This window comes from Streptomyces sp. NPDC042638 (assembly GCF_040647235.1).
Lineage (GTDB): Bacteria > Actinomycetota > Actinomycetes > Streptomycetales > Streptomycetaceae > Streptomyces > Streptomyces rameus.
The window spans coordinates 183326-239616 of record NZ_JBEZBT010000002.1 but is presented as its reverse complement, the minus strand read 5'-3'; the positions used below and the strand labels follow the sequence as shown (position 1 = coordinate 239616).

Annotated in this window: 54 protein-coding genes (1 of these 54 cut by a window edge); 15 read left to right on the top strand and 39 right to left on the bottom strand. The window is 71.4% G+C overall.

Annotated elements, in window-relative coordinates:
* Both AB0B40_RS02680 and AB0B40_RS02675 read right to left on the bottom strand, forming a co-directional pair.
* Positions 1–1030: the 5' portion of an alkaline phosphatase PhoX gene (locus AB0B40_RS02680; protein ID WP_362262300.1), read on the bottom strand. Its footprint begins 422 nt before the window's first position; the window shows 1030 of its 1452 coding nt (coding positions 1–1030); it begins with the start codon at positions 1028–1030; its stop codon lies off the left edge, out of view.
* Between the two features lie 336 nt (positions 1031–1366).
* Complete coding sequence (locus AB0B40_RS02675; protein WP_362262297.1) at positions 1367–2794, bottom strand: hypothetical protein; 1428 nt, start codon at positions 2792–2794, stop codon at positions 1367–1369.
* 267 nt (positions 2795–3061) lie between these two features.
* On the opposite strand from AB0B40_RS02675, the gene AB0B40_RS02670 reads away from it, so the two are divergent.
* Positions 3062–4888 (top strand): endonuclease/exonuclease/phosphatase family protein, encoded by a 1827-nt coding sequence (locus tag AB0B40_RS02670; protein ID WP_362262294.1) that lies wholly within the window; start codon positions 3062–3064, stop codon positions 4886–4888.
* A gap of 54 nt (positions 4889–4942) precedes the next feature.
* Here the strand turns inward: AB0B40_RS02670 and AB0B40_RS02665 are convergent, their stop codons facing one another.
* From AB0B40_RS02665 to AB0B40_RS02650, 4 genes are read right to left on the bottom strand one after another with little or no spacing between them, the layout of a single operon-like run.
* Positions 4943–5503, bottom strand: coding sequence for a DUF3618 domain-containing protein (locus tag AB0B40_RS02665; protein ID WP_345050852.1), 561 nt, complete (start codon positions 5501–5503; stop codon positions 4943–4945).
* Positions 5500–5919 (bottom strand): phage holin family protein, encoded by a 420-nt coding sequence (locus AB0B40_RS02660; protein WP_345050849.1) that lies wholly within the window; start codon positions 5917–5919, stop codon positions 5500–5502. Before AB0B40_RS02660 ends, AB0B40_RS02665 begins: the two co-directional genes overlap by 4 nt.
* Positions 5920–5972: 53 nt before the next feature.
* Positions 5973–6668 (bottom strand): hypothetical protein, encoded by a 696-nt coding sequence (locus AB0B40_RS02655; protein WP_362262290.1) that lies wholly within the window; start codon positions 6666–6668, stop codon positions 5973–5975.
* Positions 6665–6814, bottom strand: a complete 150-nt coding sequence (locus AB0B40_RS02650) for a hypothetical protein (protein ID WP_345050844.1) — start codon at positions 6812–6814, stop codon at positions 6665–6667. The genes AB0B40_RS02655 and AB0B40_RS02650 overlap by 4 nt, the downstream gene beginning before the upstream one ends.
* A gap of 169 nt (positions 6815–6983) precedes the next feature.
* Between AB0B40_RS02650 and dapA the strand changes: the two genes are divergently transcribed.
* A complete protein-coding gene (gene dapA, locus AB0B40_RS02645; protein WP_345050842.1) occupies positions 6984–7883 on the top strand; it encodes a 4-hydroxy-tetrahydrodipicolinate synthase in 900 nt (299 codons plus the stop codon).
* Positions 7884–7973: 90 nt separating this feature from the next.
* A complete protein-coding gene (locus AB0B40_RS02640) occupies positions 7974–8477 on the top strand; it encodes a hypothetical protein (RefSeq protein ID WP_345050840.1) in 504 nt (167 codons plus the stop codon).
* Between the two features lie 117 nt (positions 8478–8594).
* On the opposite strand, the gene dapD is transcribed toward AB0B40_RS02640, so the two are convergent.
* From dapD to AB0B40_RS02585, 11 genes are all read right to left on the bottom strand, one after another.
* Complete coding sequence (dapD, locus tag AB0B40_RS02635) at positions 8595–9581, bottom strand: 2,3,4,5-tetrahydropyridine-2,6-dicarboxylate N-succinyltransferase (RefSeq protein ID WP_345050837.1); 987 nt, start codon at positions 9579–9581, stop codon at positions 8595–8597.
* A 64-nt stretch (positions 9582–9645) separates the two neighbouring features.
* On the bottom strand, positions 9646–10179 hold the full coding sequence (locus AB0B40_RS02630; protein WP_345050835.1) for a TetR family transcriptional regulator: 534 nt from the start codon (positions 10177–10179) through the stop codon (positions 9646–9648).
* The gene (locus tag AB0B40_RS02625) at positions 10179–10502 is read right to left on the bottom strand and encodes a multidrug efflux SMR transporter (protein WP_345050832.1); all 324 of its coding nucleotides are present in this window, start codon (positions 10500–10502) and stop codon (positions 10179–10181) included. Before AB0B40_RS02625 ends, AB0B40_RS02630 begins: the two co-directional genes overlap by 1 nt.
* A 113-nt stretch (positions 10503–10615) precedes the next feature.
* Positions 10616–10948, bottom strand: coding sequence for a metal-sulfur cluster assembly factor (locus AB0B40_RS02620; RefSeq protein WP_004002168.1), 333 nt, complete (start codon positions 10946–10948; stop codon positions 10616–10618).
* On the bottom strand, positions 10945–11412 hold the full coding sequence (gene sufU / locus AB0B40_RS02615; protein ID WP_345050828.1) for a Fe-S cluster assembly sulfur transfer protein SufU: 468 nt from the start codon (positions 11410–11412) through the stop codon (positions 10945–10947). Before sufU ends, AB0B40_RS02620 begins: the two co-directional genes overlap by 4 nt.
* Positions 11413–11430: 18 nt before the next feature.
* The gene (locus AB0B40_RS02610) at positions 11431–12687 is read right to left on the bottom strand and encodes a cysteine desulfurase (RefSeq protein WP_345050826.1); all 1257 of its coding nucleotides are present in this window, start codon (positions 12685–12687) and stop codon (positions 11431–11433) included.
* A complete protein-coding gene (gene sufC, locus AB0B40_RS02605) occupies positions 12684–13448 on the bottom strand; it encodes a Fe-S cluster assembly ATPase SufC (protein WP_345050823.1) in 765 nt (254 codons plus the stop codon). Before sufC ends, AB0B40_RS02610 begins: the two co-directional genes overlap by 4 nt.
* 7 nt (positions 13449–13455) lie before the next feature.
* Positions 13456–13779: a bifunctional 3-phenylpropionate/cinnamic acid dioxygenase ferredoxin subunit gene (locus AB0B40_RS02600; RefSeq protein WP_345050821.1), complete on the bottom strand. Its 324-nt coding sequence runs from the start codon at positions 13777–13779 to the stop codon at positions 13456–13458.
* Positions 13776–14960, bottom strand: a complete 1185-nt coding sequence (gene sufD, locus AB0B40_RS02595) for a Fe-S cluster assembly protein SufD (RefSeq protein ID WP_345050819.1) — start codon at positions 14958–14960, stop codon at positions 13776–13778. The genes AB0B40_RS02600 and sufD overlap by 4 nt, the downstream gene beginning before the upstream one ends.
* A gap of 63 nt (positions 14961–15023) precedes the next feature.
* Positions 15024–16445: a Fe-S cluster assembly protein SufB gene (gene sufB, locus AB0B40_RS02590; RefSeq protein WP_345050817.1), complete on the bottom strand. Its 1422-nt coding sequence runs from the start codon at positions 16443–16445 to the stop codon at positions 15024–15026.
* Positions 16442–17176, bottom strand: a complete 735-nt coding sequence (locus tag AB0B40_RS02585; protein ID WP_345050816.1) for an ArsR family transcriptional regulator — start codon at positions 17174–17176, stop codon at positions 16442–16444. Before AB0B40_RS02585 ends, sufB begins: the two co-directional genes overlap by 4 nt.
* Before the next feature lie 206 nt (positions 17177–17382).
* Here AB0B40_RS02585 and AB0B40_RS02580 point away from each other — a divergent pair, with 206 nt between their 5' ends.
* From AB0B40_RS02580 to AB0B40_RS02565, 4 genes are all read left to right on the top strand, one after another.
* Positions 17383–18198, top strand: a complete 816-nt coding sequence (locus tag AB0B40_RS02580; protein ID WP_345050813.1) for an AAC(3) family N-acetyltransferase — start codon at positions 17383–17385, stop codon at positions 18196–18198.
* A 31-nt stretch (positions 18199–18229) separates the two neighbouring features.
* Positions 18230–19153: an ABC transporter ATP-binding protein gene (locus AB0B40_RS02575; RefSeq protein ID WP_345050811.1), complete on the top strand. Its 924-nt coding sequence runs from the start codon at positions 18230–18232 to the stop codon at positions 19151–19153.
* A gap of 50 nt (positions 19154–19203) precedes the next feature.
* Complete coding sequence (locus AB0B40_RS02570) at positions 19204–19920, top strand: ABC transporter permease (RefSeq protein ID WP_362262455.1); 717 nt, start codon at positions 19204–19206, stop codon at positions 19918–19920.
* Positions 19921–20025: 105 nt separating this feature from the next.
* Positions 20026–21036 carry a COX15/CtaA family protein gene (locus AB0B40_RS02565; RefSeq protein ID WP_362262278.1) on the top strand — a complete coding sequence of 337 codons (1011 nt, stop codon included), beginning with the start codon at positions 20026–20028 and terminating at the stop codon, positions 21034–21036.
* Between the two features lies 1 nt (position 21037).
* Here the strand turns inward: AB0B40_RS02565 and AB0B40_RS02560 are convergent, their stop codons facing one another.
* The 4 genes from AB0B40_RS02560 to AB0B40_RS02545 all read right to left on the bottom strand — a co-directional run bounded on the left by AB0B40_RS02560 (position 21038) and on the right by AB0B40_RS02545 (position 24461).
* Positions 21038–21781, bottom strand: a complete 744-nt coding sequence (locus AB0B40_RS02560; RefSeq protein ID WP_345050806.1) for a nucleotidyltransferase — start codon at positions 21779–21781, stop codon at positions 21038–21040.
* 18 nt (positions 21782–21799) lie between these two features.
* Positions 21800–22906 (bottom strand): amidohydrolase family protein, encoded by a 1107-nt coding sequence (locus tag AB0B40_RS02555; RefSeq protein WP_345050804.1) that lies wholly within the window; start codon positions 22904–22906, stop codon positions 21800–21802.
* A 151-nt stretch (positions 22907–23057) separates the two neighbouring features.
* Positions 23058–23378 (bottom strand): hypothetical protein, encoded by a 321-nt coding sequence (locus tag AB0B40_RS02550; RefSeq protein ID WP_345050802.1) that lies wholly within the window; start codon positions 23376–23378, stop codon positions 23058–23060.
* Positions 23379–23471: 93 nt separating this feature from the next.
* A complete protein-coding gene (locus tag AB0B40_RS02545; RefSeq protein WP_345050986.1) occupies positions 23472–24461 on the bottom strand; it encodes a heme o synthase in 990 nt (329 codons plus the stop codon).
* A 413-nt stretch (positions 24462–24874) separates the two neighbouring features.
* Between AB0B40_RS02545 and tkt the strand changes: the two genes are divergently transcribed.
* Genes tkt through pgl form a run of 5 tightly spaced genes read left to right on the top strand, consistent with a single transcriptional unit; the run spans position 24875 to position 31512 of the window.
* The gene (gene tkt, locus AB0B40_RS02540) at positions 24875–26962 is read left to right on the top strand and encodes a transketolase (RefSeq protein ID WP_345050800.1); all 2088 of its coding nucleotides are present in this window, start codon (positions 24875–24877) and stop codon (positions 26960–26962) included.
* Positions 26963–26995: 33 nt separating this feature from the next.
* Positions 26996–28114: a transaldolase gene (gene tal / locus AB0B40_RS02535; RefSeq protein WP_345050798.1), complete on the top strand. Its 1119-nt coding sequence runs from the start codon at positions 26996–26998 to the stop codon at positions 28112–28114.
* Position 28115: 1 nt separating this feature from the next.
* Positions 28116–29654: a glucose-6-phosphate dehydrogenase gene (zwf, locus tag AB0B40_RS02530; RefSeq protein WP_345050795.1), complete on the top strand. Its 1539-nt coding sequence runs from the start codon at positions 28116–28118 to the stop codon at positions 29652–29654.
* Positions 29651–30733, top strand: coding sequence for a glucose-6-phosphate dehydrogenase assembly protein OpcA (gene opcA, locus AB0B40_RS02525; protein WP_345050793.1), 1083 nt, complete (start codon positions 29651–29653; stop codon positions 30731–30733). Before zwf ends, opcA begins: the two co-directional genes overlap by 4 nt.
* Positions 30730–31512 (top strand): 6-phosphogluconolactonase, encoded by a 783-nt coding sequence (pgl, locus tag AB0B40_RS02520; RefSeq protein WP_345050790.1) that lies wholly within the window; start codon positions 30730–30732, stop codon positions 31510–31512. Before opcA ends, pgl begins: the two co-directional genes overlap by 4 nt.
* A gap of 67 nt (positions 31513–31579) precedes the next feature.
* Here the strand turns inward: pgl and AB0B40_RS02515 are convergent, their stop codons facing one another.
* From AB0B40_RS02515 to AB0B40_RS02495, 5 genes are all read right to left on the bottom strand, one after another.
* A complete protein-coding gene (locus tag AB0B40_RS02515) occupies positions 31580–32419 on the bottom strand; it encodes a carbohydrate ABC transporter permease (protein WP_362262271.1) in 840 nt (279 codons plus the stop codon).
* Entirely contained in the window at positions 32416–33768 is a 1353-nt protein-coding gene (locus AB0B40_RS02510) for an ABC transporter permease subunit (RefSeq protein WP_345050785.1), read from the bottom strand. The genes AB0B40_RS02515 and AB0B40_RS02510 overlap by 4 nt, the downstream gene beginning before the upstream one ends.
* Before the next feature lie 11 nt (positions 33769–33779).
* Positions 33780–35105 carry an ABC transporter substrate-binding protein gene (locus AB0B40_RS02505; protein ID WP_345050782.1) on the bottom strand — a complete coding sequence of 442 codons (1326 nt, stop codon included), beginning with the start codon at positions 35103–35105 and terminating at the stop codon, positions 33780–33782.
* Between the two features lie 31 nt (positions 35106–35136).
* A complete protein-coding gene (locus AB0B40_RS02500) occupies positions 35137–36759 on the bottom strand; it encodes a glycoside hydrolase family 13 protein (protein ID WP_362262268.1) in 1623 nt (540 codons plus the stop codon).
* Positions 36760–36942: 183 nt separating this feature from the next.
* Positions 36943–38214, bottom strand: a complete 1272-nt coding sequence (locus AB0B40_RS02495; RefSeq protein WP_345050777.1) for an ABC transporter substrate-binding protein — start codon at positions 38212–38214, stop codon at positions 36943–36945.
* 134 nt (positions 38215–38348) lie between these two features.
* On the opposite strand from AB0B40_RS02495, the gene AB0B40_RS02490 reads away from it, so the two are divergent.
* Genes AB0B40_RS02490 through AB0B40_RS02480 form a run of 3 tightly spaced genes read left to right on the top strand, consistent with a single transcriptional unit; the run spans position 38349 to position 41949 of the window.
* The gene (locus AB0B40_RS02490; RefSeq protein ID WP_345050775.1) at positions 38349–38855 is read left to right on the top strand and encodes a PadR family transcriptional regulator; all 507 of its coding nucleotides are present in this window, start codon (positions 38349–38351) and stop codon (positions 38853–38855) included.
* Positions 38852–39625, top strand: coding sequence for an ABC transporter ATP-binding protein (locus tag AB0B40_RS02485; protein ID WP_362262265.1), 774 nt, complete (start codon positions 38852–38854; stop codon positions 39623–39625). Before AB0B40_RS02490 ends, AB0B40_RS02485 begins: the two co-directional genes overlap by 4 nt.
* 41 nt (positions 39626–39666) lie before the next feature.
* Positions 39667–41949: an FtsX-like permease family protein gene (locus AB0B40_RS02480; RefSeq protein WP_362262452.1), complete on the top strand. Its 2283-nt coding sequence runs from the start codon at positions 39667–39669 to the stop codon at positions 41947–41949.
* Positions 41950–41956: 7 nt separating this feature from the next.
* On the opposite strand, the gene AB0B40_RS02475 is transcribed toward AB0B40_RS02480, so the two are convergent.
* The 13 genes from AB0B40_RS02475 to AB0B40_RS02415 form a co-directional block, all read right to left on the bottom strand.
* Entirely contained in the window at positions 41957–42709 is a 753-nt protein-coding gene (locus AB0B40_RS02475; protein WP_345050982.1) for a thioredoxin domain-containing protein, read from the bottom strand.
* Between the two features lie 92 nt (positions 42710–42801).
* Positions 42802–44454: a glucose-6-phosphate isomerase gene (gene pgi, locus AB0B40_RS02470; protein ID WP_362262262.1), complete on the bottom strand. Its 1653-nt coding sequence runs from the start codon at positions 44452–44454 to the stop codon at positions 42802–42804.
* 52 nt (positions 44455–44506) lie between these two features.
* Positions 44507–44899, bottom strand: a complete 393-nt coding sequence (locus AB0B40_RS02465) for an MFS transporter (RefSeq protein WP_345050768.1) — start codon at positions 44897–44899, stop codon at positions 44507–44509.
* A 122-nt stretch (positions 44900–45021) separates the two neighbouring features.
* On the bottom strand, positions 45022–45357 hold the full coding sequence (locus AB0B40_RS02460; RefSeq protein WP_003957010.1) for an RNA polymerase-binding protein RbpA: 336 nt from the start codon (positions 45355–45357) through the stop codon (positions 45022–45024).
* A 236-nt stretch (positions 45358–45593) separates the two neighbouring features.
* Positions 45594–45830, bottom strand: coding sequence for a preprotein translocase subunit SecG (secG, locus tag AB0B40_RS02455; protein ID WP_345050766.1), 237 nt, complete (start codon positions 45828–45830; stop codon positions 45594–45596).
* A 108-nt stretch (positions 45831–45938) separates the two neighbouring features.
* A complete protein-coding gene (gene tpiA, locus AB0B40_RS02450; protein WP_362262258.1) occupies positions 45939–46715 on the bottom strand; it encodes a triose-phosphate isomerase in 777 nt (258 codons plus the stop codon).
* Positions 46716–46720: 5 nt separating this feature from the next.
* Positions 46721–47932 (bottom strand): phosphoglycerate kinase, encoded by a 1212-nt coding sequence (locus AB0B40_RS02445; RefSeq protein WP_345050761.1) that lies wholly within the window; start codon positions 47930–47932, stop codon positions 46721–46723.
* A 132-nt stretch (positions 47933–48064) separates the two neighbouring features.
* Positions 48065–49075 carry a type I glyceraldehyde-3-phosphate dehydrogenase gene (gap, locus tag AB0B40_RS02440; protein ID WP_345050758.1) on the bottom strand — a complete coding sequence of 337 codons (1011 nt, stop codon included), beginning with the start codon at positions 49073–49075 and terminating at the stop codon, positions 48065–48067.
* 297 nt (positions 49076–49372) lie between these two features.
* Positions 49373–52327 carry a M14 family zinc carboxypeptidase gene (locus AB0B40_RS02435; RefSeq protein ID WP_345050756.1) on the bottom strand — a complete coding sequence of 985 codons (2955 nt, stop codon included), beginning with the start codon at positions 52325–52327 and terminating at the stop codon, positions 49373–49375.
* A 152-nt stretch (positions 52328–52479) separates the two neighbouring features.
* Entirely contained in the window at positions 52480–53469 is a 990-nt protein-coding gene (whiA, locus tag AB0B40_RS02430) for a DNA-binding protein WhiA (RefSeq protein ID WP_345050754.1), read from the bottom strand.
* Positions 53460–54527: a uridine diphosphate-N-acetylglucosamine-binding protein YvcK gene (gene yvcK / locus AB0B40_RS02425; protein ID WP_345050751.1), complete on the bottom strand. Its 1068-nt coding sequence runs from the start codon at positions 54525–54527 to the stop codon at positions 53460–53462. The genes whiA and yvcK overlap by 10 nt, the downstream gene beginning before the upstream one ends.
* The gene (rapZ, locus tag AB0B40_RS02420; RefSeq protein WP_345050749.1) at positions 54524–55546 is read right to left on the bottom strand and encodes an RNase adapter RapZ; all 1023 of its coding nucleotides are present in this window, start codon (positions 55544–55546) and stop codon (positions 54524–54526) included. Before rapZ ends, yvcK begins: the two co-directional genes overlap by 4 nt.
* Positions 55543–56291, bottom strand: a 749-nt coding sequence (locus AB0B40_RS02415) for a helix-hairpin-helix domain-containing protein (protein ID WP_362262252.1), incomplete at its 5' end; no start/stop codon positions are given. The genes AB0B40_RS02415 and rapZ, both read right to left, overlap by 4 nt.

The following is a 56291-nucleotide window of genomic DNA, read 5'->3' as shown; positions in this document are numbered from 1 at the left end:
CGTCGCCCCACCACATGCCCTCCAGCTTGCGGGCGCGGGTGACCTGGCCGTCGGTGAACTGCTTGCGCACCGACACGGTCCTGGCGTCACGGTCGGGGACGTCCACCCAGTCCACGCCGTAGACGGTCCCGGTCTTCGTGGCGCGGGACAGGTCGTCCACGAACTTGCCGCCGGAGTCGAAGCACCTGAACGCCTGGAGCACGCCCGCGTCGTCGGCGAGGGTGCGGAGCATGCCGCGGCCGTGGCGGAAGCCGTGCGGCGGGGTCCAGCGGTAGAAGAGGCCGTTGGGGCCGGCGGCGTCCTCGGTCAGGAAGAGGTGGCCGCGCTTGGGGTCGACGACGACGGCCTCGTGGGCGTAGCGGCCGAGCGCCTTGACCGGCTTGGGGTCGCGGTTGGCCCGGCGGTCCTCCGGGTCGACCTCGAAGACATAGCCATGGTCCTTGGTGAAGCCGTTCTTGCCGGCCTTGTCCTCGGTCTCCTCGCAGGTCAGCCAGGTGCCCCACGGGGTCCGGCCGCCCGCGCAGTTGGTGGCGGTGCCGGCGATTCCCACCCACTCGGCGACATGGCCACCGCGGCGGACCTCCACGACGGTGCAGCCGCCGGCCGCGCCCGGGTCGTAGACGAGGCCCTCGGTCAGCGGCACCGGGTGCGGCCAGTTGGCGCGGGCGCCGGCCAGCTCGTGGTTGTTGACGAGCAGGGTGGCGCCGCGGGGGCCGTCGAAGGTGGCGGTGCCGTCGTGGTTGGACGGGGTGAACTCGCCGGACTCCAGCTTGGTCCTGCCGCTGTACGTGATGATCTCGTACGTGAAACCGGCGGGCAGGGCGAGGATGCCGTCCGGGTCGGGCACCAGCGGGCCGTAGCCGACACCGTGGTGGTGGCCCCCGTGCGCGGACTCGGCCTCGGCGCTCTCGGTGTCCGTGGCCGCGAGGGCGTTCGGCGCGGTGGCGAGGGCGCCGACGCTGCCCGCCAGGGCGACCCCGGCACCGGTGATCGCGGATATTGTGGCGAAGTCCCTGCGGGTGAGCGACATGATGTCTCCTGTGACGACGGTGTTCGTGCCGTGGAGTGTGGGGGCCTCGGTTCGGCGCACACGCTCCCGCCCCATCGTGAACGGGAGTTGAACGCCGGGCCACCGCTCGGGCGCCTGTTCCATGAATCCGTATGCGACGGACCATGCCCGGCAAAAACACGCGGCACCTCACCCGCCCCGCGCCGACCCCCGACCTCGCTCACCCCACCGTTCAGCCGCCCGGCACCACCTACGACCGCGCTCGCCCCGGACGCTCAGCCGCCCACCTACGACCGCGCTCGCCCCAGACGCTCAACCACCCGGCGGCGCCACCTGCCCCCGCGCTCGTCCCAGCGCTCAACCGCCCTGCTGGGAGCGTGCCTTGAACGCCGCCTTTCGGGCCTCCTTGGCCACCTTCTTGTCCGGGTGCAGCCGGCCCATCGCGTCCAGCACCTCGGCGATCGCCGGATGCTCCACCCGCCAGGCCGCCGCGAAGAACCCGCCGTGCTGCGCGGCCAGCCCCTCCACCAGCGCCTGCAGCTCCTCGGAGTTGCCCTCGGCCTGGAGCTGCGCGGCCACCGTGTCGATGGTCAGCCAGAACACCATCTCCTGCGACGGCGCCGGCACGCCCGCGGCACCCCGCTCGCTCAGCCAGACCCGGGCGAGGCCGCCCAGCTCGGGGTCGTCCAGCACCTCCCGCAGTGCGGGTTCCGCCTCGGGGCCCACCAGCGACAGTGCCTGCTGGCAGCGCAGCCTGCGCAGCGGGGCGCCCGCGTCCGCACCGCGGGCCGCCGCCAGCAACTCCCGTGCGGCCGTGAGCGGTTCGCGGCGGTCGAGCCACTGTTCGGTCTCGGCCCGGGCGGCGGACCGGCCGAACCGGGCGGTGCCGTCGAGCAGCGCGTCCGCGCCCTTGTCGACCAGCTCGCCGACGGCCGGCGCCTCGAACCCGGCCTCCAGCAGCCGGGCCCGCAGCCCGTACACGCCGAGCGGGGTCAGCCGGACCATGCCGTAGCGGGAGACGTCGGTGTCGTCCACCGGCGCCGCGGGCTCCTCGTCGGCGTCGGCCATCAGGGCCTCGTCCACCGGCTGGTACTCCACGAGTCCGACGGGCTCCAGCACCCGGAACTGGTCGTCCAGCCGCATCATCGCGTCGGAGACCTGCTCCAGGACGTCGTTGGTGGGCTCGCCCATGTCGTCGGGCACGAGCATGGAGGCGGCGAGGGCGGGCAGCGGGACGGCGGTCTCGCCCGGGCCGCCCTCACCGACGGTCAGCAGGTAGAGGTTGCCGAGGACGCCGTCGAGGAATTGCGCCTCGGCCTCCGGGTCCCAGTCGAGTGACGAGAAATCGATCTCGCCGCCCTCGTCCAGAGCGTCGACCAGGTCGTCCAGGTCGGGTACGGCCGCGTCGGCGACGACGGTCTCCAGCGCGGTCAGCCAGACGGTGAGCACGTCCTGCGGGGAGCCGCCGGTGAGCAGCGCCAGCTCCTCGCCCGCCCGGACGGTGCCGGCCTCCTCGTCCACGATCTCGACCAGGCCGGTGTCGACGGCGACCCGCCATGCCTCGCTCGCGTACGCGGCGGCGTCGTCTCCGGTGAGTCCGAGCAGGTCGGCGGCGGCCGGCAGCTGCTCCTCGACCAGCCCGCCGCCCGCGTCCACGCGGGTGGCGGGACCGGCCCAGCGGGCGAGCCGGGCCGCGCGGGAGAGCAACGGCGTGGACAGCGCGGCGCGCGCCAGCTCCGCTTCGGGGTGCAGCCGCGCGGGCGGCAGGGGGGAGCTGTCTGACATCGGCTGGTTCTCCTCGGACCGTGATATGGGCTCAGCCGCTCAGCCTAGACGGATTTCCACCCATGCCGCCCGGTTCATCTCTCCGTAAGCCCTCGTACATGGCCGAAACCTTGACAACTCACGTGCCCAAGCAGGAGATTGACGCGCGTAGAAGTTGGGGGGACAACTGTTCACTCGGCTCTGCGCGTGTCACAGAGGGCCACGAGCCCCGCACGCTCCTGTTCCACCCTCGTCCCGGCGCTCACGCATGTCCCCGGAGGGAATCCCTTGCCGAGCAGGTCTTCCGCGCGCCTCGCCGCGCTCACCGTCGCCGCCGTCTGCAGCGCGGCGTCCGCCGTCGTCCTCACCTCCCCCGCGCACGCCGACTCGGTGCGCGTCCACGACATCCAGGGCACGACCCGGATATCGCCGTTCGCCGGGCAGAAGGTGACGGACGTCCCCGGCATCGTGACGGCCACGCGCACCTACGGGTCCTCCAAAGGCTTCTGGATGCAGGATCCGACCCCCGACGACAACCCCGCCACCAGTGAGGGCGTGTTCGTCTTCACCAGTTCCACGCCGAAGGTCGCGGTCGGCGACTCGGTGACGGTGACCGGCACGGTGTCCGAGTACGTCCCGGGCGGCACCTCGTCCGGCAACCAGTCGCTGACGGAGATCACCAAGCCGGTGATCGCCACCGTCTCCACCGGCAACGCGGTCCCGGCCCCGGTCGTGATCGACGAGCGCTCGGTGCCCGACCACTACACCCCCGCGGGCGACACGGCCGCCGCGGGCTCCGTCAACGGCCTGCCGCTGGAGCCGGAGACGTACGCCCTGGACTACTACGAGTCCCTGGAGGGCATGAACGTCCAGGTCTCCGACGTCCGCGTGGTCACCGCCACCGACCCCTACAGCGAGCTGTGGGTGACGGTGAAGCCGCGCGAGCACCGCACGCACCGCGGCGGCACGCTCTACGGCTCCTACGACTCCCAGAACACCGGCCGGCTCCAGATCCAGTCGCTGGGCTCCACCGCCGACTTCCCGAAGGCCGACGTCGGCGACACGCTCACCGGCACCACCACCGGCCCGATGGACTTCAACCAGTTCGGCGGCTACACCCTCGTCGCGGGCAAGCTCGGCACGCTGGAGAGCGGCGGCCTGGAGCGCGAGACGACGCGGGAGCAGTCGAGCCGCGAGCTGGCGGTGGCGACGTACAACGTCGAGAACCTCGACCCGTCGGACGCCACCTTCGACAAGCACGCCTCCGCGATCGTGAACAACCTGCAGTCGCCCGACATCGTGTCGCTGGAGGAGATCCAGGACAACAACGGCGCCAAGGACGACGGCACGGTCGACGCGAACGAGACCGTGACCAAGCTGATCGACGCGATCGTGGCGGCCGGCGGCCCGAAGTACGACTGGCGCTCGATCAACCCGGTCAACGACCAGGACGGCGGCGAACCCGGCGGCAACATCCGCCAGGTGTTCCTGTTCAACCCGCAGCGGGTGTCCTTCACCGACCGCGCGGGCGGCGGGTCGACCACCGCGGTCGGCGTCACCAAGGTGCACGGCAAGGCGGAGCTGACGGCCTCGCCCGGCCGCGTCGACCCGGCGAACGCGGCCTGGACCAACAGCCGCAAGCCGCTGGCCGGCGAGTTCGTCTTCCGCGGCAGGACCGTCTTCGTGATCGCCAACCACCTCAACTCCAAGGGCGGCGACCAGGCGCTGACCGCGCAGTACCAGCCGCCGGTTCGCGGCTCGGAGGTCCAGCGGCACGCCCAGGCGACGGCGGTCAACGCGTTCGTCAAGGACATCCTGGCCGTGCAGAAGAACGCGGACGTCATCGCGCTCGGGGACATGAACGACTTCGAGTTCTCCGGGACCACGCAGATCCTGGAGGGCGACGGCGCGCTGTGGTCGGCGATCAAGTCGCTGCCCAGGCGCGAGCGGTACACCTACGACTACCAGGGCAACCAGCAGGTCCTGGACCAGATCCTGATCAGCCCGGCGATCCGGCGCGGCTGCGACTTCGAGTACGACAGCGTGCACATCAACTCGGAGTTCCACGACCAGATCAGCGACCACGACCCGCAGGTGCTGCGGTTCCGTCCGTGACACGGCGGCGGGACCGGCCGGGCGGAGCGCCCGGCCGGTCCCGCCGTCCTGTGCTCACCGGTGCCGGTCGGCCCTGCGCCAGAGCACGGCCGCGCCGACGAGGGCCGCGCCCACCGCGCCCACGATCAGCGCCGGCCGGGGGTTGCGCCGCGCGGCGCCCATGGCCTTGCGCACCGGCATCCTCGGGTCGTGCTGCACGGCATGCCCGGCGTGGGCCGCCCGGTCCTGCAGGGCGTGCCCGGCCTGCAGCGCCCGGTCCTGCAGGGCGTGCCCGCCGTGGCCGGTCCGCTCCTGCACGAGGTGGCCGGCCTTGGTCATGCGTTCCTGCGCACTGTGGCCGGCCCGGGTGGCGCGGTCCTGCACCAGGTGTCCGGCCTTGGCCGCGCGGTCCTGCACACCGTGCCCGGCATGGGCGGCGCCGGAGCGCAGCTGGACGGTCATGGCGCCGGCCTTGTCCATCAGGTCGGCGGCCCGCGCCCGGGCCCGGCCCTTCACGTCGGCCCGGCCGACCAGCTGGGCGACGGTGTCGCCGAGCTGGCTCCGGGTGTGTTCGATCTGCCGCCGCAGCTCGTCGGGGCCCTTGGCGCCGAAGCCGTGCGGGTTGCTGTGCTTCATCGGTGTGCCCTTTCCCTGATCGTGTCGACGTCCGCCCTGACGCTGCCGAGCGTCTCCTCCGGTGCGGGCGGGGCGGCACGGCGCAGCTGGGCGCGGCCGGCCGCGGCCAGCAGGGCGGCCACGGCGAAGAACACCGCGGCCACGATCAGCGCCGCCGCCCACACGGGCAGTACCAGCCAGAGGGCGGCGGTGGCCGCTCCGGCCAGGACGATCAGCCCGACGTAGCCGACGGCGCCCGCGGCGCCCAGCAGTCCGCCGCCGCGTCCGGCCCGGCGTCCCTTCTCGGCCAGCTCCTCCTTGGCGAGGGCGACCTCCTGCCGCAGGAGCCGGGAAAGCTGTTCGGTGGCCCTGCCGACGAGTTCTCCGGTGGAGGGGTGCCCGTCGGCCGCGGGCCGTGTCTGCGGGGTCACGGTCACGGCGTTCCGCCTCCTCTCTGTGCGGAACCTCCGGGTACCCGGACCGGAGGTCCTTAGCCCTGCTCGCCGCCTCCGGTCCCGCGCTCGCCGAGCCGTGCCAGTTGGGACTGCAGCCAGTCCAGGCGCGCCTGCAACAAGGCCGCCTCGGCGACGAGTTCGGGCACACCCAGCCCGTCGGCGGCCGGCAACCCCGGGTGCGCGGGCCCGGTGCCGCCGCCGGCGGCGACCACCCGCAGCCCCTGCCCGGCCAGCCGCGCGAACCCCGTGAGCGAGACGGACGTACGCCCGCGCGCACAGCCCGCACAGGCGGGGGCCAGGGCCCGCCAGCCCGGCCGGCCCCACCCGGCGTCCGCCAGCACCAGGGCGGCGGCGCCACAGTCGCAGGGTCCGGCGGTGGCGGTGCGCACCCGCTGCCGGGCGTGGCGGAAGCCGCGCTCGAAACGGATGTAGGCGCCGAGGACGGAGACCTCCAGCAGGACGGCCGCCCGGTGTTCGGCGGTGCACAGCAGGGCCTCGGCGGCGGCCCGGCTGTGGACGCAGTGGAAGCCGCAGTCGCAGCGGCGGGCGGGCGGGCGGTGGCGCAGGCCGTAGACGCAGGAGGCGTCGTCCAGGACGGCGTACGGCAGCGCACCGCCGAGCGACACACCGGTGAACCCGGCCCGGGTGCCGTCCTGGGACAGCACCGGGTGGGCGATCTTGTATCCGGTCGGCGGCTCCGTCGGGCGTTCCGCCGGGAGCCGCAGCCTCATCGGACGGCCGGCACCTCGTCGCGGGCCGGCTCGGCCGGTTCGGCCGGTTCGGTGCGGACGGTCTCCTCGGGGAGCGGGAGTTCCTCCGCGTGGACGGACGGCCGCTCCTCGGCGACCCCGGTGGCCAGTGCCTTGCCGAGCTTCATGGCGCCTCCCATGACCTGACGTCGGTGACCCTCCGGCCATAGTGACCCATGACTGCCGGGTTGGACACAGGAACTCCGGCCGGACGCCCAGGAGATTCAGTATTGCTTGACATTACTGCGTAGCAGAATTAAGTAGAGCTTCACCGAGGTCCTGCCCAGACTTACCTCCATGACGAGCACACGCAAGCGCCCGCCCTTCGGCCGCACCCTCTGCGCGATGATCACGCCGTTCACCGGGACGGGCGCGCTCGACCTGGACGGCGCCCGGCGGCTGGCCGAGCGGCTGGTCGCGGAGGGCTGCGACGGGCTGGTTCTCAACGGGACCACGGGGGAATCGCCCACCACCACCGACGACGAGAAGACGCGGCTGGTCACGGCCGTACGGGAGGCGGTCGGCGACCGGGCCGCGCTGGTCACGGGCGTGGGCACGGCCGACACCCGGCACACGGTGGAGTCTGCCCTCGCGGCCGCCGAAGCGGGCGCCGACGGCGTCCTGGTGGTGACGCCGTACTACAGCCGCCCACCGCAGGAGGCCGTGGCCGACCACTTCCGCCAGGTCGCCGACGCGAGCGAACTGCCGGTGATGCTCTACGACATCCCGGGCCGCACCGGGACCCGGATCGAGCCGGAGACGATGATCCGCCTCGCCGGGCACCCCCGGATCGTGGCCGTCAAGGACTGCTCCTACGACTTCCTCGGCACTCAGAAGGTGCTGTCGCAGACCGAGTTGGCGTACTACTCGGGCTGCGACGAGCATGTGCTGGCGCTGTACGCGGTCGGTGCCGCGGGCTGCGTGAGCACGATCGCGAACGCCGTACCGGCTCATGTCGCCGCGATCCTGGACGCGTTCGACGCCGGCGACACCGCCCGGGCGGCCGAACTCCAGCTGGCGGCCACGCCGTTGACCGAGGCGATGATGGGCTCGGGGCTGCCGGGGACGGTGACCGCCAAGGCCCTCCTGGGCCGCCTCGGCCTGCCCGCGGGCCCGGTCCGCGCACCACTGCTGCCGGCCGGCCCGGAGACCACCGACGGACTGCTGGCACGGTACGAGGCACTCACCCGGGCGTGACCACGGCTCCGCGAACACCGGATGCCGGGTCCGCCTGCCGCCGCGGGAAACTCCCCCGAGCCGGCCGCACCCCTGCCCTACGGTGTCCCCATGAGCCGCCCCCTGCTGTTCCTGGACGTCGACGGCCCCCTCAACCCGTACGCGGCCCAGCCGGAGCGCCGGCCCGAGGGCTACACGACGATCCGGGTGCCCCGGCACGCGCGGCGCCCCCTGCGGGTCTGGCTGAACCCGGCCCACGGCCCGGCCCTGCTCCGGCTCGGCTACGACCTGTGCTGGGCGACGACCTGGATGGCCGACGCCAACACCTGGATCGCCCCGGTCGTCGGCCTGCCCGAGCTGCCGTACGTCGACTTCGGCGGGGGCCTGTTCGCCGAGCGCCCCGACGGCGTCCACTGGAAGACGGAGGCCATCGTCGCGTACGCCGAGGGCCGGCCGTTCGCCTGGGTGGACGACGAGCAGAGCCCGGCGGACACGCTGTACGTCCGGGCCGCCCATCCCGGGCCCGCCCTGCTCCACCACGTGGACCCGAGGATCGGCCTGCGCGAGACCGACTTCGCCGCGCTGCGGGAGTTCGCACGAGCCCCGTCCGCCTGAGCACCGCGGGCCTGGCCCCCACCAGCCCGTCGGCCCAGTGCAAGAAGAGCGCCCTTCCACGGCCGGCCTCGGGCGGTGGAAGGGCGCTCATGGGCGACCGGTTTCGGCCGCCGTCGGTCAGTTGTGGCTGTGCAGGACGTCGTTCAGGCCGCCCCAGACCGCGTTGTTCGGGCGGGCCTCGACCGCGCCGGTGACCGAGTTGCGGCGGAAGAGGATGTGGGAGGCGCCGCTCAGCTCGCGGGCCTTGACGATCTGGCCGTCGGGCATGGTGATCCGGGTGCCCGCGGTGATGTAGAGGCCGGCCTCGACCACGCACTCGTCGCCGAGCGCGATGCCGACGCCCGCCTCGGCGCCGACCAGGCAGCGCTCGCCGATGGAGATGATCACGTTGCCGCCGCCGGACAGCGTGCCCATGGTGGAGGCACCGCCGCCGATGTCCGAGCCGTCGCCGACCACGACACCCGCGGAGATCCGGCCCTCGACCATGGAGGTGCCGAGCGTGCCGGCGTTGAAGTTGACGAAGCCCTCATGCATGACCGTGGTGCCGGCCGCGAGGTGCGCGCCCAGGCGGACCCGGTCGGCGTCGGCGATGCGCACGCCCTTCGGCGCGACGTAGTCCGTCATGCGCGGGAACTTGTCGACCGAGGTCACCTGGAGGTGCAGGCCCTCGGCGCGGGCGTTCAGGCGCACCTTCTCGAGGTCGTCCACGGCGACCGGGCCGAGCGAGGTCCAGGCGACGTTGGCGAGGTGGCCGAAGATGCCGTCCAGGTTCTGGCCGTGCGGCTTGACCAGGCGGTGCGAGAGCAGGTGCAGGCGCAGGTAGACGTCGTGCGCGTCGAGCGGCTTCTCGTCCAGCGAGGCGATGACCGTGCGGACCGCGACCACCTCGACGCCCCGGCGGGCGTCCGGGCCGGTGGCCGCCGTCGCGCCGCCGCCCAGCAGCTGGGCCGCCTGCTCGGCGGTCAGCCGCTCGGTGCCGGCCGGGCCCGGCTCCGCCACCAGCTCGGGGGCCGGGAACCAGGTGTCGAGGACGGTGCCGTCGGAGGCGATCGTGGCGAGGCCGGCGGCGACGGCGCCGGTGGTACGGGTTGCAGACTCGGTCATGGAGCAAAACCTAACGTGGGCGGGGTGGTGAGGGCGAACCGCGTCTCACGTGCCGGGCGTGGCTTCAGGGGATCAGCCGAGCCAGCAGGGTCCGGGCGTGCTCCTCGTCGTACGAACCGCCCGTCAGCAGCACCTGGAGACAGATGCCGTCCATCAGCGCGAGCAGGGCCCGCGCCGTCACCGGGTCCGTGCGCCGGGCCAGCAGTGCCGCCGCCTGATCGGTCCACTCGGCGGCGACCGGACGCAGGGCCGGGCGGCGCAGCGCCGCCAGGTACAGCTCGTACTCCAGCTCCACACCGGTGCGGTCGCCGCCCAGCCACTGCCCCAGGGCCCGGGCGAGGTCCGCGGCGAGGTCGCCCCGGCCGTCGTCCGGCAGCAGCTCGGCCAGCACCCCGCCGAACCCCTCGTTCGCCTGCCGCAGCGCGGCCACCAGCAGTTCTTCCAGGGTGGCGAAGTGGTAGGTGGTGGAGCCGAGCGGTACGTCGGCCTCGGCGGCGACCGTGCGGTGGCTCAGCCCGGCGATGCCGTCCCGGCCGACCACCCGGATCGCGGCGTCGGTGATCCGCTGCCGGCGCTCGGGGTCGTAGCGGCGGCCCATCAGTGGCTCGCCCCGCCCAGGTTGAGCACCACCACTCCCCCGATGATCAGCAGGATCCCGGCGACCTTGGGCACGCTCAGCCCCTCCCCGAACAGCAGCAGCCCGAGCACGGCGATGGCCGCGGTGCCCACCCCGGACCATATGGCGTACGCGGTGCCGATCTGGACGGTCTTCAGCGTCTGGGCCAGCAGCGCGAACGAGACGACGTACCCGAGGGCGGTCGCGAGCGAGGGCCAGAACCGGCTGAAGCCCTCGGTGTACTTCATCGCCGTCGTGGCGGCGACCTCGGCGGCGATGGCGCCGGCGAGCGTCAGGTATCCCATGTGGACGAGCGTACACAGCGTTGCGTACGCGCGTACACAACGGGCGGGCCGGGCCGAGCACGACGAAGCGGCGGCACCCGGGCAGGTGCCGCCGCTTCACGCACGCGAGGGGGTCAGACGTTGAACCCGAGCGCCCTCAGCTGCTCACGGCCGTCGTCCGTGATCTTGTCGGGGCCCCACGGCGGCATCCAGACCCAGTTGATGCGCAGCTCGCTGACGAGACCGTCCGTGGCGGACTTGGCCTGGTCCTCGATGACGTCCGTCAGCGGGCAGGCCGCCGACGTCAGGGTCATGTCGACCGTGGCCACGTTGGAGTCGTCGACGTGGATGCCGTAGATCAGCCCGAGGTTGACCACGTCGATGCCCAGCTCGGGGTCGACGACGTCCATCAGGGCCTCACGGAGTTCCTCCTCCGAGGCCGGCTTCATCTCCACGGTGTCGCTCATACGGTCTTCCTTTCGGCGTCGGCGCCATCCAGTGCCTGGGCCGTCGCGTCCTTCCACGCCATCCAGCTCAGGAGGGCGCACTTGACCCGCGCGGGGTACTTGGAGACACCGGCGAACGCGACCGCGTCCTCCAGGACCTCCTCCATCGCGTCGTCGGGCTCGAGCCGGCCCTTGGACTGCATCAGCTCCAGGAATGTCTCCTGGATCTTCTGCGCGTCGGCCAGCTCCCTGCCGACGAGAAGTTCGTTGAGCACGGAGGCCGAGGCCTGGCTGATGGAGCAGCCCTGTCCCTCGTAGGAGACGTCCTCGATCCTCGTGCCGTCGTACTTCACTCGAAGGGTGATCTCGTCGCCGCACGTCGGGTTCACGTGGTGCACCTCGGCGTCGCCATCCCTCAGACCACGCCCGTGCGGGTGCTTGTAGTGGTCCAGGATGACTTCCTGGTACATCGAATCCAGCTTCACGGTCTCAGCTCACGCCTCTCAGCCGAAGAAGTTCCGTACGTGCTCCAGACCGTCGACCAGAGCGTCGATCTCGGCCGGCGTGGAGTACAGATAGAACGACGCTCGGGTGGTCGCAGGAATTCCGTAGCGCAGGCAGACCGGGCGGGCGCAGTGGTGGCCGACGCGGACCGCGATGCCCTGCTCGTCGAGAACCTGGCCGACGTCGTGCGGGTGGATGTCACCGAGCGTGAAGGAGATCGCCGCGCCCCGGTCCTCGGCCGTGGTGGGGCCGATGATCCTCAGGTCCGGGACCTCGGCCAGCCGCCGGACGGCGTACTCCGTCAGCGCGTGCTCGTGGGCGAGGATCTTGTCCATGCCGATCGAGTTGAGGTAGTCGATCGCCGCGCCGAGGCCGACCGCCTGGGCGACCGGCGGGGTGCCCGCCTCGAACTTGTGCGGTGCCGGAGCGTAGGTGGAGGAGTGCATCGAGACGGTCTCGATCATCTCGCCGCCGCCGAGGAACGGGGGCAGGTCCTCCAGCAGCTCCTGGCGGCCCCACAGCACGCCGATGCCGGTCGGGCCGCACATCTTGTGGCCGGTGAAGGCCACGAAGTCGGCCTGCAGGGCCTGGACGTCCAGCGGCATGTGCGGCGCGGCCTGGGAGGCGTCGATGCAGACGAGCGCGCCGACCTCCTGGGCGCGGCGGACTATCGCCTCGACCGGGTTGAGGGTGCCCAGGATGTTCGACACCAGCACGAAGGAGACGATCTTCGTCTTCTCCGTGATGACCTCGTCGATGTTCGACAGGTCCAGGCGGCCGTCGTCCGTGAGGCCGAACCACTTCAGCTTCGCGCCCGTGCGCTGCGCCAGCAGCTGCCACGGCACGATGTTGGAGTGGTGCTCCATCTCCGTGATGACGATCTCGGTCTCGTGGTCCACGCGGTAGGGCTCGTCGGCCCAGCCCAGCATGTTCGCCACGAGGTTCAGCGACTCGGAGGCGTTCTTGGTGAAGATCACCTCGTCGCGGCTCGGCGCGTTGATGAACTCGGCGACCTTGTCGCGCGCGCCCTCGTACAGCGCCGTGGCCTCCTCGGCGAGCACATGCACACCGCGGTGGACGTTGGCGTTGTAGCGCTCGTAGTACTCGCTCAGGGCGTCCAGTACCTGGCGCGGCTTCTGCGAGGTCGCCGCGTTGTCCAGGTACACGAGCTTCCGGTCGTCGTGGACCAGACGGTCCAGGATCGGGAAGTCCTTGCGGATCGCCTCTGTGTCGAGGAGGCCCGGCAGCTGCGTCACGCGGATACGCCACCCTTCGTGTATGCCTCGTAGCCCTCGTTCTCCAGCTTGTCGGCCAGCTCGGCGCCGCCGGACTCGACGATGCGGCCGCCGGAGAAGACGTGGACGAAGTCGGGCTTGATGTAGCGCAGGATGCGCGTGTAGTGCGTGATCAGCAGGGTGCCGACCTCGCCGGTCTCGCGGACGCGGTTGACGCCCTCGGAGACGATGCGCAGGGCGTCGACGTCCAGGCCGGAGTCGGTCTCGTCCAGGATCGCCATCTTCGGCTTGAGCAGCTCGAGCTGGAGAATCTCGTGGCGCTTCTTCTCACCGCCGGAGAAGCCCTCGTTCACGTTGCGCTCGGCGAAGGACGGGTCCATGTTGAGGCGCTCCATGGCCTCCTTGACCTCCTTCACCCAGGTGCGCAGCTTCGGGGCCTCGCCGCGGATCGCGGTGGCGGAGGTGCGCAGGAAGTTGGAGACCGAGACGCCGGGGACCTCGACCGGGTACTGCATCGCCAGGAACAGGCCCGCGCGGGCACGCTCGTCGACGGACATCTCCAGGACGTCCTCGCCGTCGAGCAGCACGGTGCCCTTGGTGATCGTGTACTTCGGGTGACCCGCGAGCGAGTAGGCGAGGGTCGACTTGCCCGAGCCGTTGGGGCCCATGATGGCGTGCGTCTCGCCCTGCTTCACGGTGAGGTCGACGCCCTTGAGGATCTCCTTCGTGGCGTTGTCGGCCTCGACGGTGACGTGCAGGTCTCGGATTTCAAGCGTTGCCATGGGTGCCTCAGGACTCCTGGGTGAGGGAGACGAGAACGTCGTCCCCTTCGATCTTTACGGGGTAAACGGGGACGGGGCGCGTCGCGGGAAGGCCGGACGGCTTGCCGGTGCGCAGGTCGAAGGCGGAGCCGTGCAGCCAGCACTCGATCTGGCAGTCCTCCACCTCGCCCTCGGAGAGGGAGACGTTCGCGTGCGAGCAGATGTCGTTGATCGCGAACACCTCTCCCCCGGTCTTCACGACCGAGACCGGCGTGCCGTCGAGCTCCACCCGCTTGGGGGTGTCCTCCGTCAGCTCGCTCAGCCCACAGGCGCGTACGAAGGTGCTGGTCATGCGACCGACGCCTCCAGCTCTTCCTCGATCTTGGCCAGCAGGCGCTCCTGGATGTCGGCGACGCCGATCTGCTGGACCAGCTCGGCGAAGAAGCCGCGGACCACCAGGCGGCGGGCCTCGTGCTCCGGGATGCCGCGGGCCATCAGGTAGAAGAGCTGCTCGTCGTCGAAGCGGCCGGTGGCGGAGGCGTGGCCGGCGCCGACGATCTCGCCGGTCTCGATCTCGAGGTTCGGCACCGAGTCGACGCGCGCGCCGTCCGTGAGGACGAGGTTGCGGTTCATCTCGTAGGTGTCGGTGCCCTCGGCGGCCGCCTCGATCAGCACGTCGCCGATCCACACGGCGTGCGCGCTCTCGCCCTGCAGCGCGCCCTTGTACATGACGTTGGACTTGCAGTGCGGGGTGTTGTGGTCGACCAGGAGGCGGTGCTCCTGGTGCTGGCCGGAGTCGGTGAAGTACAGCCCGAACAGCTCGGCCTCACCGCCGGTGCCCGCGTAGGCGACGCGCGGGTGCAGCCGCACCAGGTCGCCGCCGAAGGTGACCACGAACGACCTGAAGGTGGCGTCCCGGCCGATCAGCGCGTTGTGCTGGCCCACGTGGACGGCCTTGTCGTCCCAGTCCTGGACGGAGACGACGGTCAGCTTGGCGCCGTCGCCCAGGACGTAGTCGACGTTGGCGGCGAGCACGGCGTCGCCGGTGTGGTCGATGACGACGACGGCCTCGGCGAAGGCACCCAGTTCCACCACCTGGTGGCCGTAGGCGACCCCGCCCTCGCCGTGCACGGCGATCCGGATCGGCTCGGCGAGCACCGTCTCCTTGGGCACGGTGATCACGCCGGCCTGCTCGAAGGCCGAGTACGCCTGGGCGGCGACACGGTCCACGGGGGTGCCGGCCCTGCCGATACGGGCGTCGTCGCGGCCGACGGTCTCGACGGTCACGCCCTCGGGGGCCTGGACGTCCACCTTCACGCCGCCGCCGGTGGCGACCGCGGTGCCGTCGTGCAGCCCGCGCAGCCGCTCCAGCGGCGTGAACCGCCACTCCTCCTCACGGCCGTGGGGGACGGGGAAGTCCGCCACGTCGAAGGACGGGGGCGCGCTCATGCGCGTGGCGACGGTCGACTCGGCGGCCACCGCGATCTGGCCGGCGGTGGTGGACCCGACCGGGTAATTCTGAGCCTCAGCCATGGCTGTCGGTCTGCTCTCTTTCCTGCGTCAGTTTCGCTGGCTGTCGTCCGGGAGTGCGGGGCCTCAGCCGACCGCGCCTTCCATCTGCAGCTCGATCAGCCGGTTGAGTTCGAGGGCGTACTCCATGGGCAGTTCCTTGGCGATGGGCTCGACGAAGCCGCGCACGATCATCGCCATCGCCTCGAACTCGCTCAGACCGCGGCTCATCAGGTAGAAGAGCTGGTCCTCGGAGACCTTCGAGACGGTCGCCTCATGGCCCATCGACACGTCGTCCTCGCGGACGTCCACGTAGGGGTACGTGTCGGAGCGGGAGATGGTGTCGACGAGCAGCGCGTCGCACAGCACGTTCGACTTGGAACCGTGGGCGCCCTCACCGATCTCGACCAGACCGCGGTAGGAGGTACGGCCGCCGCCGCGCGCCACCGACTTGGAGACGATGTTGGACGAGGTGTTCGGCGCCATGTGGACCATCTTGGAGCCGGCGTCCTGGTGCTGGCCCTCGCCCGCGAAGGCGATGGACAGGGTCTCGCCCTTGGCGTGCTCGCCCATCAGGTAGACGGCCGGGTACTTCATCGTCACCTTGGAGCCGATGTTGCCGTCGATCCACTCCATGGTGGCGCCCTCGTAGGCGACGGCACGCTTGGTGACCAGGTTGTAGACGTTGTTCGACCAGTTCTGGATGGTCGTGTACCGGCAGCGGGCGCCCTTCTTCACGATGATCTCGACCACCGCGGAGTGCAGGGAGTCCGACTTGTAGATCGGGGCGGTGCAGCCCTCGACGTAGTGGACGTAGGCGTCCTCGTCGACGATGATCAGCGTCCGCTCGAACTGGCCCATGTTCTCCGTGTTGATGCGGAAGTAGGCCTGGAGCGGGATCTCCACGTGCACGCCCTTCGGCACGTAGATGAAGGAGCCGCCGGACCACACGGCGGTGTTCAGCGCGGCGAACTTGTTGTCACCGGCCGGGATCACCGTGCCGAAGTACTCCTTGAAGAGCTCCGGGTGCTCCTTCAGCGCGGTGTCGGTGTCCAGGAAGATGACACCCTGCTCCTCCAGGTCCTCGCGGATCTGGTGGTAGACGACCTCGGACTCGTACTGTGCGGCGACACCGGCGACGAGGCGCTGCTTCTCCGCCTCGGGGATGCCGAGCTTGTCGTACGTGTTCTTGATGTCCTCGGGCAGATCCTCCCAGGACTCCGCCTGCTTCTCCGTGGAGCGCACGAAGTACTTGATGTTGTCGAAGTCGATGCCGGAGAGGTCGGAGCCCCAGTTCGGCATCGGCTTCTTCTCGAAGAGCTTCAGGCCCTTCAGGCGCAGCTTCGTCATCCACTCCGGCTCGGACTTCTTGCCCGAGATGTCGAGGACGACGTCCTCGTTCAGGCCGCGGCGCGCGGACGCACCGGCCACGTCGGAGTCGGCCCAGCCGTATTCGTACTTGCCCAGGCCCTCGAGTTCGGGGTGAGCAGTCTCCGTGGGGAGAGTCATGCGGGGTTCCTCCCGGCCGTGCTTGCAGGTGCGTCAGTGGAAATCTTGGGGATGAACGTCGTGCAGACGCCGTCGCCGTGCGCGATGGTCGCCAGCCGCTGGACGTGGGTACCCAGCAGCTCGGCGAAGATCTCGGTCTCCGCCTCGCACAGCTGCGGGAACTGTTCCGCGACGTGGGCGACCGGGCAGTGGTGCTGGCAGAGCTGCTCGCCGACCGGTGCGCTGCGCGCCGTAGCAGCGTACCCGTCGGCGCTCAAGGCCCTGGCCAGCGCTTCGGCGCGTTTGTCGGGTGTCACGGACTCGATCGCCTCGCGGTACGTGCTCGCCTGGGCGGCGATCCGGGCGCGGGCGAAGGCGGCGACCGCCTCGGAGCCGCCCTCCCGCTCGGCGATCCAGCGGAGCGCGTCCGCGGCGAGCTTGTCGTACGACTGGTCGAAGGCGTCCCGGCCGCAGTCGGTGAGCGCGAAGACCTTGGCGGGCCGGCCACGCGTGCGCGTGCCGTAGACCCGCTGCTCGCGCGCCGCCACGACGTCGTCGGCGACCAGCGCGTCCAGGTGACGCCGCACGGCCGCCTGGGTCAGTCCCAGCCGGCCGGCGAGTTCGGCGACGGTCGACGGGCCGTGGTCCAGGATGGACCGCGCGACCCGGTTGCGCGTCGAGCGCTCACCGGTCGCTAGCTCCTCCTGGGGGGTCCCCGTGGGGGTCTCCCGAGCCTCGCCGACGTTTTTCACAACGCCATTGTTGCGTAATTCCGCGGAACCTGACAAGCGACGTCCGGATCACCGAACGGTGCCCTGCGTCACTTAGGCATACCTAATCCGACCTGCGGAAACGATCTTCTGACCGATCGGATCCGGACTGTTCCGAGAAGGGTTCCGGGCTCTTCCGAGAACAATCCGGTAGCGCCCCGCGACCCTGTCCGGAAGACTCCCGGACCATGCCCACACCCCCTCCGACCGGCCCTCTTGTCACGCGCGACGCCATCGCGGCAGGTATGCGCCTGCTGGGTGTCGAGACCGGCGAGACCCTCCTCGTGCACTCCTCGCTCAGCTCCCTCGGCTGGGTGAACGGCGGCGCGGTCGCCGTCGTCCAGGCCCTCCTCGACGCGCTCGGCCCCGCCGGCACGCTCGTCGTCCCGACCCAGACCGGCGACCAGTCCGATCCGGCCGTATGGGGGAATCCGCCGGTGCCCGAGGAGTGGTGGGACCGGATCCGCGCCACCATGCCCCCGTACGACCCGCTGATCACCCCCTCGCTCGGGGTCGGCGTGATACCCGAGACCGTGCGGACCTGGCCGGGCGCCCTGCGCAGCGCACACCCGCAGACCTCCTTCGCCGCGCTCGGCCCCCGCGCGCGGGAGATCACCGCGGACCACGCCCCGGACTGCCGGCTCGGCGAGCGCAGCCCACTGGCCCGGCTGGAGCGGCTGGGCGCCCGGGTGCTGCTGCTCGGCGCGGGCTACGACTCCTGCACCGCCTTCCATCTGGCCGAGTACCGGACCCCCACGCCCCGCGTGGAGGTCGGCCGGCCCGCTCCGGGCGGTGGCTGGGAGACGGTGGTCGAGGTCTCGATCAGCTCCGACCGGTTCGACGAGCTGGGGCACGACTACGAACGGGACCGGCCGGTCCTGCGCGGGCGGGTGGGCGCCGCGCGGGCCAGGCTGTTCCCGCTGGCGGACGCCGTCGCCTACGCCGAGCGGTGGCTGCCGCTGCACCGGCCCCGTGCGGAGGACTTCCCCCACCCGGCCGCCTGAACGGCAAGCGGTCTCCTTAGACTCTGGACCCATGCGAAGTGAGCCCGTGGTCCAGGTGCAGGCCTTGGTGAAGCGGTACGGCACGAAGACCGCGGTGGACGGCCTGGACCTGGTGGCCCGGCCGGGCGTGACCGCCGTACTCGGCCCCAACGGGGCGGGGAAGACGACCACGGTCGAGACCTGCGAGGGGTACCGGAAACCGGATTCCGGCACGGTGCGCGTCCTGGGCCTCGACCCGGTACGGCAGTCCGCCGAGCTGCGGCCCCGCGTCGGCGTCATGCTCCAGTCCGGGGGCGTGTACTCGGGCGCCCGCGCGGACGAGATGCTCCGGCACGTCGCGAGGCTGCACGCGCACCCGCTGGACGTCGACGCCCTGATCGAACGCCTCGGCCTCGGCTCCTGCGGCCGGACCGGCTACCGCCGGCTGTCCGGCGGCCAGCAGCAGCGGCTCGCGCTCGCCATGGCCGTCGTGGGCCGCCCGGAGCTGGTGTTCCTGGACGAGCCGACGGCCGGCCTCGACCCGCAGGCCCGCCGGGCCACCTGGGACCTCGTGCGGGACCTGCGCGCCGACGGCGTCTCGGTGATCCTGACCACCCACCACATGGACGAGGCCGAGCAGCTCGCCGACGACGTGGCGATCATCGACGGCGGCCGGGTCATCGCCCAGGGCTCCCCGGAGGAGCTGTGCAAGGGCGGCGCCGAGAACACCCTGCGCTTCACCGGCCGCCCCGGCCTCGACATCGGTTCCCTGCTCAAGGCCCTCCCGGCCGACTGCACGGCCGCCGAGCTGACCCCGGGCGCCTACCGGGTCGTCGGCGACGTCGACCCCCAGCTGCTGGCCACGGTCGCCTCCTGGTGCGCCCAGCACGGGGTGATGCCGGACCGGATCTCGGTGGAGCGGCACACACTGGAAGACGTCTTCCTGGAGCTGACCGGCAAGGAGCTGCGCTCGTGACCACCGCGGGTACGTACACCCCCAAGCCCGGAGCCGCCCCGCTCCCCCGCATGATCGCGGCGCAGGCGGCGCTGGAGACGAAGATGCTGCTGCGCAACGGCGAGCAGCTGCTGCTGACGGTCGTCATCCCGACCCTGCTGCTGGTGCTCTTCAGCTCGGTCGACATCGTGGACACCGGCAAGGGCGAAGCCGTCGACTTCCTCGCCCCGGGCATCCTGGCCCTGGCCGTGATGTCGACGGCGTTCACCGGCCAGGCCATCGCCACGGGGTTCGAGCGCCGCTACGGCGTGCTGAAGCGGCTCGCCTCGTCGCCGCTGCCCCGCTGGGGCCTGATGACCGCGAAGACGGTGTCCGTGCTGGTCACGGAGGTTCTCCAGGTCGTCCTGCTGACCGTCATCGCCTTCGCGCTGGGCTGGTCCCCGCACGGCGACCCCGCCTCCGTCCTGCTGCTGCTCGTCGTCGGCACCGCCGCCTTCTCGGGGCTCGGTCTGCTGATGGCGGGCACCCTGAAGGCGGAGGCGACGCTGGCCGCGGCCAACCTGGTGTTCCTGCTGCTGCTCGTGGGCGGCGGGGTGATCGTGCCGCTGGAGAAGTTCGGCCCGGCGGGCGAGCACGTGCTCGGTCTGCTGCCGATCTCCGCGCTGTCGGGCGGCCTGCGGGACGTGCTCCAGCACGGCGCCGGCACGCCCTGGGGCGACCTGGGGATCCTCGCCGTGTGGGCGGTGGCCGGGCTGGCGGCCGCCGGAAGGTTCTTCCGCTGGGAGTGACCCCGCACCGGCTCCTGTAGGGGCTCCTGTAAGGGGTCCCGGGAGCGGGAGCGACCCGCGCGGGGAGGCGACCCTCGTGAACGCGTGCACAAGCGGCGGCCTACGATGGTGCGCGTGCCCAAGCTGAACCCGGCCGACGCCCAGGCGGCCCTGCGCAACCCGCTCGCCTTCATCGCCGACCGCTGGACCCCGGATCCCCGGACCGTCCGGCGGGCGGCCCTCGCCGCGCTCGTCATGTCGGTGGTCATCGTCGTCACCGGCGGCGCGGTCCGCCTGACCGGCTCCGGCCTCGGCTGCCCGACCTGGCCCACCTGCACCGACGACTCGCTGACCACCACCCGGGCCATGGGCTTCCACGGGGTCGTCGAGTTCGGCAACCGCATGCTGACGTACGTGCTGTGCGCCGCCGTCGGCTGGGCCATCATCGCCGCCCGCTCCCAGAAGCCCTGGCGGCGCGACCTGACCCGGCTCGGCTGGGCCCAGTTCTGGGTGGTCATGGGCAACGCGGTGCTCGGCGGCATCGTCGTCCTGGTCGGCCTCAACCCGTACATCGTCGCCGCGCACTTCCTGCTCTCCACGGCCCTGATCACCATCGCCACGGTGATGTGGCAGCGCACCCGCGAGGGCGACACCGCGCCGCGTCCGCTGGCCGGCAAGGCCGTACGGCAGCTGGTGTGGTCCCTGGTGATCGCGTCCGCGCTGCTCATCGCGGCCGGCACGGTGGTGACCGGGGCCGGGCCGCACGCCGGCGACTCCAGCGAGGTCGAGCGCATCCCGATCGACTGGGAGACGGTCGCCAAGCTGCACGCGGTGCTCGCCTGGATCGTGGTGACGCTGACGTTCGCCCTGTGGTTCGTGCTGAAGGCGGTCGACGCGCCGAAGGGCCCGCTGTCCCGGACGCGTGAGCTGTTCCTGGTCCTGCTCGCCCAGGGCGTCATCGGTTACGTGCAGTACTTCACGCACCTGCCCGAGATGCTGGTCGCCCTGCACATGCTCGGCTCCTGCCTGATCTGGATTGCCGCCCTGCGCGTCCTGCTCTCGCTGCGCGAGCGTCCGGAGGCCGCCGTGGACCTGCCGGGCCCCGCGGCCGAGGTGACGGCCGGCTCACGCGCCTGAGTCACCCGTACGTGGTGACGAGGGCGTCGATGGCCGGGCCCAGATAGCCACGGGTCAGCTCCGCCCGGCGGGCGAGCCGGCCGGCACCGGCCGGGGCGGGGGCGGGGGCGTCGTACCGGCGGCGGGCGATGTCCTCGACGACCTCGGCCGGAGCGCCGAGCGCCGGCAGCTCGGCCAGGGCCTGTCGCTTGGAGATCAGCCGCCCGTCCCGCAGGGTCACGGTGGCCCGGGCGAAGGTCAGCAGGCCCAGGTCCACCCAGACGTCCTGCCGCCACAGCCGCGCCTTGTCGACCGCCGGGCGCCAGAAGGTCCGCTGGTCGCGTACGACGAAGCGGTCGAGCTGGTCCCGCGGCACCGGCGGGAGCAGCCCGGCCGGTGGTTCACCGTGCAGCACCCGGCCGAAGTCGTGCAGCTCGCGCCGGGTGACGGGGGTGACCGGGCGGCGCGTCATCCGCCCGTGTGCCCAGGTGAGGTGGGCGCGGTCCGGGTCCTCCAGGGTGGCCGGGCTGACATAGCTGCAATGCAGCTTCGCCGCGAGGGGTTCGGCGCGCAGTCTCCGGTGCAGCACCATCAGCCGCCCTGTGGTCCCCAGGGCCGGCGGGGCGGACAGGACGGCGATCAGGTCGAGGTCGCTGCGGCCCTCCCGGTAGTCGCCGCCGGCCAGTGAGCCGTGCGCCCACAGCGCGCGGGGCCGCAGCGGCAGCAGGGCGCTCAGGAACCCGTCGAGCAGGGATGCGGTCGTCATCCGCCCAGTCTCGGCGGCTCACCCCAGTCCGTACACCCGGCGCGCGTTGTCCGCCGCGATCAGCCGGGCCACTCGCTGGGCGTCCTCCAGGGACCACGCGCCCTCGGCCACGAAGGTCCCCAGAACCCGGCCCAGGGCCTCCCGGAAGAGGCGGGCGCCGACGACGTGCAGTTCGGGCAGGCTCTGGGCGCCGGTGGAGAACAGGATCTTCCCGAAGGGGGCCAGCTCCAGGATCTCGGCGAGGACCGTGGCCGCCCGGGCGCCGGTGCGCACGAGCGCGGCGCCCGAGTCGGCGTAGACGTGCGGGAAGACACCGGCCAGATGGGCGGCGTGCCGGTGGTACGGGTAGCCGTGCAGCAGGATCAGGTCGGTGCCGAGGCCGGCGGTGGCGCGGACGAAGTCCGTGAGCAGCACCGGGTCCGTGCGGTCGATGCGGGAGCCCGGTTCGCCGAGGCCCGCGTGCAGTTGCAGGGGCAGACCCGAGGCGACGGCGATCCACAGCAGGTGCCGCAGCAGCACGGCGTCGGTCAGGGCTCCGCCCACCCGCCGCCCGGCCAGCCAGCGGCCCGCCGCGCCCCGCACCTCCCCGGGCTCCGGCGGCTCCGGTGCGAGGGCCAGACCGTGCCGGAGGCCCGCGACCGAGGTGAAGGCGACGGCGCTCGACGCCGCTCCGTGCACCGACTCGGCGAGGTTGGCGAGGAAGGACTCGACGGTGCCGGAGGTGTCGGCGACCTGCTCCGCGAGCAGCTCCAGGCGGACGATCTCGCGGGCCTGGGCCGCACCGGCACAGGCCAGTTCGGCCGGACTGGTCAGGTCGCCCGGCAGCCCGGTGTCGACCAGGTACGTCGTGATGCCGCTGCCGCGCAGCAGCCTGCGGCCGGCTTCCAGCACGCCGAGTTCACGGCGCCGCGCCAGATAACGCGCGGGCGGGCAGTGCGGTTCCAGGCCGAGTATCGGCGGGCACCAGCGCCGTACGGCGAAACCGGTCTGGGTGTCGAACAGGGTGGTGCCGGCGGCGGGCGGTCCCTCGGTGCGGGCCAACTGGGCCTCGAAGGTGCCGAGGCCCAGTTCCGTGCGGAGCACGCCGTGGCAGTACTGGTCCACGAGGGACGGCATTTCGATCATCCGGGGCTCCCCGTAGGACGCGTGCTGCCTTACCCGTCCTAACGGGTGAACGGGGCTCTAGGTCGCGGTCCGGCTCGGGGGGTACGCCTGTCCGGCGCCTCCCGTCCGGTCGCGGCCCGTCGCGCGGTCCGGCGGCCTCCGGTCTCGCCGCTCAGCCGCCGATCTGCATGCCGGCCATCCGCTTCCACTCGTACGGCCCCGTCGTCACCTTCGCGGCGAACTCGCCGTCGAAGGACTCGTGGACCGTGATGCCGGACCTGGCCACCGCCTGCTCGGCGATGGCGTACGAGGGCGCCACCAGGTCGCCCCAGCCGCCGTCCTCGCCGACGAGGACGATGCGGGCGCCGCGCTCGCCGATGTAGGCCACCTGGCCCTCCGCGCCGCCGTGCGCCTTCGCGAAGGCGCTGATCTGGTGGGCGAGCCGGGACACCTTGCGCTCGGCCCTCGCGTCAACCTGCTGCGTGTCTGCCATGGCCAGGATGCTACTCATCGGTAGATCCACAGGCGAGGGCAGGGCTCTGTGACATACGCCCGGCGGGCGTCAGCGGCATACGCCCGGGGGTCGTCAGCGCAGGAACGGGTCGACGGCGACGGCGACGAAGAGGATCGACACATAGGTGATCGACCAGTGGAAGAGGCGCATCTCCTTGAGCTTGGCGCCGGTCGCCTCGGACTTCGCCCGGTTCTGCAGCCCGTGCGCCTCCCACAGCCAGAAGCCGCCGGCCGCGAGGGCCACCACCGTGTAGAACCAGCCGGTGTAGCCGAGGGGGGTGAGCAGCAGGGAGACCAGGACCATGACCCAGCTGTAGATGACGATCTGCCGGGCGACGACCTTGTTGGAGGCGATGACCGGGAGCATCGGCACGCCCACGCGCGCGTAGTCCTCCTTGACCTTCATGGAAAGCGGCCAGTAGTGCGGCGGCGTCCAGAAGAACATGACGAGGAAGAGGATGACCGGCGCCCACGACATCGAGTTCGTCACCGAGGACCAGCCGATCAGCACCGGCAGGCAGCCGGCGATGCCGCCCCACACGATGTTCTGCGACGTACGCCGCTTGAGGAGCATCGTGTAGACGACGACGTAGAAGAGGAGCGCCCCGAGCGAGAGCCAGGCGCTCAGCCAGTTGACGGTGAATCCGAACAGCAGCGTCGAGACGACCGCCAGCGTGATGCCGAAGGCCAGGCACTCGGGCGGGCTGACCATGCCGGTCACCAGCGGGCGCTGCGAGGTGCGGTCCATCAGGGCGTCGATGTCCCGGTCGATGTACATGTTCAGCGCGTTGGCGCCGCCCGCCGACAGGTAGCCCCCGACACAGGTGAGCAGGACCAGCTTGAGGTCCGGCACACCCTGCTGCGCCAGGAACATCACCGGAACGGTGGTGATGAGCAGCAGCTCGATGATCCGCGGCTTCGTCAGCGCCACGAACGCCTTGACACGGGCCCCGAACGACCGGTGGACCGGGCCCTGGCTCGCACCACCGAGCTCCCCCATGGCCTGAACGGCATGGGCGGTGCCCCCATCCGCTGGACGGGATTCGACGGCCGTCACGCACACCCCTGACAGAGACATCCCAGCGAGCCTCCCCGTGTGAAGTCGCGGTAAAGGCTCGCGCGTACCACGCCACTTTAGACGTTGCCCATACCCCGGCCTTCGCGGGGGTGGGGTCGTGTTGGCGGGCCGTCCGCGGGGCCCCTCGGACATGAGGACGAAGGCTCGATCCGACGTGCGCACACAGACTCGATTGAGCGGTCAGATGAGCGGGTCCGTATTCATGTGCCAAACGCCTTCCCGGCCGGTCGGGAGGCGGATCGCACCGAGTCCCGGCAGTCTGGAAACACTCGAAAAAACGCACGTCCCCACGGGGGTAGGCTCGACAGCGGCCGGTGGGCGACAAGCCTCCCGGCAGCCGGGTGGGCGCATGCCCCGAAGACCGGCGACCGACATGTGGAGAGGAGCCCTGACCCAGGGTGAGCACCAAGCCGACCACCACAGACCTTGAGTGGACCGACCTGGACCAGCGGGCCGTGGACACCGCCCGTGTCCTGGCCGCCGACGCCGTACAGAAGGTCGGCAACGGCCATCCCGGTACGGCGATGAGCCTGGCCCCCGCCGCCTACACCCTCTTCCAGAAGGTGATGCGGCACGACCCGGCCGACCCGGAGTGGGTCGGCCGCGACCGCTTCGTGCTGTCCGCCGGCCACTCGTCCCTGACCCTCTACACGCAGCTCTACCTGGCCGGGTTCGGCCTGGAGCTGGAGGACCTGGAGTCCTTCCGTACCTGGGGTTCCAAGACCCCGGGCCACCCGGAGTACGGGCACACCAAGGGTGTCGAGACCACCACGGGCCCGCTGGGCCAGGGTGTGGCGAACGCGGTGGGCATGGCGATGGCCGCCCGCTACGAGCGCGGTCTGTTCGACCCGGACGCGCCGCAGGGCGAGTCCCCCTTCGACCACTTCATCTACTGCATCGCCGGTGACGGCTGCCTCCAGGAGGGCATCTCCGCCGAGGCGTCCTCGCTGGCCGGCCACCAGAAGCTCGGCAACCTGGTCCTGCTGTGGGACGACAACCACATCTCGATCGAGGGCGACACCGAGACGGCCGTCTCCGAAGACACCGTCAAGCGGTACGAGGCCTACGGCTGGCACGTGCAGCGCGTGGAGGCGCAGGCCGACGGCGACCTGGACCCGGAGGCGATCTTCGCCGCGATCCAGCAGGCCAAGGCCGTCACCGACCGGCCGTCCTTCATCGCGATGCGCTCGATCATCGCCTGGCCCGCCCCGAACGCACAGAACACCGAGGCCGCGCACGGCTCGGCGCTGGGCGAGGAGGAGGTCGCGGCCACCAAGCGCGTCCTCGGCTTCGACCCCGAGCAGAGCTTCCAGGTGGAGGACGAGGTCATCGCCCACACCCGCAAGGCGCTGGAGCGCGGCGCGCAGGCGAAGGCCGAGTGGGAGAAGTCCCTCCAGGTGTGGCGGGACGGCAACCCGGAGCGCGCCGCCGAGTTCGACCGGATCAGCAAGGGCGAGCTGCCCACCGGCTGGGAGGAGAAGCTCCCGGTCTTCGAGCCCGGCAAGGCCGTCGCGACGCGTGCCGCGTCCGGCAAGGTGCTGCAGGCGCTCGGCGCGGTCATCCCCGAGCTGTGGGGCGGCTCCGCCGACCTCGCCGGGTCGAACAACACCACGATCGACAAGAACAGCTCGTTCCTGCCCGAGGGCAACCCGCTGCCGGAGGCCAACCCGTACGGCCGAACGATCCACTTCGGCATCCGCGAGCACTCCATGGGCGCGGAGCTGAACGGCATCACGCTGCACGGCAACACCCGGGTCTACGGCGGCACCTTCCTCGTCTTCTCCGACTACATGCGCAACGCCGTGCGCCTGTCGGCCCTGATGCACCTGCCGGTGACGTTCGTGTGGACGCACGACTCCATCGGTCTCGGCGAGGACGGACCCACCCACCAGCCGGTCGAGCACATGGCCTCGCTGCGCGCCATCCCGGGTCTGAACATGATCCGCCCGGCGGACGCCAACGAGACCGCGATCGCCTGGCGCGAGGTCCTCAAGCGCTGGACCAAGGAGTTCGGCAAGGGCCAGCCGCACGGCTTCGCGCTCACCCGTCAGGGCGTGCCGGCCTACGAGCCGAACGAGGACACGGCCCGCGGTGGCTACGTCCTGTTCGAGGCCGAGGGCGGCGAGGCGCAGGTCGTCCTGATCGCCACCGGTTCCGAGGTGCATGTGGCCGTGGAGGCCCGTGAGCAGCTCCAGGCCGACGGCGTGCCCACCCGGGTCGTCTCGATGCCGTGCGTGGAGTGGTTCGAGCAGCAGGACCAGGGGTACCGGGACTCCGTGCTGCCGCCGTCGCTGAGGGCCCGTGTCGCCGTGGAGGCGGGCATCGGCCTGACCTGGCACAAGTACGTCGGGGACGCCGGCCGCATCGTTTCCCTGGAGCACTTCGGCGCTTCCGCCGACGGCAAGGTGCTCTTCCGCGAGTTCGGCTTCACCGCCGAGAACGTGGCCGCCAAGGCCAGGGAATCCATCGCCGCCGCCCAGCGCTGACGCTCATATACGACACGTAGGAGATGTAATTCCATGACAGACGCACTCAAGCGCCTCTCCGAAGAAGGCGTCGCGATCTGGCTGGACGACCTGTCGCGCAAGCGGATCACGTCCGGCAACCTCGCCGAGCTGATCGACCAGCAGCACGTCGTGGGCGTCACCACCAACCCGACGATCTTCCAGAAGGCGATCTCCCAGGGCGACGGCTACGACCAGCAGCTGTCGGACCTCGCCGCCCGCAAGGTCACCGTCGAAGAGGCCGTCCGCATGATCACCACGGCGGACGTACGCGACGCCGCCGACGTCCTGCGCCCGGTCTTCGACGCCACCAACGGCCAGGACGGCCGGGTGTCCATCGAGGTCGACCCGCGCCTGGCGCACAACGAGAAGGCGACCGTCGCCGAGGCCAAGCAGCTGGCCTGGCTGGTGGACCGCCCGAACACCCTCATCAAGATCCCGGCCACGATGGCGGGCATCCCGGCGATCACCGATGTCATCGGCCGCGGCATCAGCGTCAACGTCACGCTGATCTTCTCGCTGGAGCGCTACCGCGCGGTGATGGACGCCTACCTCTCCGGCCTGGAGAAGGCGAAGGAGCGGGGTCTCGACCTCTCCGGGATCCACTCCGTGGCCTCCTTCTTCGTGTCCCGGGTGGACACCGAGGTCGACAAGCGCCTCGACGAGATCGGCACCGAGGAGGCCAAGGCCCTGCGCGGCAAGGCCGCCATCGCCAACGCGCGCCTGGCCTACCAGGCCTACGAGGAGGTCTTCTCCTCCGACCGCTGGAACGCGCTGGAGAAGGCGGGCGCCAACAAGCAGCGTCCGCTGTGGGCGTCGACCGGCGTGAAGGACCCGGCGTACCCGGACACCATGTACGTCACCGAGCTGGTCGCGCCGAACACGGTCAACACCATGCCGGAGGCCACGCTGGAGGCCACCGAGGACCACGGTGAGATCACCGGCAACACCGTCGCCGGCACCTACGAGCAGGCGCGTGCCGACCTCGACGCGCTGGAGAAGCTCGGCATCTCGTACGACGACGTCGTGCGCGTGCTGGAGGACGAGGGCGTCGAGAAGTTCGAGGCGTCCTGGAACGACCTGCTGAAGTCGACCCAGGCGGAGCTCGAGCGCCTTGCCCCCTCGGAGGGCTGACTTGTCACCCGTTTCCGGCTCCGGAGCGAACCCGCTTCGTGACCCGGCCGACCGACGGCTCCCGCGTATCGCGGGGCCGTCGGGCCTGGTCATCTTCGGTGTCACAGGCGATCTGTCGCGCAAGAAGCTGATGCCCGCGGTGTACGACCTCGCCAACCGGGGGCTGCTGCCGCCGGGCTTCTCGCTGGTGGGCTTCGCCCGTCGCGACTGGGAGCACGAGGACTTCGCCGAGGTCGTCCACGACGCGGTCAAGGAACACGCGCGCACCCCCTTCCGCGAGGAGGTCTGGCAGCAGCTCATCCAGGGGATGCGCTTCGTCCAGGGCACCTTCGACGACGACGAGGCGTTCGAGCGGCTGCGCGCCACCATCGAGGAGCTGGACAAGGCACAGGGCACGGGCGGCAACTTCGCCTTCTACCTGTCGGTGCCGCCCAGCTCCTTCCCCGTGGTCATCCAGCAGCTGAAGAAGCACGGCCTGGCCGACCAGAGCGGCGGCTCCTGGCGCCGCGCGGTCATCGAGAAGCCGTTCGGCCACGACCTGAAGTCGGCCGAGGAGCTGAACAAGGTCGTCCACGAGGTGTTCGAGCCGGACCAGGTGTTCCGCATCGACCACTACCTCGGCAAGGAGACGGTCCAGAACATCCTGGCGCTGCGCTTCGCCAACACGATGTTCGAGCCGGTCTGGAACCGGTCCTTCGTGGACCACGTGCAGATCACCATGGCCGAGGACATCGGCATCGGCGGCCGGGCCGGCTACTACGACGGCATCGGCGCCGCCCGGGACGTCATCCAGAACCACCTGCTCCAGCTGATGGCCCTCACCGCCATGGAGGAGCCCGCCTCCTTCGGCGCGGACGCGCTGGCCGCGGAGAAGGAGAAGGTGCTCGGCGCGGTACGGCTGCCGAAGGACCTGGGCACCAGCACGGTCCGCGGGCAGTACGCGGCGGGCTGGCAGGGCGGCGAGAAGGTCATCGGCTACCTCGAAGAGGACGGTATCGACCCCACGTCGAAGACCGACACCTACGCCGCGATCAAGCTGGAGGTCGACAACCGCCGCTGGGCGGGCGTCCCCTTCTACCTGCGCACCGGCAAGCGGCTCGGCCGCCGGGTCACCGAGATCGCGGTCGTCTTCCAGCGGGCCCCGCACTCCCCCTTCGACCACACGGCGACGGAGGAGCTGGGCCAGAACGCGATCGTCATCCGCGTCCAGCCGGACGAGGGCATCACGGTCCGCTTCGGCTCCAAGGTGCCGGGCACCTCGATGGAGATCCGGGACGTCTCCATGGACTTCGCCTACGGCGAGTCCTTCACGGAGTCCAGCCCGGAGGCGTACGAGCGCCTGATCCTGGACGTGCTGCTGGGCGACGCCAACCTCTTCCCGCGCACGGAGGAGGTCGAGCTGTCCTGGAAGATCCTCGACCCGATCGAGGAGTACTGGGACAAGCACGGCCGGCCCGCGCAGTACAAGTCGGGCACCTGGGGACCCGTGGAGGCCGACGAGATGCTCGCACGAGACGGACGGAGCTGGCGCCGGCCATGAAGATAGACCTGACCGACACCACCGCCGGCGAGATCAACAAGGCGCTCGTGCGGGGCCGCCGCGCCATCGGCACGCCCGCCGTCGGCATGGTCCTCACCCTCGTCATCGTCACCGACGAGGAGAACGCCTACGACGCCCTGAAGGCCGCCAACGACGCCTCGCGCGAGCACCCCTCGCGCACGCTGGTGGTCATCAAGCGGGTCTCCCGCAACCCGCGCGACCGTACGTCCTCGCGGCTGGACGCCGAGGTGCGGGTGGGCGCGGACGCGGGCACCGGCGAGACGGTCGTCCTGCGTCTGTACGGCGAGGTGTCCGACCACGCCGACTCGGTGGTCCTGCCGCTGCTGCTGCCGGACGCCCCGGTGGTCGTGTGGTGGCCGGTGAACGCCCCGCTCGACCCGGCGAAGGACCCGCTGGGCGCGCTGGCCCAGCGCCGGGTCACCGACACCTACGCCGCCGAGGAGCCGGCGCGGGAGCTGTCCGCCCGTGCCGCGGCCTACACGCCCGGCGACACCGACCTGTCCTGGACCAGGATCACCCCGTGGCGCTCGATGCTCGCGGCGGCCCTGGACCAGGTCACCTGCGAGGTGAAGGCCGTGGAGGTGGAGGGCGAGGAGTTCAACCCGAGCTGTGAGCTGCTGGCGATGTGGCTCGCCGACCGGCTGGACGTCCCCGTGAAGCGCTCGCTGTCCTCGGGCCCGGGTCTCACGGCCGTCCGTATGGACACCACCTGCGGCCCGATCGTGCTGGACCGTGCGGACGGCTCGCTGGCCACGCTGTCCATCGAGGGCCAGCCGGCCCGCGCGGTGGCGCTGAACCGGCGGGACACCGCCGAGCTGATCGCGGAGGAACTGCGCCGGCTGGACCCGGACGACACCTACGCGTCGGCCCTGCGCTACGGCGTGGAGCGGCTGGACACGGTTCCCGGGCAGACCTCCGAGGAGCCCGCGCGGCAGGCGGAGCCGGCCGAGCCGGTCGCGGAGCCCGAGCCGGTCGAGGAGGCCGCGAAGGCACCCGCGAAGAAGGCGGCGGCCAAGACCGCGAAGAAGACCCCGGCGAGGAAGGCGGCGGCGAAGTGAGCACTCCGCAGCTGGTCGTCCACCGCGACAAGGAGCTGATGGCGCAGGCCGCCGCGGCCCGCCTGATCACGAAGATCGTGGACGCGCAGGCCTCGCGGGGCGCCGCGTCCGTGGTCCTCACCGGCGGCCGCAACGGCAACGGGCTGCTGGCCGCGCTGGCGGCGGCGCCCGCCCGCGACGCCATCGACTGGAGCCGCCTGGACCTGTGGTGGGGCGACGAGCGCTTCCTGCCCGAGGGCGACCCGGAGCGCAACGTCACGCAGGCCCGCGAGGTGCTGCTGGACTCCGTCCCGCTGGACCCGGAGCGCGTGCACGCCATGCCCGCGTCCGACGGCCCGTACGGCAGCGACGTCGAGGCGGCGGCCGAGGCGTACGCGGCGGAGCTGGCGAAGGCGGCCGGGCCCGAGAACCACGCCCCGGTCCCGGCCTTCGACGTCCTGATGCTGGGAGTCGGCCCGGACACCCACGTAGCCTCGCTCTTCCCGGAGATGCCGGCCGTACGGGAGACCGAGCGGACGGTGGTCGGCGTGCACGGCGCACCCAAGCCGCCGCCGACCCGGATCAGCCTGACCCTTCCGGCGATCCGGTCGGCCCGCGAGGTCTGGCTGCTCGCGGCCGGCGAGGACAAGGCCGAGGCCGTGGCCATCGCCCTGTCGGGCGCGGGCGAGATCCAGGCGCCGGCGGCGGGCGCGTACGGCCGTGCGCGGACGCTGTGGCTGCTGGACACCGCCGCGGCTTCGCAGCTGCCCCGGTCGCTGTACCCGCCTGCGTCGCCCTGACGCACGGCCGGGCACGGCGGCAGGGGCCGCGGGAACCGAGGTTCCCGCGGCCCCTGCCCCTTTCACCTCACTTCACCGACCCCGCCATCACGCCCTGCACGAAGTGCCGCTGGAAGGCGAAGAACACCGCCACCGGCACGATCAGGGACAGAAACGCACCCGGCGCCAGGACATCGATGTTGCTGCCGAACTGGCGTATCTGGGACTGGAGCTGGACGGTGAGCGGCTGGGCGGAGCTGTCGGCGAAGAGCAGGGCGACCAGCATGTCGTTCCAGACCCACAGGAACTGGAAGATGGCGAGCGAGGCGATCGCCGGACGCCCCACCGGCAGGACCAGCCGGGTGAAGATGCGCCACTCGCCGCCGCCGTCCATCCGGGCCGCCTCCAGCATCTCCTTCGGCATCTCCGCGAAGTAGTTGCGCAGCAGGAAGACGGCGAAGGGCAGGCCGTAGGCGACGTGGAAGAGGACGACACCGGGGATCGTGCCGAACAGGCCCAGCGTGCCGAAGAGTTTGGCCACCGGCAGCAGGCCGATCTGGACCGGTACCACCAGCAGGGCGACCACCAGCAGGAAGAGGGGCTCGCGGAACGGGAAGTCCAGCCAGGCGAAGGCGTATGCGGCGAGGGCCGCGATGACGACCACCAGGGTGGTCGCCGGCACCGAGATCAGCACGGTGTTCCAGAACGCCTGGGTCATCCCCGCGTTCTTCAGCAGGGCCGAGTAGTTGTCGACGGACAGCCGGCCGGGGCTCGCCAGCGCCGTCCACCAGCCTCCCTTCGCCGTGTCCTCGGGCGAGCGCAGGGAGGACAGGAACAGTCCGGCGAGCGGGGTGAGCCAGATCAGGCCGATGACCACGAGAACGGCCTGGACGACACCGTTGGCCAGAGAGCGCCGCAGGGCGTTCATCGCTGACTCCTTCGGAAGCGGCGGACGTTGAAGACCATCGCGGGGACCACGAGGAGCAGGAGCAGCACGCCGAGGGCGCTGCCGAGGCCCTGGTCGTTGCCGCCGCCGAAGGACACCAGCCACATCTGGGTGGCGAGGACGGTCGCGTCCTCCTGGACCGGTCCGGGCGCGATGACGTAGACGAGGTCGAAGACCTTCAGCACGTTGATCACGAGGGTCACGAAGACCACGGTGAGCACGGGCGCGAGCAGCGGGACGGTGATCCGGCGGAAGATCTGCCACTCGTTCGCCCCGTCCATGCGGGCCGCCTCCAGCGCGTCCCGGGGCAGGGCGGACAGGCCGGCGCCGATCAGGACCATCGCGAAGCCCGTCCAGATCCACAGGTACGCGCCGATGATCGCGGGAGTGACGAGGGCCGGTCCGAGCCAGGAGACGCCCTGGTAGGGCGGGGCGAAGTTCGACTCCGGCAGCTTCACGGTGTACGAGCCCGCCCGCAGCCCGGAGAAGCGGAAGGAGCCGTCGGCCGCGGTGCTCGCGCTCGCGACCGTCCTGCCGTCGCGCACGGCCTCGACCTTCATGCCGGGCAGTCCGCGCTCCTCCGGGTCGACCTTGCCCTGCCGGCCGCCCCCGCCGGGGGTGAAGTCCAGGTAGACGACACCGCGCAGTTCGCCGGGCGCGGCCTTGCGCGTGGCCGCCTTACGGGCGGGTGAGGCGTCGGCGGGCAGGTCCCCCGGCGGGACGCCGACGATCGGGAGCGTGACCGAGCCCCCCGCCGGGGCGGTCGTACGGTAGGAGCCGTCCCGGTCCTGGGTGAGCAGCCCGGTGCGCCCGCGGGCGGTCGGGTACGTCGACGTGCCCTGGAAGGCGTCGTGGACGGAGACGACGGCCGCGTTCAGGACGCCCTTGTCGGGGTCGTCGTCGTAGGCGAGCCGGAAGATGATGCCGGCGGCGAGGAAGGAGACCGCCATCGGCATGAAGAGGAGCAGTTTGAAGGCCGTGGCCCAGCGGATCTTCTCCACCAGGACGGCCAGGACGAGGCCGAGACCGGTGAGCAGGGCGGGGGCGGCGACCACCCAGACGGTGGTGTTCCGGATGGCCTTCAGCGTGGCCGGGTCGCGGAACATCTCGGCGTAGTTGTGGCCGCCGACGAACCGGGTGCCGGAGGCGTCGAAGAAGCTGCGGCCGACGGAGAACAGCACCGGGTAGACGACGAGCGCGCCCAGCAGGAGCAGTGCGGGGAAGACGAACAGCAGGGCGATCAGCCGGGTGCGCCGCCGGCCGCGGCGCGCGGGCGCCGGACCGGCGGGCGGCGGGCCCGCCTGCTGTTTCTCGAGTGTGGTGGCGGTCATGGTGCTGTCGCTCAGTCCTGGTAGGCCTTGGCCGCGGCCGATTCCAGCTTCGCCGCGGTGCCCTTCGGGTCGGAGGGGTCACGCAGGAAGTCCTGGAGCAGCTTCCACTCGCCGGTGCCCTTGGTGCCGCCGAAGGCGGCCGGGGCCTGGTCGGACATGTCGAAGCGGACCGAGTCCCCGGCGCCGACCAGGGACCGGGCGGTGGCACGGGTGACGTCGTCGCCGTACGAGGCGAGGTCGAGCTTCCTGTTCGGGGACAGGAAGCCGCCCGCCTTCGCCCAGACGGCCGCGGCCTCGGGGGTGGCGAGGTACTCCAGGAGTTTCATGCCGGCCTTGGCGTTCTTGCCGTCCTTGAGGACGACGGCCGCGTCACCGCCGCTGACGACCGGGGCCTTGCCGCCGTCGACCGCGGGGAAGGGGAAGAAGTCCGCGTCCTTGCCGATGGACCTGCCGTACTGGTCGTGGGCGACACCGGCGACGAAGTCGCCCTCGTAGACCATGCCCGCCTCGGGCTTGGGGCCGAACACCTTCTCCACCGAGCCGGGGAAGTCGGTGCTGAGCGCCTCCTTGCTGCCGCCCGCGACGAGCTGCTTGTCCTGGAACAGCCTGCCGAGGGTGGTGAGCGCCCTGACCACCGTGGGGTCCGTCCACTTCAGCCGGTGGGCGGCGAGGGCGTCGTACTTCTCGGGGCCGGCCTGGGAGAGGTAGACGTTCTCGAACCAGTCGGTGAGGGTCCAGCCGTCCTGTCCGGCGACCGAGAAGGCGGCGAGGCCGGAGTCGGAGACGGTGTGCCCGGCCTTGAGCAGCTCGTCGTACGACTTCGGGGGCTTGACCCCGGCCTGGGTGAGCGCGTCGGGGCTGTACCAGACCGTCGACTTGTGGGCGGCCTTGAAGTAGAGGCCGTAGAGGGCGCCGTCGACGCTGCCGTACGTCTTCCACACGGGTGCGTAGTCGGCGGTGACCGTCCGCCGGGCGGCCGGGGACAGCGGCGTGAGCCAGCCCTTCTTCGCGAACTGCTTCAGGACGCCGACCTGCGGGACCATCACGACGTCGGGCGCGTTGCCGCCCTCGATCTTGCTGCCGACGACTGTGGAGACGTTGTCGCCGGTCGACACGAACTGCGTCTTGGCGCCGGTCTTCTCGGTGAAGGCGTCCAGCACCTTCTGGAAGTTCTTCTGCTCGCTGCCGGACCAGACGCCGGCCACGGTGACCGTCTGGCCGCTGAGCGCCTTGTCACCTCCGCCCGCGGAGACGGGTCCGCCGCCGCAGGCGGTGGCGCCGAGGGCGAGCGCGAGGGCGGTGCAGCCGGTGAGCAGGGTCGTGCGTCGTCGCATCATCGTCGACGGACCTTTCCTTGGAAGCGGGTGATCAGATCTCGTTCAGCCACCAGGCCGCCGTGGCGCCGGGCAGGACGCCGGGCGGGCACGGGCCGCTGGAGAGCAGGGGGGTGCCGGGGACCGGTGCGGGGGCGCCCGCCGTACCGAAGTTGACGGCGCAGACCAGGCCGTCGCCGCGGGTGAAGGCGAGGACGCCCGGCGGGGCGTCCCGCCAGTGCAGCGTGCCCTCACCCAACTGGGGCAGGGACGAACGCAGTTGCAGACCGTCGCGGTACAGGTGCCAGAAGGAGCGGGTGTCGGCGAGGGCGCGGTCGGTGGCGTACTCGGCGAAGTACTCCGGCTGCGGCAGCCAGGGCTTGGCGCCCTCCGCGCCGGAGGTGAAGCCGAACGGCGACGCCTGCCCGGACCACGGCAGGGGTACCCGGCAGCCGTCGCGGATGCGGGCGCGGCTGCCGGTGCGGCGGAAGATCGGGTCGGTGAGCACGTCGTCGGGCAGGTCGACGACCTCGGGCAGGCCCAGTTCCTCGCCCTGGTAGATGTAGGCGGCGCCGGGCAGCGCCAGCATCAGCAGCGCGGCGGCGCGGGCGCGGGCGGCGCCGAGGCCGCTGCCCTCGGTGGCGGGTTCGCCGTAGCGGGTGACGGTGCGGACCTGGTCGTGGTTGTTGAGCACCCAGGTGACCGTGGAGCCGGTGCCGGCGATGTCCTGCATGGCCTCGGAGATGACCTTGCGGAAGGAGTCGGCGTCCCAGGGGGCCCCGAGCAGGTCGAAGAAGAACGCCTGGTGGAGTTCGTCGGGGCGGACGTACAGGGCGTGTTCGCGGGCGGTGGGGACGGAGACCTCGCCGACGAGCAGGCGTTCGCGGCCGTCGCGGCCGGCGTACTCCTCGCATATGGAGCGCCAGCTGCGCCACACCTCGTGCACCTCGGGCTGGTTCCAGGCGAGCGGGTTGACCGAGTCGCGGGTGCGGGCGTCGGCTTCCGGGTCGTCTGAGTCGGGCAGGTCGGGGTGCTTGTACAGGCCGGCGGCGACGTCGATGCGGAAGCCGTCCACGCCCCGGTCGAGCCAGAACCTGAGCACGTGCTCGAACTCGGCGGGGATCTCGGGCTCGCGCCAGTTCCAGTCGGGCTGCTCGGGCGTGAACATGTGCAGGTACCACTGGCCGGGCCGGCCGTCGGGCTCGGTGATCCGGGTCCAGGCCGGCCCGCCGAACATGGCGTGCCAGTTGTTGGGCGGTTCGCCGCCGTCGGGGCCGCGGCCGTCGGCGAAGTGGAAGCGGGCGCGGGCCGGGCTGCCGGGCCCGGCGGCGAGTGCCTCGCGGAACCACGGGTGCTCGCTGGAGCAGTGGTTGGGGACGATGTCGAGCAGCACCTTGATGCCGAGCCGGCGGGCCGCCGCCATCAGCAGGTCGAACTCGGCGAGGTCGCCGAAGACCGGGTCGACGTCGCGGTAGTCGGCCACGTCGTAGCCGTGGTCGGCTTGCGGCGAGGGGTAGAAGGGGCTCAGCCAGATGCCGTCGACGCCGAGCTTCTTCAGGTACGGCAGTCCGGCGCGGACGCCGGCCAGGTCGCCGACGCCGTCGCCGGTGCTGTCCAGGAAGCTGCGGACGTACACCTGGTAGATCACCGCGTCCCGCCACCAATGATGCCTGTTCAACCCTGTGGAACCTGTCTCTGAGGGGGGCTGTTATGCATGCATGTTAGGTAGGCGAGGAACACAGGTGTCAACGAAGTGAACGTAAGTTACCGACTCGTTCGCGGTTCAGATATGGACAATCCACCGCAAGACGAGCGCAGTCGTGATGGTCGCGTTACTTAACAAGTAACTAGCGAGGGGTGGCTAGCGACGGGCGATGGCGTCGAGTTCGCGTGCCAGTCGGCGCACGGCCTGCCCGGGCGTCTGCCGCCCGGTGAGCGCGTCCTGCACGACCGCCTGCACGGCCAGGCTGACCTGGTCGTAGTGCGGGCTCTTGGGGCGCGGCCGGGCCGTGAGGACGGCGGTGCGCAGGGTCGGCAGATAGGGGAAGCGCCGCACCAGCGCGGGATCCCCGTAGAGCGCGGCGCGCACGGGCGGCAGCGCGCCCCGCATGAGCACCTGGCGCTGGACGGGCGCGCTGGTGAGGTAGGCGATGAGACGGGCCGCCGAATCCGGATGCCGGGTATGGGAGTTGACGGCGAGGTTGGAGCCGCCGAGGACACTCGTCCCCGGACCGTCGGGCCCGGGCAGCGGTACGGCGCCGATCCGCCCGGCGACCTTGGTGCCCCGTGCCGAGGCGACGGCGTAGGCGTAGGGCCAGTTGCGCAGGAAGAGCAGCCTGCCGTCCTGGAACGCCTGCTTGGACTCCTCCTCCTTGTACGTCAGCGCCCGCCTCGGGATCCAGCCCTCGCGGATGCCGCGGGCGAGGAAGCCGAGGCCCTCGCGCGCGGCGGCCGAGTCGACAGTGACCCGCCTGCCCTCGCCGCCGAGGATCGTGCCGCCCGCCGAGTACACGGCCTCGGCCGCGTTCACGGTGAGGCCCTCGTAGGGCAGGAACTGGCCGGCGTATCCGTCGAGCCCGTACTTAGGCGCGATGGTCTTCGCGTCGCGCTCCAGCTCGGCCCAGGTGCGCGGCGGGGGCACGCCCTCCTCGGCGAGGACGTCCCTGCGGTACAGCAGCAGCCCGGCGTTCGTGACGTACGGCACCGCGTACAGCCGTCCGTCGTACGTCGCGGTGTCCACGACCGGCGGCAGGAAGCTCCCCAGCGGGAAGCGGTCGCGGGGCAGCGGTCGGATCCAGCCGGCGGCGGCGAACTCGGAGGTCCAGTCGACGTCGATGTTCAGGACGTCGAACCTGCCCCGGTCGCCGCCGCGCAGGTCGGTCGTCATCTGCGCGTGCGTCTCGTCGGCGGAGTCCGGCAGCTCGACCAGGGTGACCCGCTCGCCGGGGTGGGTGCGGTTCCAGCCCTCCAGCAACGGGCCGAGGTAGCCGGTGAGATCGCCGGCGGTGGCCAGGGTGAGCGGTCCGCGAGCGCCGCTCGCTCCCTCCTCGGCATGGGCGCCGGAGGCCGCGTACCCGGTGATGATCACGGCGAGAACGAGGAGGCCCCTACCGGCGGCGCGTATCCACCGCATAGGTTCCTCCCTGTACAACCGGCACCACGGGCACCCTCGCCCACCCCTCACCCGAGGGCAGAGGCCATGTATACCTGTTAGGTATGCGCGATACTAGGGCCTGGAGCACATGAGCAGACAGGAGGACAGCACGCGTGCGCCTGCCCCTCCTCGCACTCCTCGCCCGTGGCCCGGCCCATGGCTACGAGCTGAAGCAGGACCTTGAGCAACTGCTGGGTGCCGCGTACCCTCAGCCGAACGTCGGCCAGATCTACGTCACCCTCGGCCGCCTGGAGAAGTCCGGGCTGATCGAGGGCGAGGACGTCGAGCAGTCCAGCCGGCCCAACAAGAAGGTCTACCGCCTCACCGAGGCCGGGCGCGAGGCGCTGCACGTCTGGTTCGAGGAGACCGAGGACGAACCTCGGGTGCGGGACGAGTTCTTCATGAAGCTCGCCCTCGCCCCGCAGACCGGCCTCGCCGACCAGATGGCCCTCATCAACCGGCAGCGGCGCCAGTACCTCAACACCATGCGCAGCCTGTCGAAACTGGCCGCGGCCGAGAACCGGGACAACCGAATCGCCCAGCTGCTGATCGAGGGCGCGATGCTGCACCTGCAGGCCGACCTCGACTGGCTGGAGCGGTGCCAGGAGGAACTGGAATGAGCGAGGACACCCCGGTTCCGCGGGCCGAGGACACCCCGGTGCTGCGGGCCGAGGGCCTGGTGAAGACCCACTACGGCGAGGGCGCGCACGCGCACGCCGTCCGCGGGGTCGATCTGAGCGTGGCCCGCGGCGAGTTCGTGGCGATCACGGGTCCGTCCGGTGCCGGCAAGTCGACCCTGCTGCATCTGCTCGGCGGGCTGCAGCGGCCGGACCGGGGCAGCGTCTGGCTCGCCGGCCGGTGCACGGACTCCTTCGGCGAGGCCCGCTGGGCGGTGGAACGGCGCAAGGCCATCGGCATCGTCTTCCAGTTCTTCAACCTGGTGTCGAACCTGTCCGTCGCCGACAACGTCGAGCTGCCCGCCCTGCTGGCCGGCGTCCCGCCGAAGAAGGCGCGCGCCGAGCGGGAGGCGCTCCTGGCCGAGCTGGGCCTGCGGGGCAAGGAGCGCAGCATGCCGGGCGAGCTGTCCGGCGGCGAACAGCAGCGGGTCGCCCTCGCCCGCGCCCTGGTCAACCATCCGCCGCTGCTCCTCGCCGACGAGCCCGCGGGCAGCCTGGACAGCAGGGGCACCCGCGAGGTCACGCGGCTGCTGACCCGCTTCCACGAGCGCGGCCAGACGATCGTGCTGGTGACGCACGACGCCCGGCTGGCCAGCGCCGCCGACCGGGTGATCAGCTTCTTCGACGGCCGCATAGCCGACGACGCCGCCCTGGACGGCACACCGCCGTCCCGGCACGGCGGTATCTCCGGCGTACTGGAGCTGAGGGACTGACCGTGCCGGACCGCAGCATGACCGTGCCGGATCTCAGCAACATGCGGGCCACCCTGCGCTGGGCGCACTCCGACCTGCGCACCCACCGCGGCGAAGCGCTGTTCCTGGTGCTGGCGACCGCCGGCATCGTCGCCTCGCTGCTGCTCGCCACCGCCCTGTTCGGCTACGCCACCAACCCCTGGCAGCGGACCTTCGCCGAGGCGCGCGGCGCCCACGTCTGGCTGCACACCGGGCCGTCCGCCGACGCCCGCGCACTGGCCCGGCTGGACGGCGTCTCCTCCGTCGCCGGTCCCTACCGCACCGAGTCCGCCACCGTCACCACCCGTGGCACCCGCGCCTCCGTGGAGCTGCGTGCCACCCCCCGCCCGCCTTCCGTCGGCCGGCCCCTGCTCACCGCGGGACACTGGCTGGACCCGGCCGCGCCGGACGGCGTGGTGCTGGAGAGCAGCCTGGCCCGGGCCCTGCTGGCCGAGCCCGGCGACACCCTGACGCTGCCCGGCACGGCCCGCGCCCTCACCGTCGAGGGCATCGCGGACAGCGCCGAACCCCCGTACCGCCCGGGCGAGCAGCCGGGGCTGGTGTGGGCGCTGCCGTCCGCGGTGCGCGCCCCGGCCGGCCAGGTCATCGGGCTGCGGCTGGGGAATCCGGCCGACACGGACTACGCGGTGCAGCGCGCCGTCACCGTGCTGGGCGCGGGCGCGGTCGGTGAGGTCTCCACCTGGCAGCAGGCGCGCGCCGAGGCGCAGGGCGACAACCGGCTGCTGGGCCAGGTGCTCGGGCTGTTCGGGCTGGCGGCCCTGGTGGCCGCGGGGTTCGCCGTGCACGGCGCCATCGCCACCAGGATCCGCGGGCATCTGCGGGATCTGTCGGTGCTGAAGGCGATCGGCTTCACGCCCGGCCAGGTGGTGCGGGTCTTCCTGCTGCAGCACCTGGCGTACGCCCTGCTCGGCGCCGTCGCCGCGGCGGCCCTCACCGAGGGGCTGGGCAGCCGGGTCCCGGGGCGGCTCGGGGACGCGGTGGCCGTGTGGCAGGGGCTGCCCGGGCACACCCTGGCCCTCTCCGCGGTGCCGGCGGGCGCGGTGCTGTTCATCGGCCTGACCACCGGACTCGCGGCCTGGCGGGCGGGACGGGTGCCACCGGTTCCGGTGCCGCGCCCGGCCGCGTCGGCGGGCGGCCGGCTGACCGGAGCGGCCCGGTGGGCGCTCGGTCTGCGGCTGCCGGCCGCGCTGGTCCTCGGCTGCCACAAGGCGTTCACGGGGCGGGGCCGGTCACTGACCACCGTGGCCCGGCTGACGCTGCCGCTGCTGCTGATCGTGGTGGCGCTCAGCGCGTGGACCACGATCGACCGCTTCCACAGCAGCCCCGAGCGGGTGGGGCTGCCGACGTCGCTCACGGTCCGCTCGGACGGCGACCTGAACGCGTCCGGCCTGCGGTCCGTGCTGGGCCGCGACCCCCGGATCGCCGCCGCCTACCCGGGGGTCGAGGTGGCCGCGCTGGTCCCCGGCCAGACCGGGACCGTCGCCCTGCGCGGCGTCGGCACCCGCGCCGAGCCCTATCCAAACACCCTCGCCGAGGGACGCGCCGCGCACGGGCCGGACGAGGCGGTGGCCGGCCAGGGACTGCTCGACCTGCTGCACGCGCGGGTCGGCGACTGGGTCCGGATGACGGTGGGCGACCGGCCGCAGATCCTGCACATCGTCGGCCGCGGCATCGAACCGCGCAACGCCGGCCGGGTCGCGACGACTTCCCTGGACACCCTCCGCGAGAACGACCCGGAGCTGTCTCCCGCCTTCTACGAGCTGCGGCTGCGCCCGGGCGCCGACCCGCGGCGGGTGGCCGCCGCGCTCACCTCGGCCGGCCGCGGCCACCTGGAGGTCCGTCCCGTGGCGAACCCCGCCGACGGGCTGTCCCCGCTGCGCGGGGTCGTCGCCGGGCTGATCGCCGTCCTGGCCCTCATCGGGCTGGTCGAGCTGCTCACCGTGATCGGCGGCAGCGTCCGCGAGGGCGAGCGGGACGTACTGGCGCTCCGGGCGATCGGCATGTCCCCGCGGCAGATCACCGCGATCACCGTCACGGCGACGAGCTGTACGACCCTGGCGGCGGTCGTCGCCGGTACGGCGCTGGGGCTGCCGCTGGCGCGGCGGCTGATCGACGCCCAGGCGGGCTCCAGCGGCATCGGCGCCGGGATCGCCCGGTCCCCCTCCCCCGGCCTGCTGCTCCTGCTGGGTTCGGCCGCCGTCCTGGGGGCGGCGGCGCTGGCCACGCTGCCCGCGGCCCGGGCGGCCCGGCGCCGCCTCGCGGACACGCTGAGCGCGGTGGCCTGAGGTCTGCTCAGGCCGCGGAGTCCCGCCAGGCCGCGGGGTCTTTCCGGATGTCCGACAGCAGCTTGCCGAAGGCCTTGCCGTTGAAGATCAGGCCGCTGTACTCGGCCGGGATGCGTACGTCGTCGATCTCGGCGGTGGGCGTGCCCGGCACCTCCGCGTGATCGTAGGCGTCCTCGGCGTTCTCCACGAACGAGCGGTACTTCATGGTCTTCACGGCCTTGTCGAAGGCGGGGCCGCGCAGCCCGGGCACCTTCTCCGCCAGCTTGAGCAGGTAGGCGTCGGTGAAGCCGTCGATACTCTCGTCGGGCTGGCCGGCGTAGAGCACGTCGTGGTACTCGGCGAACTTGCCGGCGTCCAGCGCGGCCCGCAGGGCGTTGACCGCCTTCTTCGACCCGGAGCCGCCGAGCCTGCCGTCCAGGAAGGAGGCGAGGGTGTACTCGGTCTTCGTCTCCCGCCGGACGGTCGCGGCGCGCAGCTGCGGCGCACCGCCGGTGGTCTCGAACTTCCTGCACACCGGGCAGCGCGGGTCCTCGTACAGGTGTACGGTCAGCGGGGCGGCCGGGTCCCCGACCATGATGGTCGTCCCGTCGTTCCCGAGCCGCTCCGGTACCTCCGGCAGACCGGAGTAGGGCGGCCGGGGCGTCGCCGTGGCCGCGGGACTGCCGTCCTCGGACTGCCACGGCTGGTGTCTGCCGCCGCAGCCCGCCGCCGACAGCCCCACCACGGCGACCGCGACCGCCGCGGCGAACCCTCTGTGCATCACGCGTGCTCCCTCCCCTGGGTCAGCGGAACCCTAGGCGATCGGCACGGCAAACGCACAGTCGTGCCCCGCCCCGGCCGGCGCGGGGCGGTTCAGCTCCGGCCGCGCAGCGTGCGGTACCGGGCGACCAGCGCCTTCGTCGACGCGTCCAGGCCCGGGACCTCGGCGCCCTCGGTGAGCGCGGGCTCGACCCGCTTGGCGAGCACCTTGCCCAGTTCCACGCCCCACTGGTCGAAGGAGTCGATGTTCCACACCGCGCCCTGCACGAACACCTTGTGCTCGTAGAGGGCGATCAGCTGGCCGAGCACGGACGGGGTCAGCTGGGGAGCGAGGACCGTCGTGGTCGGCCGGTCGCCCTGGAAGGTCTTGTGCGGGACCAGTTCCTCGGGGACGCCCTCCGCGCGGACCTCCTCGGCGGTCTTGCCGAAGGCGAGGGCCTGCGTCTGGGCGAAGAAGTTGGCCATCAGCAGGTCGTGCTGCGCCTTGAGTTCCCCGCTCAGCTCGGCCACCGGCTCGGCGAAGCCGATGAAGTCCGCCGGGATCAGCTTGGTGCCCTGGTGGATCAACTGGTAGTAGGCGTGCTGGCCGTTGGTGCCGGGCGTACCCCACACGACCGGTCCGGTCTGCCAGCCGACCTGCTCGCCGTCACGGGTGACGTGCTTGCCGTTGGACTCCATGTCCAGCTGCTGGAGGTAGGCGGTGAACCGGGAGAGGTAGTGGCTGTACGGCAGCACGGCGTGCGACTGGGCGTCGTGGAAGTTGTCGTACCAGATGCCCAGCAGGCCGAGCAGCAGCGGGACGTTGGCCTCGGCGGGCGCGGTGCGGAAGTGGTCGTCGACCAGCCGGAAGCCGTCGAGCATCTCACGGAAGCGGTCCGGGCCGATGGCGATCATCAGGGACAGGCCGATCGCGGAGTCGTACGAGTACCGGCCCCCGACCCAGTCCCAGAACTCGAACATGTTGGCGGTGTCGATGCCGAACTCGGCGACCTTCTCGGCGTTCGTGGACAGTGCCACGAAGTGCTTGGCCACCGCGGCTTCGTCGCCCGAAGCGGCCAGCAGCCACTTGCGCGCGGAGGTGGCGTTGGTGATGGTCTCGATGGTGGTGAAGGTCTTGGAGGCGATGACGAACAGCGTCTCGGCGGGATCCAGGTCCCGGGTCGCCTCGTGCAGGTCGGCACCGTCCACGTTGGAGACGAAGCGGACGGTGAGATCGCGGTCGGTGAAGCTGCGCAGCACCTCGTAGGCCATCGCGGGGCCGAGGTCGGAGCCGCCGATGCCGATGTTGACGACGTTGCGGATGCGCTTGCCGGTGTGGCCGGTCCAGGCACCGGAGCGGACGCGGTCGGCGAAGTCGCTCATCCTGTCGAGCACGGCGTGCACGGCCGGCACCACGTTCTCACCGTCGACCTCGATCACCGCGTCGCGCGGGGCGCGCAGGGCGGTGTGCAGCACGGCCCTGTCCTCGGTGACGTTGATCTTCTCGCCCCGGAACATCGCGTCGCGCAGGCCGAAGACGTCCGTCGCGGCGGCCAGCTCGCGCAGCAGGCGCAGCGTCTCGTCGGTGACGAGGTGCTTGGAGTAGTCGACGTAGAGGTCGCCGACCTGGAGCGTGTACCCGGTGCCGCGCGCGGGATCGGCGTCGAACAGATCCCTCAGATGGGTGTCCGCCAGCTCCTCCCGGTGCCCCGCCAGAGCGGTCCACTCGGGCATCTGGTCGAGCCTGGTACGGCCGTCTGCGTTCATTTCCGACTTCCGCCTTCTTTCGTGCCTGTCCCAGCGGTTCCAACCTAGTTGATCAGTGCACGGGAGGAGCGGTCGCGACGCTTTCCCCGTGGCCGGCCACAGGTGTCTCCGGCCTGTGCGCCGGTATCAGCGCGGTGACCGGCAGGACGAAGAAGGCTGCGGCGAGCGGCGCCCTGGCCGTGTCCACCGTCCACATCGCGCGCCGCTGGTCGACGCGGTCGGCGATCGCGCCGCCGAGCAGGCCGAAGAGGATCCAGGACAGGTAGCCGCAGGCGGACACGGCGGCGATGAGCAGGGGTTCGCCGGTCAGCGAGGCGGCGAGCAGCGGCAGCGCGGCCGCAGGCAGCGCGTCACCGAAGCCGGGCAGCACGGCGGCGCTCCACAGCCACCCGAAGCCCCCGCGCCACGGAGGCACACGCTTGTCACCCGTCTCGGCCGCCGTCACAACTCCCCCTCGCCGTTCGCACCTTCACGAAAACGGTAGGGGGCAGCACTGACAACCGGTCGGCGCCGAGCGGCGGATACGGCTCCGGCCAGGCGCCCGCGGGCACCCGGCCGGTGAAACTCCTAGATCTCGCCGCGCAGTTTGGCGAGCGCCTCGGCGAGGATCGCCTCGCCGTCCGCGTCGCTGCGCCGCTCCCGTACGTACGCGAGGTGCGTCTTGTACGGCTCGGTGCGCGGCGGGTCCGGCGGGTTGTCCCGGTCCTGACCGGCCGGGAAGCCGCAGCGCGGGCAGTCCCAGGTGTCGGGAACCTGCGCGTCGCTGGCGAAGCTCGGCTGCGTCTCATGCCCGTTGGAGCACCAGAAGGAGATGCGCAGACGCGGCGCGGACTCGCCGCGCTCGGCCTCGCCCATCGGCCCCGCCCCGACCCGGCTTCCTCGGATCGCGTTGCCACTTGCCACGGTCGTAACTCCCTGCGTGATGGTGCCGCGAAGCGAGTCGGCGTTTCACTTCGCCGCGAGCGCCTCAGTCTACGTAAGGCCCAACGCGCGTCCAGTGATTGGAGTTACCGGCCCCCACATCCAGACGCAAGCCCCATGATAGGCCGCGCTCAGGAGCGCGTACCGAACACGGGGCTTTACGTGGGGAATATACGGAATGATCGGGGCATACGCCCCGGTTTGCGCGGTTCGGTGCGTCAGCTGTTCGTCTTCATCACGATGCCGAGGACGATGATGGACGCGAACCACAGCAGACCGACCACGATGGTGATCCGGTCGAGGTTGCGCTCGGCGACCGAGGAGCCGCCGACGGAGGACTGCATGCCGCCACCGAACATGTCGGACAGGCCGCCGCCCTTCCCCTTGTGCATCAGCACCAGCAGCATCAGCAGCAGGCTGAAGACGATCAGGGCGATCGAGAACCCCAAAACCACGGCTGGACCAACTTCCTCGGATTTTGATGGACGACGGGGGCACAGCACCTGGGCTGCGCCCCCGCAAGGGTACGACGTATCGCCGCTACCGCCTACTCACAGACCGTCCTACTGATCGCGGAACCGCACGATCTTGACGAACTCTTCGGCGTCCAGCGAGGCACCGCCGACCAGCGCGCCGTCGATGTCGGCCTGGGCCATGATCTCGGCGACGTTGCCCGACTTCACGGAGCCGCCGTACTGGACGCGGACCTTGTCGGCCACGTCCTGCGAGTACAGCTCGGCGACCTTGGCGCGGATGGCGGCGCAGACTTCCTGCGCGTCCTCGGCGCCGCACACCTTGCCGGTGCCGATGGCCCACACGGGCTCGTAGGCGATCACGACGGTCTCGGCCTGCTCGGCCGGGAGGTCCTTCAGGCCGCCCTCGACCTGGGCGAGGGTGTGCGTGACGTGGTTGCCCGCCTCACGGACGTCCAGCTCCTCGCCGACGCACAGGATCGGGGTGAGGCCGTGCCTGTAGGCGGCCTTGACCTTGGCGTTGACGATCTCGTCGGTCTCGTGGTGGTACTGCCGGCGCTCGGAGTGGCCGATCACCGCGTAGGTGCACTTCAGCTTGGCCAGCATGGGACCGGAGATCTCGCCGGTGTAGGCGCCGGAGTCGTGCTGCGAGATGTCCTGGGCGCCGTACTTGATCTTGAGCTTGTCGCCGTCGACCAGGGTCTGCACGGAGCGCAGGTCGGTGAAGGGCGGCAGAACGGCGACCTCGACGGCCTCGTAGTCCTTGTCGGCCAGCGCGAAGGCGAGCTTCTGGACGTGCGCGATGGCCTCGAGGTGGTTGAGGTTCATCTTCCAGTTGCCCGCCATCAGCGGCGTGCGCGTGCTCATTGAGGTCAGTCCTCCAGTGCGGCGAGGCCGGGGAGCGTCTTGCCCTCGAGGTATTCGAGGGAGGCGCCGCCACCGGTCGAGATGTGGCCGAATGCATTCTCGTCGAAGCCGAGCGTACGCACGGCCGCGGCGGAGTCACCGCCGCCGACGACGGTGAAGCCGTCCGAGTCGACGAGTGCCTGGGCGACCGCCTTGGTGCCCTCGGCGTAGTCGGGGTGCTCGAAGACGCCCATGGGACCGTTCCAGAAGACGGTCTCGGCGTCGGCGAGCTTCGAGGCGTAGAGCTCTCGGGTCCTCGGGCCGATGTCCAGGCCCTCCTGGTCGGCGGGGATCCTGTCCGCGTCGACCGTGGTGTTCTCGGTCGGCGCCTTGGTCTTCAGGTCCGGGAACTCCCGGGAGACCACGACGTCGACGGGCAGCAGCAGCTCGACGCCCTGCTTCTCGGCGCGCTGCATGTATTCGGTGACGACCGGGACCTGGTCCTCCTGCAGGAGGGAGATGCCGACCTCGTAACCCTTGGCCTTGAGGAAGGTGTAGGCCATACCGCCGCCGATCAGCAGCCGGTCGGCCTTGCCGAGCAGCTGGTCGATCACCGCGAGCTTGTCGGAGACCTTGGCGCCGCCCAGCGCGACGACGTAGGGCCGCTTGACGTCGTCGGTGAGCTTCTTGAGGACGCCGACCTCGGTGGCGATCAGGTAGCCGGCGTAGTGCGGCAGCCGGGCCGGCAGGTCGTAGACGGATGCGTGCTTGCGGTGGACGGCGCCGAAGCCGTCACCGACGTAGACATCGGCGAGGGCGGCGAGGGCGTCGGCGAACGCGCCGCGCTCCGCGTCGTCCTTGCTCGTCTCGCCCGCGTTGAACCGGAGGTTCTCCAGCAGCGTGACCTCGCCGTTCGCCAGGGCGGCGACGGTGGCCTTCGCGCTGTCACCGATCGTGTCGGTGGCGAACGAGACGTTCTTGCCCAGGATTTCACCGAGCCGCACCGCGGCCGGGGCGAGCGAGAACTGCGGGTCCGGGGCGCCCTTGGGGCGGCCCAGGTGCGAGGCGACGATCACCCGTGCACCCGCCTCGGCGAGCTTGGCGATGGTCGGGGCGACAGCGCGGATACGGCCGTCGTCGGTGATGGTCGTGCCGTCCAGCGGGACGTTGAGGTCGGCGCGGACGAAGACCCGCTTGCCTTCCACACCGTCCTGGATAAGTTCGTCGATCGTCTTCATGATGGGGGCTCCCGAGGGCTGATGGTGCTCCGTGATCGTAGTCATCGCTGTTCTGCACGTGAGTCAGGGCCCGGTCAGCGCGTCCCTGCGCTGACCGGGCCCTGCTCTCACTTCAAGATGCTGCTTCGACGATCAGAGCTGGTCGCCGACGAAGCGCGTGAGGTCCACGAGGCGGTTGGAGTAGCCCCACTCGTTGTCGTACCAGCCGAGGATCTTCACCGAGTTGCCCTCCTGGACCATGGTCAGGGAGGAGTCGAAGGTGCAGGAGGCCGGGTCGCCGACGATGTCCGAGGAGACGATCTGGTCCTCGGTGTAGGCGAGGTAGCCCTTGAGGTCGCCGTCCTCGGAGGCCTTCTTGAACGCGGCGTTGACCTCGTCCTTGGTGACCTCGCGCTGGAGCGTCACGACCAGGTCGGTGGCCGAGCCGGTCGGGACCGGGACGCGCATCGCGATGCCGTCCAGCTTGCCCTTCAGCTGCGGCAGGACCAGGGCGGTGGCCTTCGCGGCACCGGTCGTGGTCGGGATGATGTTCTCGGCGGCGGCACGGGCGCGGCGCAGGTCCTTGTGCGGGAAGTCCAGGATGCGCTGGTCGTTCGTGTACGCGTGCACCGTGGTCATCAGACCCTTGACGATGCCGAAGTTCTCGTCGAGGACCTTCGCCATCGGCGCCACACAGTTGGTGGTGCAGGAGGCGTTGGAGATGACGTGGTGCTGCGCCGGGTCGTACTTGTCCTGGTTGACGCCCATGACGATGGTGATGTCCTCGTCCTTGGCCGGAGCCGAGATGAGGACCTTCTTGGCGCCGCCGGCGATGTGCTTCGCGGCGTCGTCCTTCTTGGTGAAGATGCCGGTCGACTCGATGACGATGTCGACGCCCAGCTCGCCCCAGGGGATCTCGGCCGGGTTGCGCTCGGAGAGCACCTTGATGGTGTGACCGTCCACCGTGATGGTGTCGGCGGTGTGGGTGACCTCCTGCTTGAGGCGCCCCAGGATCGTGTCGTACTTCAGCAGATGGGCGGTGGTCGCGGTGTCACCCAGATCGTTGACAGCCACGACCTCGATGTCTGCACCCTGCTCCAGCAGCGCGCGGAAGTAGTTGCGCCCGATGCGGCCGAAGCCGTTGATGCCTACGCGGATCGTCACGAACCGATCTCCTCGTTGGTACGCCGGCCATGCGGTGCCGGCGAGCTGTATTTGGGATGTCCCCGACCACCACCGACCCTACCTCTCTGAGGCCCCCGGAGTGACATCGAGATGCCGCATAGAGGGCAGGCGGTCCGTACCCGCCAGTAGGGGTACGGACCGCCTCGGATCGGCAGTGGATTCATTCGTGTTTGTCAGGGAATGCCAGGCACTCCTGACGCCATTTTCACTCGTTCGTGAGCGGGTCGGCTCACTTGATGAGTACCCCGTCCGCGCACCGTTGAGAGGGGGCCGCGCTCACCTGTCGAGCGCGCGGAACGCCTTCTTCAGCAGGGCCGCCCGATCGGCCGCCGACGGCACCTGTTCGAGGCCGAAGCCGAGCAGCACGGTGTCGTCCGTGGCGACCGCTCCATAGGTCCGGAACAGGGTCCCGGTGCGCGTCCAGTCCCTCAGGACCGCCGGGCTGCCCTCGGGCGGTCCGGCCGCCTTCCAGGCGCCCAGGGACGACTCGAAGCCCTCGGTCTCCCGCGCCGCGCCGCCGACGACCAGCGAGGCGTCGTCGGCGAGGACGCCGTGGCCGCCGCTGCCGGGGTCGGTGACGTAGCTGATCGAGACCTCGACGTGCTTCCCGGCGTACGCGCTCAGGTCGAAGCTCACCTGCCGCCAGCCGCCGGAGCTGCCGGTGAGGCTGTTCCAGGAACCGGTGGTGCCGGTCGCCGTGCACGCGTTGCCGTCGAGCGTCAGGTAGTGCTTCAGCCACGGGTGTTCACCGATCAGGAAGCCGGCCCCGCACTCGGCCGGTACGGCCGTCTTCGTGGCCCCTCCGGCCTCCGGCAGGGTGGTCCAGTCGTCGGTGCCCACCGTGTGCGCCTCGATCACCGCGTGGTCGTAGCCGGGCTCGGTGTCCCACAGCAGCCGGGCGCTCAGGGCCGGCCTGTCGGCGGCGCCGACACCGGTGAGGTCGATGGTGCGGGTGAGTCGCTTGTAGGCGTCGTCGGTGTGCACGGCGGCGGCCATGGCGGCGCCCGCGTACGGCCCGTACGGGTTGACGGTCCCGGCGAACGCGCCCGCGCCCGCGCTCGTGAACTGCGGATACGTGGCGACCGGCAGCTCCTCGGAGGTGACGCTGTAGGTGCCCGCCTTGTCCAGCGGGTTGCCGGGCGCGTCACCGAGGGCGCCGGTGAAGCCGTCGAGCGCGCCGGAGCCGGTGAAGCCGGTGGCCCCCTTGGTCGACGTACGGCTGTAGGCGCCCAGGTAGTACTGGCTGAAGTCGTCCGACAGGGTGCCGCCGCCGAGGTCGACGCTGCCGCCGGCCAGCTCACCGGCTTCGATCAGCCGGCCGCCCTCGTTGAGGTAGGAGCGCAGCTGGAGCTGGGTGGGATTGGCCGGGCCCGTCGCGCCGGAGTAGTGCACGACCGTCGGGAAGTGCCCCAGCACGCCGAGCGCGTCCGGAACGCCCTGGGTGGCCACGTCCCACACGATCGCCCTGTGGCCGGCCGCCTTCAGCGCGTCCGTGTACGTCCGTGCCTGTGTGGCGGCCGTGCCCTCCTCGGCGACCACGAGGGTGTCGGCCTTCGGCCGCCTGGCGACGGTGTACGTGAAGTGGGGGCTCGAGACCTTCCTGCCGGCCTTGGTCTCGCCGGTGAACCACACCTCGACCTTGTCGCCCGGGACGCCGTCCTGCACCTTGGCGCGGTACTCGTCGAAGTAGAGGTCGTCCTCGCCGCCGTAGGTCTGTCCGCCCCTCCAGTGCTTCAGCGCCTGGTCGAGCGTACGGCCGCCGTTGACGCGGTACTTCAGTTCCTTGTCCCGGACCGCCTTGCGGGCGACGACGGAGACCTCCTGGTCGGCGCCCCGGGAGTAGGACGTGGAGAACGCGGCCGGGGTGAAGTCGGCGGCGCTCAGACCGACCGCGGAGGCCGGCTTGTCGGGGTGCGCGGCGGTCTCGGCGACGGAGAGCGCGAACGGGACGTTCTTCGCGAACTCCTGCTGGATCAGCTTCTCGTCGTCGGGGAAGCTGAACTCCGACTGGCAGTCCTCGGGCTTCCAGGCGTCGTTCGGATCGACGCTCGAGGCGGTCTGGCAGGTCGACATCTCGGGGGTGAACATCGCCAGGCCGTTGACGTTCGACGCGTGCCCGTCCGCCTCGCCGTTGGTGGTGTACAGCTCCGAGGACAGCTGCGAGCGGTAGCCGGGGACCGCGGGGTTGTCCGGCGTGCCGGCGAGCGCCTTGTAGAGGACGTCGTCGGGGGTCGGGGTGGCCACCTGCCAGCCGACGCCGTAGAGGAGGAGCTCGGCGGCGGAATGGTAGTTGATCGCGTACCTGAACCCGACGCGCTTCTCGAAGCCGTCCAGGGCCCGGGTCTCGGGCTCGGACTCGGGACTCGCGCCGCGGTAGGTCTGGCTGGTGGGGTTGGGCGACGAGCCCTCGTCGTCATAGCCCCACTTGTAGGCGAAGTTGCGGTTGAGGTCGACGCCGTCGCCCGTGCTGATGACGCCGTCGCCGTTGACGTCCCGCAGGTTCTTGCGCCACAGGCGGTTGGCGGAGCCCTGGAAGGTGTAGTCGTAGCCGTCGGGGTTGGCCGAGAGGACGAACCACAGCTCGGTCGTGTCGACGATCTTCTTGACGCGCTTGTCGGTCCCGTAGTTGTCCAGGTAGTAGTGCATCAGGCGCCGGGTCATCTCCGGCGTGATCCACTCCCGCGCGTGCTGGTTGGACAGGTAGAGCACCGACGGCTTGGAGCCGTCCTTCGACTTCTTCGCGTTCCCGGTCAGTTTGAGCGCGAGGATGTCCTGGCCCCTGATGGTCCGGCCGATGGACTCGACCTTGGTGAGGCGCGGGTTGGCCCGGGCGGTACGGAGGATCTCCTCCTCCAGTCCACCGCGTCCGCTGTACGGGCGGAACACACCCTGCGCGGCGCCCTCGACCCGGGCCTGCGCCTTGGCCGAGAGGGTGTGTTCGGTGAGGTCGACCCCCTGCTCGCGCAGCCTGGCCGCCTGCTTGTCGGTGAGGTAGACCTCCACCGCGGCCTTGCCGCCTGCGGTCACCGCTTGGCCCAGCTCATGGCCGTCCTGACCGGCTTCGAGCAGCAGGGGAACCTGCTTGCGGGTGACGTCGGCGCGGAAGACCTTGACCTCGTCCGGGTCGGACCTCGCGGGGTGTGCGCTGTGTGCCTGGGCGGTGGGTGCGAGGCTCGCTCCGCCGACGAGAAGCGCGCCGACGGCGAGGATCGATCTCGCTCTGTGTCTCATGAACCCCCCTGGAGGTGGTCCGCCACAGCGGCGAACAGGTTGCCAGGCTCATGTCACACGATGATCGAGTCAAGAGCGCCACATGGACACGCACATACCGGTGCCGACCACCCGATCGGGGGCCGGCACCAGCGAATTGACGGACCGTCGGGTCAGCCGGCCAGGTTCTCCGCCAGATCCTCGCTGAGGTTCGCCTCCGTGCCCGGGATACCCAGGTCGGAGGCGCGCTTGTCGGCCATCGCCAGCAGGCGGCGGATCCGGCCCGCGACCGCGTCCTTCGTCAGCGGCGGGTCGGCGAGCGCGCCCAGCTCCTCCAGAGACGCCTGCTTGTGCTCCATGCGCAGCCGACCGGCGGCCGCCAGGTGCTCCGGCACCTCCTCGCCCAGGATCTCCAGGGCGCGCTGGACCCGGGCCCCGGCGGCCACGGCGGCACGGGCCGAGCGGCGCAGGTTGGCGTCGTCGAAGTTGGCGAGCCGGTTGGCCGTGGCCCGCACCTCGCGCCGCATCCGGCGCTCCTCCCAGGCCAGCACGGACTCGTGCGCGCCGAGGCGGGTGAGCAGGGCGCCGATCGCGTCGCCGTCCCGGACGACCACCCGGTCCACCGTCCGCACCTCACGGGCCTTCGCCGCGATCGACAGCCGGCGCGCGGCGCCGACCAGCGCGAGCGCGGCCTCCGGGCCCGGGCAGGTCACCTCCAGGGAGGAGGACCGGCCGGGCTCGGTCAGTGAGCCGTGCGCCAGGAAGGCCCCGCGCCAGGCCGCCTCCGCGTCGCAGGTGGCCCCCGAGACCACCTGCGGGGGCAGGCCGCGGATCGGGCGGCCCCGGCCGTCCACGAGACCCGTCTGCCGGGCCAGCTGGTCACCGCCGGCGACGACCCGTACGACGTACCGGGAGCCGCGGCGCAGTCCGCCCGGTGCCATCACGATCAGCTCGGAACTGTGCCCGAAGATCTCCAGGATGTCCCGCTTGAGCCGGCGTGCCGCCATCGCGGTGTCCAGCTCCGCCTCGATCACGATGCGTCCGCTCACCAGGTGGAGGCCGCCGGCGAACCGCAGAATGGCGGAAACCTCCGCCTTCCTGCAGCAGGTCCGGGTGACGGGGAGCCGGGAGATCTCGTCCTTCACCGCTGCCGTCATCGCCATGGGCCGATCCTTCCATGCATCCGAAAAATACGGTCGTACGCGGCGGCCAACAGTTCCGGATCGTGCCGGGGTGATCCGTCGGGCCGGGCCACGGGCGCCAGCTCGACCGCGGCTCCCAGCCGCTTGGCGGCCTCGGTGAGCGAGTCACGGTCGGGCACGGCGGCCTCGTCGGCCAGCACCACGTCCAGGGCGAGTTTAGGGGCGTGTCGCCCCAAAACCTCCAAATGACGCTGCGGGGAGAAGCCCTCGGTTTCTCCCGGTTGCGGCGCCAGGTTCAAGGAGAGCACACGGCGCGCCTTGGTTTCCGTGACCGCGTCCAGCAGCTGGGGGACGAGCAGGTGCGGGATGACCGAGGAGAACCAGGAGCCGGGACCGAGCACCACCCAGTCCGCGTCCATGACCGCCGCGACGGCCTCGGGGACGGCGGGCGGGTCGTTGGGCACGAGATGCACCGACTGCACCTCGCCGGGCGTCAGGGCGACGGTCGCCTGCCCGCGCACCGTGTCCACGTCGTCCGGACGCTCCGGGTCGTGCCCCTTGACCAGGGCCTGCAGCTCCAGCGGCACCGCCGACATGGGCAGCACACGGCCGTGCGCGCCGAGCAGCTTGCCGACCAGGTCCAGGGCCTGCACATGATCACCGAGCTGCTCCCACAGGGCGACGATCAGCAGATTGCCGACCGCGTGTTCGTGCAGGTCGCCCTGGGACTGGAAGCGGTGCTGGATGACCCGGGCCCAGGTCTGGCCCCAGTCGTCGTCGCCGCACAGCGCGGCCAGCGCCTTGCGCAGGTCGCCGGGCGGCAGCACGCCAAGCTCGTCCCGGAGCCGGCCGCTGGAGCCGCCGTCGTCGGCCACGGTGACGACGGCGGTGAGGTCGCCGGTGATCCGGCGCAGCGCGGCGAGCGACGCGGACAGGCCCATGCCGCCGCCGAGCGCGACCACCTTGGGCTGGGTGCCACGCCTACGGGGCCGGGCCCCGCGGGCCTCGGCCGGGCGGTCGGCGCGCGCGTCGGGCACCACCCGGCGCAGTCTGCTCAGCCGCGGTGTACGTCCCGTCATTCCCGTCCCATGTCCCGGTGCACGACCACCGTCTCCACGCCCTCGGCCGCGAGGCGCGCGGCGAGCTTCTCCGACATCGCCACCGAGCGGTGCTTACCGCCCGTACAGCCGATGGCGATGGTCACGTACCGCTTGCCCTCGCGCCGGTAGCCGGCCGCGACGAGCCGGAGCAGTTCGGCGTACCGGTCGAGGAACTCCTTGGCACCGGGCTGGTTGAAGACGTAGCCGGCGACCTCCTCGTTGAGGCCGGTGTAGGGGCGCAGCTCCGGGACCCAGTGCGGGTTGGGCAGGAACCGCATGTCCGCGACCAGGTCGGCGTCGACCGGGAGGCCGTACTTGAAGCCGAAGGACATCACGGTGGCCCGCAGCTCCGGCTCCTCCTCGCCCGCGAACTGGGCGTCCATCTTGGCGCGCAGCTCGTGCACGTTGAGACTGGAGGTGTCGATCACCAGGTCGGCGTCGCCGCGCAGCTCGCGCAGCAGCTCGCGCTCGGCGGCGATGCCGTCGACGATGCGACCGTCGCCCTGCAGCGGGTGCGGGCGGCGCACCGACTCGAAGCGGCGCACCAGGGCCTCGTCGGAGGACTCCAGGAAGACGATCCGCCGGGTGACGCCCCGGGTGTCCAGGTCGGCGAGGGATTCGCGCAGGTTGTCGAAGAAGCGCCGGCCGCGCACGTCCACGACGACCGCGATCCGCGCCACGTTGCCCTGCGAGCGGGCACCCAGCTCCACCATGGTGGGGATGAGGGCGGGCGGCAGGTTGTCCACGACGAACCAGCCGAGGTCCTCCAGACACTTCGCGGCCGTGGACCGTCCGGCTCCGGACATCCCGGAAATGATCACCAGCTCGGGGATGGCCGCCTCGGGGACCCCGGCTGTCTCGTTGCCCGTACTCACCTGTGCTCCGTTGTCCTGGCCCGTGTCCCGGCCGGCGTCGGTGTCGTGCCGGACGGCATCGTCGCCCGTGTCGCTGTGCGCCTGATCTCGCTGTGCTGTGGGGTGCTCTTCGTGCTCGGTCATGTCTCCTGCCCCCGTCGTTCGTCCGGGCCGCCCGCGGTCACGGGCTCCCCTGAGGAACCGTCCGTCGTACCTGGTTCCTCATCCTCAATGATCTCTCCGGTCGCCGTGTTCACGGCCGGTGCGGCCGGGGCCGCCTGGGCGAGGGCCACGGCGATGGTCTCGGCCGTCTTCCGGCCTATCCCGGGCACTTCCTGGATCTGCTCGATTGTGGCGGACCGCAGCTTCCTCACCGAACCGAAATGCTTGATGAGCGCCTGTTTCCGGGTCTCGCCGAGGCCGGGGACGTCGTCCAGCGGGCCCGCGCGGAAGCGCTTGGCGCGCTTCGTGCGCTGGTAGGTGATCGCGAAGCGGTGGGCCTCGTCGCGGACCCGCTGGAGCAGGTAGAGGCCCTCGCTGGTGCGGGGCAGGACCACCGGGTCGTCCTCGCCGGGCACCCAGACCTCCTCCAGGCGCTTGGCGAGGCCGCAGACGGCGATGTCGTCGATGCCCAGCTCGTCCAGGGCACGCCGGGCCGCCGCGACCTGCGGCCGGCCGCCGTCCACCACCACGAGCTGGGGCGGGTACGCGAACTTCCTCGGGCGGCCGTCATCGTCCTTGAGGGAGTCGGCGATCACGTCCGTGCCGTCTGTGCCGGCGATCACGTCCGGGCCGTCTGTGCCGGCGATCGCGTCCGGGGCGGTGCGCGCGTCCGGGCCGTCTGTGCCGGCGATCGCGTCCGGGGCGGTGCGCGCGTCCGGGCCGTACG

Coding starts and splice junctions, on each gene's coding strand:
- AB0B40_RS02675 (WP_362262297.1), bottom strand. CDS start 2,794: ATGTCAGACAGCTCCCCCCTGCCGCCCGCGCGGCTGCACCCCGAAGCG.
- AB0B40_RS02665 (WP_345050852.1), bottom strand. CDS start 5,503: ATGAAGCACAGCAACCCGCACGGCTTCGGCGCCAAGGGCCCCGACGAG.
- AB0B40_RS02655 (WP_362262290.1), bottom strand. CDS start 6,668: ATGAGGCTGCGGCTCCCGGCGGAACGCCCGACGGAGCCGCCGACCGGA.
- AB0B40_RS02650 (WP_345050844.1), bottom strand. CDS start 6,814: ATGAAGCTCGGCAAGGCACTGGCCACCGGGGTCGCCGAGGAGCGGCCG.
- dapA (WP_345050842.1), top strand. CDS start 6,984: ATGACGAGCACACGCAAGCGCCCGCCCTTCGGCCGCACCCTCTGCGCG.
- AB0B40_RS02640 (WP_345050840.1), top strand. CDS start 7,974: ATGAGCCGCCCCCTGCTGTTCCTGGACGTCGACGGCCCCCTCAACCCG.
- dapD (WP_345050837.1), bottom strand. CDS start 9,581: ATGACCGAGTCTGCAACCCGTACCACCGGCGCCGTCGCCGCCGGCCTC.
- AB0B40_RS02630 (WP_345050835.1), bottom strand. CDS start 10,179: ATGGGCCGCCGCTACGACCCCGAGCGCCGGCAGCGGATCACCGACGCC.
- AB0B40_RS02625 (WP_345050832.1), bottom strand. CDS start 10,502: ATGGGATACCTGACGCTCGCCGGCGCCATCGCCGCCGAGGTCGCCGCC.
- AB0B40_RS02620 (WP_004002168.1), bottom strand. CDS start 10,948: ATGAGCGACACCGTGGAGATGAAGCCGGCCTCGGAGGAGGAACTCCGT.
- sufC (WP_345050823.1), bottom strand. CDS start 13,448: ATGGCAACGCTTGAAATCCGAGACCTGCACGTCACCGTCGAGGCCGAC.
- AB0B40_RS02600 (WP_345050821.1), bottom strand. CDS start 13,779: ATGACCAGCACCTTCGTACGCGCCTGTGGGCTGAGCGAGCTGACGGAG.
- sufD (WP_345050819.1), bottom strand. CDS start 14,960: ATGGCTGAGGCTCAGAATTACCCGGTCGGGTCCACCACCGCCGGCCAG.
- sufB (WP_345050817.1), bottom strand. CDS start 16,445: ATGACTCTCCCCACGGAGACTGCTCACCCCGAACTCGAGGGCCTGGGC.
- AB0B40_RS02580 (WP_345050813.1), top strand. CDS start 17,383: ATGCCCACACCCCCTCCGACCGGCCCTCTTGTCACGCGCGACGCCATC.
- AB0B40_RS02575 (WP_345050811.1), top strand. CDS start 18,230: ATGCGAAGTGAGCCCGTGGTCCAGGTGCAGGCCTTGGTGAAGCGGTAC.
- AB0B40_RS02570 (WP_362262455.1), top strand. CDS start 19,204: ATGATCGCGGCGCAGGCGGCGCTGGAGACGAAGATGCTGCTGCGCAAC.
- AB0B40_RS02565 (WP_362262278.1), top strand. CDS start 20,026: ATGGTGCGCGTGCCCAAGCTGAACCCGGCCGACGCCCAGGCGGCCCTG.
- AB0B40_RS02560 (WP_345050806.1), bottom strand. CDS start 21,781: ATGACGACCGCATCCCTGCTCGACGGGTTCCTGAGCGCCCTGCTGCCG.
- AB0B40_RS02555 (WP_345050804.1), bottom strand. CDS start 22,906: ATGATCGAAATGCCGTCCCTCGTGGACCAGTACTGCCACGGCGTGCTC.
- AB0B40_RS02550 (WP_345050802.1), bottom strand. CDS start 23,378: ATGGCAGACACGCAGCAGGTTGACGCGAGGGCCGAGCGCAAGGTGTCC.
- tal (WP_345050798.1), top strand. CDS start 26,996: ATGACAGACGCACTCAAGCGCCTCTCCGAAGAAGGCGTCGCGATCTGG.
- opcA (WP_345050793.1), top strand. CDS start 29,651: ATGAAGATAGACCTGACCGACACCACCGCCGGCGAGATCAACAAGGCG.
- AB0B40_RS02515 (WP_362262271.1), bottom strand. CDS start 32,419: ATGAACGCCCTGCGGCGCTCTCTGGCCAACGGTGTCGTCCAGGCCGTT.
- AB0B40_RS02510 (WP_345050785.1), bottom strand. CDS start 33,768: ATGACCGCCACCACACTCGAGAAACAGCAGGCGGGCCCGCCGCCCGCC.
- AB0B40_RS02505 (WP_345050782.1), bottom strand. CDS start 35,105: ATGATGCGACGACGCACGACCCTGCTCACCGGCTGCACCGCCCTCGCG.
- AB0B40_RS02495 (WP_345050777.1), bottom strand. CDS start 38,214: ATGCGGTGGATACGCGCCGCCGGTAGGGGCCTCCTCGTTCTCGCCGTG.
- AB0B40_RS02485 (WP_362262265.1), top strand. CDS start 38,852: ATGAGCGAGGACACCCCGGTTCCGCGGGCCGAGGACACCCCGGTGCTG.
- AB0B40_RS02480 (WP_362262452.1), top strand. CDS start 39,667: ATGCGGGCCACCCTGCGCTGGGCGCACTCCGACCTGCGCACCCACCGC.
- AB0B40_RS02475 (WP_345050982.1), bottom strand. CDS start 42,709: ATGCACAGAGGGTTCGCCGCGGCGGTCGCGGTCGCCGTGGTGGGGCTG.
- pgi (WP_362262262.1), bottom strand. CDS start 44,454: ATGAACGCAGACGGCCGTACCAGGCTCGACCAGATGCCCGAGTGGACC.
- tpiA (WP_362262258.1), bottom strand. CDS start 46,715: ATGAGCACGCGCACGCCGCTGATGGCGGGCAACTGGAAGATGAACCTC.
- AB0B40_RS02445 (WP_345050761.1), bottom strand. CDS start 47,932: ATGAAGACGATCGACGAACTTATCCAGGACGGTGTGGAAGGCAAGCGG.
- AB0B40_RS02435 (WP_345050756.1), bottom strand. CDS start 52,327: ATGAGACACAGAGCGAGATCGATCCTCGCCGTCGGCGCGCTTCTCGTC.
- whiA (WP_345050754.1), bottom strand. CDS start 53,469: ATGGCGATGACGGCAGCGGTGAAGGACGAGATCTCCCGGCTCCCCGTC.
- yvcK (WP_345050751.1), bottom strand. CDS start 54,527: ATGACGGGACGTACACCGCGGCTGAGCAGACTGCGCCGGGTGGTGCCC.
- rapZ (WP_345050749.1), bottom strand. CDS start 55,546: ATGACCGAGCACGAAGAGCACCCCACAGCACAGCGAGATCAGGCGCAC.